This window comes from Caballeronia pedi, assembly GCF_001544915.2.
GTDB classification, from domain to species: domain Bacteria; phylum Pseudomonadota; class Gammaproteobacteria; order Burkholderiales; family Burkholderiaceae; genus Caballeronia; species Caballeronia pedi.
The window spans coordinates 1-57,178 of the sequence record NZ_FCOE02000045.1; the positions used below are offsets into that span (position 1 = coordinate 1).

51 protein-coding genes, 1 other RNA gene and 1 pseudogene (1 of these 53 cut by a window edge) are annotated in these 57,178 nt (G+C 63.8%); 32 read left to right on the top strand and 21 right to left on the bottom strand.

The features are described from left to right. Positions 1–239 precede the first annotated feature (239 nt). Positions 240–485, top strand: coding sequence for a hypothetical protein (locus AWB80_RS36385; RefSeq protein ID WP_087131867.1), 246 nt, complete (start codon positions 240–242; stop codon positions 483–485). Here the strand turns inward: AWB80_RS36385 and AWB80_RS36390 are convergent. The 3 genes and pseudogenes from AWB80_RS36390 to AWB80_RS36400 all read right to left on the bottom strand — a co-directional run bounded on the left by AWB80_RS36390 (position 482) and on the right by AWB80_RS36400 (position 4,208). After that, positions 482–1,798, bottom strand: a complete 1,317-nt coding sequence (locus AWB80_RS36390; RefSeq protein WP_061179484.1) for an MFS transporter — start codon at positions 1,796–1,798, stop codon at positions 482–484. The genes AWB80_RS36385 and AWB80_RS36390 overlap by 4 nt on opposite strands. A gap of 178 nt (positions 1,799–1,976) precedes the next feature. Next, positions 1,977–2,753, bottom strand: a pseudogene (locus tag AWB80_RS36395) (SDR family oxidoreductase). A gap of 15 nt (positions 2,754–2,768) precedes the next feature. Beyond that, a complete protein-coding gene (locus AWB80_RS36400) occupies positions 2,769–4,208 on the bottom strand; it encodes an aldehyde dehydrogenase family protein (protein WP_061179485.1) in 1,440 nt (479 codons plus the stop codon). A gap of 218 nt (positions 4,209–4,426) precedes the next feature. Between AWB80_RS36400 and ppa the strand changes: the two genes are divergently transcribed. Then, positions 4,427–4,954 carry an inorganic diphosphatase gene (ppa, locus tag AWB80_RS36405; protein WP_061179486.1) on the top strand — a complete coding sequence of 176 codons (528 nt, stop codon included), beginning with the start codon at positions 4,427–4,429 and terminating at the stop codon, positions 4,952–4,954. On the opposite strand, the gene AWB80_RS36410 is transcribed toward ppa, so the two are convergent. Continuing rightward, positions 4,923–5,297 (bottom strand): GIY-YIG nuclease family protein, encoded by a 375-nt coding sequence (locus AWB80_RS36410; protein WP_061179487.1) that lies wholly within the window; start codon positions 5,295–5,297, stop codon positions 4,923–4,925. The genes ppa and AWB80_RS36410 overlap by 32 nt on opposite strands. A gap of 165 nt (positions 5,298–5,462) precedes the next feature. Here AWB80_RS36410 and AWB80_RS36415 point away from each other — a divergent pair, with 165 nt between their 5' ends. From AWB80_RS36415 to AWB80_RS36435, 5 genes are all read left to right on the top strand, one after another. Then, entirely contained in the window at positions 5,463–6,605 is a 1,143-nt protein-coding gene (locus AWB80_RS36415) for a GNAT family N-acetyltransferase (RefSeq protein ID WP_061179488.1), read from the top strand. Between the two features lie 68 nt (positions 6,606–6,673). Then, positions 6,674–8,728: an NAD(+) synthase gene (locus tag AWB80_RS36420; RefSeq protein ID WP_061179529.1), complete on the top strand. Its 2,055-nt coding sequence runs from the start codon at positions 6,674–6,676 to the stop codon at positions 8,726–8,728. 140 nt (positions 8,729–8,868) lie between these two features. Then, entirely contained in the window at positions 8,869–9,207 is a 339-nt protein-coding gene (glnK, locus tag AWB80_RS36425; protein ID WP_061179489.1) for a P-II family nitrogen regulator, read from the top strand. 198 nt (positions 9,208–9,405) lie between these two features. Beyond that, positions 9,406–11,163, top strand: coding sequence for a cation:proton antiporter (locus AWB80_RS36430; RefSeq protein WP_061179490.1), 1,758 nt, complete (start codon positions 9,406–9,408; stop codon positions 11,161–11,163). A gap of 127 nt (positions 11,164–11,290) precedes the next feature. Then, positions 11,291–12,718 carry a gamma-glutamyl-gamma-aminobutyrate hydrolase family protein gene (locus AWB80_RS36435; protein ID WP_061179491.1) on the top strand — a complete coding sequence of 476 codons (1,428 nt, stop codon included), beginning with the start codon at positions 11,291–11,293 and terminating at the stop codon, positions 12,716–12,718. A 79-nt stretch (positions 12,719–12,797) separates the two neighbouring features. On the opposite strand, the gene AWB80_RS36440 is transcribed toward AWB80_RS36435, so the two are convergent. From AWB80_RS36440 to AWB80_RS36450, 3 genes are all read right to left on the bottom strand, one after another. Continuing rightward, positions 12,798–13,526: a DUF2968 domain-containing protein gene (locus AWB80_RS36440; RefSeq protein WP_061179492.1), complete on the bottom strand. Its 729-nt coding sequence runs from the start codon at positions 13,524–13,526 to the stop codon at positions 12,798–12,800. Positions 13,527–13,578: 52 nt separating this feature from the next. Then, positions 13,579–14,598, bottom strand: coding sequence for a hypothetical protein (locus tag AWB80_RS36445; RefSeq protein ID WP_061179493.1), 1,020 nt, complete (start codon positions 14,596–14,598; stop codon positions 13,579–13,581). 183 nt (positions 14,599–14,781) lie between these two features. After that, entirely contained in the window at positions 14,782–15,360 is a 579-nt protein-coding gene (locus tag AWB80_RS36450; protein ID WP_061179494.1) for a GNAT family N-acetyltransferase, read from the bottom strand. A gap of 118 nt (positions 15,361–15,478) precedes the next feature. Between AWB80_RS36450 and tcuC the strand changes: the two genes are divergently transcribed. Beyond that, entirely contained in the window at positions 15,479–16,774 is a 1,296-nt protein-coding gene (gene tcuC / locus AWB80_RS36455; protein ID WP_061179495.1) for an MFS transporter, read from the top strand. A 97-nt stretch (positions 16,775–16,871) separates the two neighbouring features. On the opposite strand, the gene AWB80_RS36460 is transcribed toward tcuC, so the two are convergent. From AWB80_RS36460 to AWB80_RS36470, 3 genes are all read right to left on the bottom strand, one after another. Further along, the gene (locus AWB80_RS36460; RefSeq protein WP_087131869.1) at positions 16,872–17,468 is read right to left on the bottom strand and encodes a mobile mystery protein B; all 597 of its coding nucleotides are present in this window, start codon (positions 17,466–17,468) and stop codon (positions 16,872–16,874) included. After that, positions 17,453–17,920, bottom strand: coding sequence for a mobile mystery protein A (locus AWB80_RS36465; RefSeq protein ID WP_061179496.1), 468 nt, complete (start codon positions 17,918–17,920; stop codon positions 17,453–17,455). Before AWB80_RS36465 ends, AWB80_RS36460 begins: the two co-directional genes overlap by 16 nt. 262 nt (positions 17,921–18,182) lie before the next feature. Beyond that, complete coding sequence (locus AWB80_RS36470) at positions 18,183–20,042, bottom strand: tetratricopeptide repeat protein (protein WP_061179497.1); 1,860 nt, start codon at positions 20,040–20,042, stop codon at positions 18,183–18,185. Between the two features lie 138 nt (positions 20,043–20,180). On the opposite strand from AWB80_RS36470, the gene AWB80_RS36475 reads away from it, so the two are divergent. From AWB80_RS36475 to AWB80_RS36485, 3 genes are all read left to right on the top strand, one after another. Next, a complete protein-coding gene (locus AWB80_RS36475; RefSeq protein WP_061179498.1) occupies positions 20,181–20,525 on the top strand; it encodes an ArsR/SmtB family transcription factor in 345 nt (114 codons plus the stop codon). A gap of 24 nt (positions 20,526–20,549) precedes the next feature. Next, positions 20,550–21,524, top strand: a complete 975-nt coding sequence (locus AWB80_RS36480; protein ID WP_061179499.1) for a cation diffusion facilitator family transporter — start codon at positions 20,550–20,552, stop codon at positions 21,522–21,524. Between the two features lie 69 nt (positions 21,525–21,593). Next, positions 21,594–23,339 (top strand): FAD-dependent monooxygenase, encoded by a 1,746-nt coding sequence (locus AWB80_RS36485; protein WP_061179500.1) that lies wholly within the window; start codon positions 21,594–21,596, stop codon positions 23,337–23,339. A 33-nt stretch (positions 23,340–23,372) separates the two neighbouring features. Here AWB80_RS36485 and AWB80_RS36490 read toward each other — a convergent pair whose 3' ends face one another. From AWB80_RS36490 to AWB80_RS36505, 4 genes are read right to left on the bottom strand one after another with little or no spacing between them, the layout of a single operon-like run. After that, positions 23,373–23,618 carry a formate dehydrogenase subunit delta gene (locus tag AWB80_RS36490; RefSeq protein WP_061179501.1) on the bottom strand — a complete coding sequence of 82 codons (246 nt, stop codon included), beginning with the start codon at positions 23,616–23,618 and terminating at the stop codon, positions 23,373–23,375. 3 nt (positions 23,619–23,621) lie between these two features. Further along, entirely contained in the window at positions 23,622–26,537 is a 2,916-nt protein-coding gene (fdhF, locus tag AWB80_RS36495; protein WP_061179502.1) for a formate dehydrogenase subunit alpha, read from the bottom strand. A 10-nt stretch (positions 26,538–26,547) separates the two neighbouring features. Continuing rightward, positions 26,548–28,104 (bottom strand): formate dehydrogenase beta subunit, encoded by a 1,557-nt coding sequence (locus AWB80_RS36500; RefSeq protein ID WP_061179503.1) that lies wholly within the window; start codon positions 28,102–28,104, stop codon positions 26,548–26,550. Continuing rightward, entirely contained in the window at positions 28,101–28,589 is a 489-nt protein-coding gene (locus AWB80_RS36505) for an NAD(P)H-dependent oxidoreductase subunit E (protein ID WP_061179504.1), read from the bottom strand. Before AWB80_RS36505 ends, AWB80_RS36500 begins: the two co-directional genes overlap by 4 nt. Positions 28,590–28,717: 128 nt before the next feature. Here AWB80_RS36505 and AWB80_RS36510 point away from each other — a divergent pair, with 128 nt between their 5' ends. Next, complete coding sequence (locus AWB80_RS36510) at positions 28,718–29,788, top strand: substrate-binding domain-containing protein (protein ID WP_061179505.1); 1,071 nt, start codon at positions 28,718–28,720, stop codon at positions 29,786–29,788. Positions 29,789–29,932: 144 nt separating this feature from the next. Continuing rightward, a complete protein-coding gene (locus AWB80_RS36515; RefSeq protein WP_061179506.1) occupies positions 29,933–30,202 on the top strand; it encodes a hypothetical protein in 270 nt (89 codons plus the stop codon). A 408-nt stretch (positions 30,203–30,610) separates the two neighbouring features. Here the strand turns inward: AWB80_RS36515 and ssrA are convergent. From ssrA to ompA, 4 genes are all read right to left on the bottom strand, one after another. After that, positions 30,611–30,968: a transfer-messenger RNA gene (gene ssrA / locus AWB80_RS36520) on the bottom strand. Positions 30,969–31,054: 86 nt separating this feature from the next. Further along, positions 31,055–31,819, bottom strand: coding sequence for a phosphoglycolate phosphatase (gph, locus tag AWB80_RS36525; protein WP_061179507.1), 765 nt, complete (start codon positions 31,817–31,819; stop codon positions 31,055–31,057). 4 nt (positions 31,820–31,823) lie between these two features. Continuing rightward, positions 31,824–32,522 carry a bifunctional 2-polyprenyl-6-hydroxyphenol methylase/3-demethylubiquinol 3-O-methyltransferase UbiG gene (gene ubiG, locus AWB80_RS36530; RefSeq protein WP_061179508.1) on the bottom strand — a complete coding sequence of 233 codons (699 nt, stop codon included), beginning with the start codon at positions 32,520–32,522 and terminating at the stop codon, positions 31,824–31,826. A 192-nt stretch (positions 32,523–32,714) separates the two neighbouring features. Continuing rightward, positions 32,715–33,377: an outer membrane protein OmpA gene (ompA, locus tag AWB80_RS36535; RefSeq protein ID WP_044041477.1), complete on the bottom strand. Its 663-nt coding sequence runs from the start codon at positions 33,375–33,377 to the stop codon at positions 32,715–32,717. Between the two features lie 692 nt (positions 33,378–34,069). Here ompA and gyrA point away from each other — a divergent pair. The 16 genes from gyrA (at position 34,070) to cysM (ending at position 51,983) form a co-directional block, all read left to right on the top strand. After that, entirely contained in the window at positions 34,070–36,715 is a 2,646-nt protein-coding gene (gene gyrA / locus AWB80_RS36540; protein WP_087131871.1) for a DNA gyrase subunit A, read from the top strand. A 145-nt stretch (positions 36,716–36,860) separates the two neighbouring features. After that, positions 36,861–37,472, top strand: coding sequence for a DUF2059 domain-containing protein (locus AWB80_RS36545; RefSeq protein ID WP_061179531.1), 612 nt, complete (start codon positions 36,861–36,863; stop codon positions 37,470–37,472). A 194-nt stretch (positions 37,473–37,666) separates the two neighbouring features. After that, positions 37,667–38,749, top strand: a complete 1,083-nt coding sequence (gene serC / locus AWB80_RS36550; RefSeq protein ID WP_061179510.1) for a 3-phosphoserine/phosphohydroxythreonine transaminase — start codon at positions 37,667–37,669, stop codon at positions 38,747–38,749. A gap of 39 nt (positions 38,750–38,788) precedes the next feature. Next, a complete protein-coding gene (gene pheA / locus AWB80_RS36555) occupies positions 38,789–39,871 on the top strand; it encodes a prephenate dehydratase (protein WP_061179511.1) in 1,083 nt (360 codons plus the stop codon). Between the two features lie 76 nt (positions 39,872–39,947). Then, positions 39,948–40,874, top strand: coding sequence for a prephenate dehydrogenase (locus tag AWB80_RS36560; RefSeq protein ID WP_061179512.1), 927 nt, complete (start codon positions 39,948–39,950; stop codon positions 40,872–40,874). Positions 40,875–40,919: 45 nt separating this feature from the next. Then, positions 40,920–42,224: a 3-phosphoshikimate 1-carboxyvinyltransferase gene (aroA, locus tag AWB80_RS36565; protein WP_061179513.1), complete on the top strand. Its 1,305-nt coding sequence runs from the start codon at positions 40,920–40,922 to the stop codon at positions 42,222–42,224. 76 nt (positions 42,225–42,300) lie between these two features. Continuing rightward, a complete protein-coding gene (cmk, locus tag AWB80_RS36570; protein WP_061179514.1) occupies positions 42,301–42,981 on the top strand; it encodes a (d)CMP kinase in 681 nt (226 codons plus the stop codon). A gap of 103 nt (positions 42,982–43,084) precedes the next feature. Further along, positions 43,085–44,818, top strand: coding sequence for a 30S ribosomal protein S1 (rpsA, locus tag AWB80_RS36575; RefSeq protein WP_208635735.1), 1,734 nt, complete (start codon positions 43,085–43,087; stop codon positions 44,816–44,818). 22 nt (positions 44,819–44,840) lie between these two features. Beyond that, on the top strand, positions 44,841–45,170 hold the full coding sequence (locus AWB80_RS36580; protein WP_061179516.1) for an integration host factor subunit beta: 330 nt from the start codon (positions 44,841–44,843) through the stop codon (positions 45,168–45,170). 257 nt (positions 45,171–45,427) lie between these two features. Next, a complete protein-coding gene (locus AWB80_RS36585) occupies positions 45,428–45,721 on the top strand; it encodes a LapA family protein (protein ID WP_061179517.1) in 294 nt (97 codons plus the stop codon). A 42-nt stretch (positions 45,722–45,763) separates the two neighbouring features. Beyond that, the gene (lapB, locus tag AWB80_RS36590; protein WP_061179518.1) at positions 45,764–46,939 is read left to right on the top strand and encodes a lipopolysaccharide assembly protein LapB; all 1,176 of its coding nucleotides are present in this window, start codon (positions 45,764–45,766) and stop codon (positions 46,937–46,939) included. 84 nt (positions 46,940–47,023) lie between these two features. Then, positions 47,024–48,427 carry a UDP-glucose dehydrogenase family protein gene (locus AWB80_RS36595; RefSeq protein ID WP_061179519.1) on the top strand — a complete coding sequence of 468 codons (1,404 nt, stop codon included), beginning with the start codon at positions 47,024–47,026 and terminating at the stop codon, positions 48,425–48,427. Further along, complete coding sequence (gene rfaE1, locus AWB80_RS36600) at positions 48,393–49,367, top strand: D-glycero-beta-D-manno-heptose-7-phosphate kinase (protein ID WP_061179520.1); 975 nt, start codon at positions 48,393–48,395, stop codon at positions 49,365–49,367. Before AWB80_RS36595 ends, rfaE1 begins: the two co-directional genes overlap by 35 nt. Before the next feature lie 19 nt (positions 49,368–49,386). After that, positions 49,387–50,379 carry an ADP-glyceromanno-heptose 6-epimerase gene (gene rfaD, locus AWB80_RS36605; protein ID WP_061179521.1) on the top strand — a complete coding sequence of 331 codons (993 nt, stop codon included), beginning with the start codon at positions 49,387–49,389 and terminating at the stop codon, positions 50,377–50,379. A 74-nt stretch (positions 50,380–50,453) separates the two neighbouring features. After that, entirely contained in the window at positions 50,454–50,825 is a 372-nt protein-coding gene (locus AWB80_RS36610) for a ComEA family DNA-binding protein (RefSeq protein WP_061179522.1), read from the top strand. A 255-nt stretch (positions 50,826–51,080) separates the two neighbouring features. Continuing rightward, positions 51,081–51,983 carry a cysteine synthase CysM gene (cysM, locus tag AWB80_RS36615; RefSeq protein ID WP_061179523.1) on the top strand — a complete coding sequence of 301 codons (903 nt, stop codon included), beginning with the start codon at positions 51,081–51,083 and terminating at the stop codon, positions 51,981–51,983. 106 nt (positions 51,984–52,089) lie between these two features. Here cysM and AWB80_RS36620 read toward each other — a convergent pair whose 3' ends face one another. From AWB80_RS36620 to mltB, 3 genes are all read right to left on the bottom strand, one after another. Next, positions 52,090–52,521 (bottom strand): HEPN domain-containing protein, encoded by a 432-nt coding sequence (locus AWB80_RS36620; protein WP_244206924.1) that lies wholly within the window; start codon positions 52,519–52,521, stop codon positions 52,090–52,092. After that, positions 52,515–52,871 carry a nucleotidyltransferase domain-containing protein gene (locus AWB80_RS36625; RefSeq protein WP_061179524.1) on the bottom strand — a complete coding sequence of 119 codons (357 nt, stop codon included), beginning with the start codon at positions 52,869–52,871 and terminating at the stop codon, positions 52,515–52,517. The genes AWB80_RS36620 and AWB80_RS36625 overlap by 7 nt, the downstream gene beginning before the upstream one ends. Positions 52,872–52,995: 124 nt before the next feature. Then, the gene (mltB, locus tag AWB80_RS36630; protein ID WP_208635736.1) at positions 52,996–54,156 is read right to left on the bottom strand and encodes a lytic murein transglycosylase B; all 1,161 of its coding nucleotides are present in this window, start codon (positions 54,154–54,156) and stop codon (positions 52,996–52,998) included. Between the two features lie 299 nt (positions 54,157–54,455). Here mltB and AWB80_RS36635 point away from each other — a divergent pair, with 299 nt between their 5' ends. From AWB80_RS36635 to AWB80_RS36645, 3 genes are all read left to right on the top strand, one after another. Beyond that, entirely contained in the window at positions 54,456–55,379 is a 924-nt protein-coding gene (locus AWB80_RS36635) for a histone deacetylase family protein (RefSeq protein ID WP_061179525.1), read from the top strand. A gap of 166 nt (positions 55,380–55,545) precedes the next feature. Beyond that, positions 55,546–56,580: a methionine ABC transporter ATP-binding protein gene (locus tag AWB80_RS36640; RefSeq protein WP_061179526.1), complete on the top strand. Its 1,035-nt coding sequence runs from the start codon at positions 55,546–55,548 to the stop codon at positions 56,578–56,580. Continuing rightward, on the top strand, positions 56,570–57,178 hold the 5' portion of the coding sequence (locus AWB80_RS36645; RefSeq protein ID WP_061179527.1) for a methionine ABC transporter permease. Its footprint extends 45 nt past the window's final position; the window shows 609 of its 654 coding nt (coding positions 1–609); its start codon is at positions 56,570–56,572; its stop codon lies beyond the right edge, outside the window. Before AWB80_RS36640 ends, AWB80_RS36645 begins: the two co-directional genes overlap by 11 nt.

A 57,178-nucleotide genomic window follows, 5' to 3' on the forward strand; every position in this document is an offset into this window, starting at 1 on the left:
CACGGTCTGACAAGCTAGTACCCCAAGGGCGCAGGTTCAGCACGAAACAGTTCCGGCACAGCGCTACGCGCTGCCGTTAGGTATGCAAGGGAAACCGACGAGTAAAGAGAAACGCAGAAGCACACGCAACCCCGATGTACCCATCGGCCGCGAAGCGGGCCGGAGCTGTTTGGTGCTGAACCAGTCGCTTATGCGGTGCGATGTGGCGGACCGTGCGCGGTCCAAGCCGGAGGTGGCCTATGAGGGCACTTGCTACTGCTGTGCCCTATCGGCTCGCCTGTGCCGCGGCCGGTGTGAAGCGTTCCGGATGGGGAAAGCTGCTTTCTTTGGTTACTTTCTTTGCAGCAGCAAAGAAAGTGACTGCCGCCCCGCACAGGGGCAACGCTAATAAACCAACGCGAATACGAGATCCGGCGAAAGCCCAAAAGCACAAAGAAAGCCTCAAAATCAAAAACAAGGCCTCAAAATCAAAAACAAGGCCTTAACGATTCACCATCCGCGCCGGCACGCTAAGCGCAAGCAATGCACCGAGCACCAGGAAGCCCGCAAGCATATACATGCCACTGGCGTTAGACCCGGTCGCCTGCTTGAGCCACCCCACGAGATAGGGACTCAAGAACCCCGCGAGATTCCCCAGCGAATTGATCATCGCGATACCGGCAGCCGCGCCGGTGCCAGCGAGAAACGCCGTCGGCAGACTCCAGAACAGCGGCAGCGTGGTGAGAATCCCCGTCGTGGCCAGCGTGAGCCCGACCATCGCGAGCGTCGTATTCGACGACCACACCACCGACAACACCAGCCCGATCGACCCGATGAACGCCGGAATCGCGATATGCCAGCGCCGCTCGCCGGTCCGGTCCGCGCTGCGCGCCGCGTACAGCATGCCGACCACCGCCGCGCCATACGGAATCGCCGACAGCAACCCGACCTGCAAGGCATCGGACACGCCCATCGACTTGATGATCGTCGGCAGCCAGAAGCTCACGCCGTACAGCCCCATCACGAACGAGAAGTAGATGAGGCTCATCAGCCACACCTTCGGGCTCGACAGGATCTTGCCGAGCGGCATGTCTTCCTTCGCGACGTTATCCGTCGCGATGTTGCGTTCGAGCAGTTCGCGCTCTTCCTGCGTGAGCCACTTCGCCTTCGAGATGCGGTCGTCGAGCATCGCCAGCACGACCAGACCGACGATCACCGAAGGAATGCCTTCCAGCAACAGCAGCCATTGCCAGCCGTGCCAGCCATGCACGCCGTCGAAGCTCTTCATGATCCAGCCCGACACCGGCCCGCCGATAAGACCCGACAACGCGATCGCGGTCATGAAGAGCGTCGTCATGCGCCCGCGCCGGCGCGCCGGAAACCAGTACGTCAGATACAGAATGATGCCGGGGAAAAAGCCCGCTTCCGCCGCGCCGAGCAGAAAGCGCATCACGTAGAACATCGTCGGCGTGGTGATGAACATCGTGAGCGCCGAGATGATGCCCCACGAAATCATGATGCGCGCGATCCACACGCGCGCACCCACGCGATGCAGGATGATGTTGCTCGGTATCTCGAAGATGAAGTAGCCAAAAAAGAAGATGCCCGCGCCGAAGCCGTACACGGCGTCCGACAGTTGCAGGTCCGCGGCCATCTGCAGCTTGGCGAAGCCGACATTCACCCGGTCCAGATACGCAACGATGTAGCAGATCAAAAGCAGCGGCGAGAGCCGCCACGCGACCTTGCGATAGGTAGCCTCCTCGAAGGCCGATGGTGCGCCCGCGCCGGGGCGGGGCATGGGATTGGCGGTGCTGGCCATGTTGCTCGTCTCCTCTGGTTTTTTTGCACACGGCGTCCGGCGGATGGGCCCGCTCGCGATTACAGACGCGTAAGGATTCTAGCCCTTCGGCATCCGCGCCAAACGCTTGTTATTGCTAGGGAAAGCACCGATGTTTAAGCGCACGCCGCATTCGTCGCGCGGCGTGCGCCGGCATCGCTCAGACGCAGCGCCCGCCGTCCACTTCGAGCGCGACGCCGGTGATGAACTCGGCATCGTCGGAGGCGAGCTAGAGCGCGGCGTTGGCGACATCCTGCGGCGTCGAAAGGCGGCCGAGCGGAATCGTCGCGAGGAATTTGCGGCGGTTTTCGGGCGTGTCGTCCATGCCCATGAATTCGGTGAGCAGGGCGGTTTCGCCCATTACCGGATTGATGCAGTTTACGCGGATACGATCCCCGCCCAGCTCGACCGCGAGCGCCTTGCTCGCGATGATCACCGCCGCCTTGCTGCCGTTGTACCAGACGAGCCCCGGACGCGGCCGCACGCCCGCCGTCGATGCAATGTTGATGAACGCGCCGCCGCCTTGCTCGCGAAAATACGGCACGAACTGCTCGACGCTCCAGTAGATGCTCTTCACGTTCACCGCGTAGACGCGGTCGAATTCGGCCTCGGTCACGTCGAGCACCGGCTTGTTACGGTGCGTCGTGCCCGCATTGTTGACGACGACCTGGACGCTGCCGAAGTCCTGGATGGCCGCATCGAAGAGCGTTTGCCAGTCGTCGCGCTTGGTGACGTCGCCCGTTACGGCGATCGCGCGGCCGTGCTTCACTTCCGGCGACGACGCGAGCGCGATTTCGCTCGCCACGCGCTCGGCCGCCGGGCCGTTGAGATCGTTGACGACGACGTTCGCGCCTTCGCGCGCAAACGTCTTCGCGATGCCTTCGCCGAAGCCCGAGCCGCCGCCCGTCACGATCACGGTTTTGCCTTGCAGTCGCATGCCTGTCTCCGTTATTCAGCCGTGTTTGATGGCGATGGTCTTCAGCGTCGTGAAGCCGTAGAGCGCCTCGAAGCCTTTCTCGCGTCCGTGCCCCGAATGCTTCACGCCGCCGAACGGCAACTCGACGCCACCGCCCGCGCCGTAATTGTTGATGAACACCTGCCCAGAGCGCACGCGCCGCGCGAGACGCATCTGCCGCGCGCCGTCGCGGGTCCAGATGCCCGCGACCAGCCCGTAGTCGGTGCCGTTCGCGAGCCGGAGCGCGTCGGCTTCGCTGTCGAAGGGCATCGCGGCGAGCACCGGGCCGAACACTTCCTCGCGCGCGAGGCGGTGCGTCGGCGGGACGTCGCGCAGCAACGTGGGCGCCTGATAGAAGCCGGCCTCCGGCGCTTCGCCGACGACTTCGCCGTGCGCGGCCATCGGGATGCCGTCGTGTTGCGCATCGGACAGGAAGTCCCACACGCGCTGCTGCTGCTTCGCGCTGATGAGCGGGCCGCAGTCGAGATCGAGCTTGCTCGGGCCGACCCTGAGCGCCGCGAACGCCTGCGCAAGCCGGTCCAGCAAAGGCTCGTACGCCGCGCGCTCGATCAGCACGCGGCTGCCCGCCGAACACGTCTGCCCGGCGTTCTGCACGATCGCCGCGACGAGCACGGGCAGCGCGGCGTCGAAATCGGCATCGGCGAACACGATTTGCGGCGACTTGCCGCCGAGTTCGAGCGTGACGGGCACGTGGTTGTCGGCGGCCATCTTGGTGACAGCGGCGCCGGTCGCGGGCGAGCCGGTAAACGAGATGTGATCGATGCCCGCATGCCGCGCCAGCGCCGCGCCCGCTTCGTGCCCGTAACCGGTGACGATGTTGAGCGCGCCATCGGGCAGGCCGGCTTCCGCCGCCAGTTCGGCGACGCGTAACAGCGACAGGCACGCGTCCTCCGCCGGCTTCACGACGCACGCGTTGCCGGTCGCGAGCGCCGCGCCGACGCTGCGCCCGAAAATCTGCAGCGGATAGTTCCACGGCACGATGTGGCCCGTGACGCCGTGCGGCTCGCGGATCGTGAGCACCGTGAAGCCGGTTTGATAGGGCAGGGTTTCGCCGTGGAGTTTGTCGGCGGCGCCCGCGTAGAACTCGAAATAGCGCGCGATGCCGGTTACGTCCGCGCGCGCCTGCTTGAGCGGCTTGCCGGTATCGCGCGCCTCGACCTGCGCGATGTCCTCGTGGCACGCGGCGATCAGCATCGACAGGCGCGCGAGGATGCGTCCGCGCTCGGCCGCGCTCATCGCGCCCCAGTCGCCTTCGAAGGCGGCGCGCGCGGCGGCGACCGCGCGGTCGACATCGCCCGCCGTGCCGCGCGCGATCTGCGCGAAGATCTGGCCGTCGGAGGGATCGACCACCGGAATCGTCTCGCCGCCCGATGGCGCGACCCAGCGGTTGTTGATGAAATGCTTCGCGTCTTCCATGCACGTCTCCTGAAATCGGGTGCTCTGCTGCCGGAAACCGATGCCGCTTTCGATTATCGCGCCAACGCCCCGCGCGCGCCGGCCTTGGCGGGGGCGCGAACTCGTTTGGCTATAATGACGCAGTCACGCGCCTTCACGCGCGAGCGCCGCGGCGGTTCTCCGGCGTATCGTCCGCCCGTGCGATTCCATCTCCGACTCAACTTCTCCAGAGAGCGCTCATGAGCTTCAACAACGTACCTCCCGGCAAGGATCTCCCGCAGGATTTCAACGTCATCATCGAGATTCCCGCGCAGAGCGATCCGGTCAAATACGAAGCGGACAAGGACATGGGCCTGCTCGTGGTCGACCGCTTCATCGGCACCGGCATGCGTTATCCGGCCAACTACGGCTTCATTCCGCAGACGCTGTCGGGCGACGGCGACCCGGTCGACGTGCTCGTCATCACGCCGTTCCCGCTGCTGGCCGGCTCGGTCGTGCGTGCGCGCGCGCTCGGCATGCTGCAGATGACGGATGAATCGGGCGTCGACGCGAAGCTCGTCGCCGTGGCGCACGACAAGATCTGCCCGATGACGGCGAACCTCAAGTCGATCGACGACGTGCCCGAATACCTGAAGGACCAGATCAAGCACTTCTTCGAGAACTACAAGTCGCTCGAAAAGGGCAAGTGGGTGAAGGTCGAGGGCTGGACGGGCATCGAGGCCGCGCACAAGGAAATCACGGAAGGCGCCGCGAACTACAAGAAGTAATTCGCGCCACTACCAGGCGCCGCCGCGTTGCTCGCAGCGCGGCGGCGTTTTCCTGCGCTTCGCTTGCCTCGGTCCGGGGCAACACTGATTCGATCGATCGCTCTCCCGCGATCAGCGCGCGTTTCTGCGGCGCGCTCAGCCGCTTCACGCGATACTCGGCGCGCAACGCCTCCGATTTTCCCTCCAGCTCGAACGATGCCAGCACGCGCAACGGCTTTTTCGCGCGCGTATAGCGCGCGCCCTTGCCGCTCGCGTGCGCGGAGAAGCGGGCTTCGACGTCGGTCGCGATGCCGGTGTAGAGGCTGCCGTCGGCGCATTCGATGAGGTAGAGGAACCAGGGCATCGGCGAGTAAGAGGGGATGTGCCGCGCATTATCGCTGAAAGCACCGCGTTGGGGCGCTCTCGTGCGCTTCGGCGTGCCATTGCGAGTTGCGCGAGAATAGCCGCTTTCGGGCGCGTTTGGCGCGGTACGGGCGCGCTCGTCGGTCAATCACAGCGAGGTAGCCTGTTGAATCGCGAAGTCGAAATTCATGTGGTCGATGCGCTCAGCGAGATTCCGGCCGAAGACTGGAACCGGCTCGCCGGCGATAACCCGTTCGTGCGTCATGCGTTTCTGTCGGCATTGCAGGAGACGGAGTGCGCGGTGAAGCGCACCGGCTGGCGCGCGCATCATCTGATATTGAAGCGCGGCGGCGAGTTCGCAGGCGCGATGCCGTTGTACCTGAAGTCGCATTCGCGCGGCGAGTACGTGTTCGACCACGCATGGGCCGACGCCTTCGAGCGCCACGGCGTGCGCTATTACCCGAAGGCGCTGTCCGCCGTGCCGTTCTCGCCAGTGACGGGCCCGCGCCTCATCGCCGCGCATCATGAAGATCGCGTGCTGCTCGCGCGCGGCGCGATCGAGTTGACGCGAAGGCTCGAACTGTCGTCGCTGCATGTGCTCTTTCCGCACGCGCAGGACGTCGAGGCGCTGACGGACGCGGGCTACATGCTGCGCGAAGGCGTGCAGTTTCATTGGGAGAATCTGCCCGGCGACGGCTACGAAAGTTTCGACGCCTTTCTCGCGACCATGAGTCACGACAAGCGCAAGAAGGTGAAGCAGGACCGGCGGCGCGTGAAGGACGCGGGCGTCACGTATACATGGCTGCGCGGCGCGCAGATCGATCAAAGCGCGCTCGATTTCTTCTACGACTGCTACGACAACACCTATCGCGAGCACTGGAATGCGCCGTATCTGTCGCACGAATTCTTCGGCCGGATTCACGCCGATGCGCCCGGCAGCATGCTGCTCGTGATCGCCGAAGCCGACGGCGAGCGGCTCGCGTGCGCGCTCAACATGATCGGCGGCGACACGATGTATGGGCGTTACTGGGGCACGCGCGAGTTCATCTCGGGGCTGCACTTCGAGACGTGCTACATGCAGGGCATCGCGTATTGCATCGAGCATGGACTCGCGCGCTTCGAGGGCGGCGCGCAGGGCGTGCACAAGATGTCGCGCGGACTTCTGCCGACGCCCACATGGTCCGCGCACTGGATCGCGGATCAGCGTTTCGCGCACGCGATCGCCGAATTTCTCGATGCCGAAACCGAAGCGATGGATCAGCATATCGTGGAGCTCGAAGCGCACACGCCGTTCAGGAAGAAGGTCTGATGCGATAATCATCCCAGTCTTTCATCGCATATCGCCCCGGCCGCAACGCGCGCACATCCATGTCGACCATGAGCAGAAACTTCTTCAATCTTTACAGCCACGACTTCGCGCGCGTCGCGGTCGGCGTGCCGTCGTGCAAGGTGGCCGATCCCGCATTCAACGCGGCGCAGACGATCGAACTCGCTAACGAGGCCGCGGCGCACGGCGCGGTGCTCGTCGCGTTTCCCGAACTTGGCGTGTCCGCCTATACGTGCGACGACCTGTTTCATCAGCGCGCCTTGCTCGACGCCTGCGAAGCGGCGCTGCAAGGCATTCTGGACGCGTCGAAGGAACTGAATATCGCGATGATCGTCGGCGCGCCGGTCCGGGCCGAGCACAAGCTCTTCAACTGCGCCATCGTCATCGCCGGAGGATTCATTCGTGGCGTCGTGCCGAAGAGCTATCTGCCGAACTATGGCGAGTTCTACGAAGCGCGCCAGTTCAGCCCCGCCGATGCCGCCGTCACGAACACCGTCAGGCTCTGCGGTCAGGACGTGCCGTTCGGCGCGTCGCTGCTGTTCCAGATCGAGGATCTGCCGCTCTTCCGGTTCCACGTCGAAATCTGCGAGGACGTGTGGGTGCCGATTCCGCCGTCGTCGTTCGCGGCGCTCGCGGGCGCGACGGTGCTCGTGAATCTGTCGGCGTCGAATATCGTCGTCGGCAAGTCGGCGTATCGGCATCAGCTCGTCGGGCAGCAGTCCGCGCGTTGTGTCGCGGCATATCTGTACACGTCGGCGGGCAATGGCGAGTCGTCCACGGACCTCGCCTGGGACGGGCAGGGCCTCATCTACGAAAACGGCGAACTGCTCGCGGAGTCCGCGCGTTTCTCGGATCGTTCGCACCTTATTTACGCCGATATCGATCTCGAACGGCTCTCGCGCGAGCGCATGCGCCAAACCACCTTCGGCCGCTCGACGCATCGGCACGCCGAAGAAGTCGCGCAGTTCGACGTGATCGCCTTCCCGCTGCCGATTCCGGCCGAGGGGAAGCTGCCGCTCGAACGTCGCGTCGCGCGCTTCCCTTACGTGCCTGCCGACGCCGCGCGCCGCGACGAACGCTGCAACGAGGTCTACAACATTCAGGTGCAGGCGCTCTTGCAACGGCTGCAATCGTCGGGCATGTCGAAGGTCGTCATCGGTGTATCGGGCGGCCTCGACTCGACGCATGCACTGCTCGTGTGCGCGAAAGCGATGGACCGTCTCGGCCTGCCGCGCTCGAACATCCTCGCGTACACGATGCCGGGTTTCGCCACCAGCGACCGCACGCTCAGGCAGGCGCGCGAGCTGATGGAGGTCGTCGGCTGCACGGCGAGCGAGATCGACATCCGGCCGAGCTGCGTCCAGATGCTGTCCGACATCGGCCATCCGCACAGCACCGGCGCCGAGCAGTACGACATCACCTACGAGAACGTTCAGGCCGGCGAGCGCACGAGCCATCTCTTCCGGCTGGCGAATTTCAATAACGCGATCGTCATCGGCACGGGAGATCTGAGCGAGCTGGCACTTGGTTGGTGCACCTACGGAGTGGGCGATCACATGTCGCACTACAACGTGAACGCGAGCGTGCCGAAGACCTTGATCACGCATCTGGTGCGCTGGGTTGCGGAGTCGGGGCAGATCGGCGGCAACGGCACCGATGTGCTCGAAAACATCCTGAGCACCGACATCAGCCCGGAACTCATTCCCGGCAAGACGAGCGGCGTGGTGGAGCAGAAGACGGAGAGCGTCATCGGCCCGTACGAACTGCAGGACTTCAACCTGTACTACACGCTGCGTTTCGGCTTTGCACCAAGCAAGGTTGCGTTTCTCGCGCTGCATGCGTGGCGCGATCGCGATGCGGGCGCGTGGCCGGAAGGCCCGACGGTTACGCGGAATCAATACGACCTCGGCGAGATCCGCAAGAATCTGCGGATCTTTCTGGATCGATTCTTTCGCACGAGCCAGTTCAAGCGCTCATGCATACCGAATGCACCGAAGGTCGGCTCGGGCGGCTCGCTTTCTCCGCGCGGCGACTGGCGCGCGCCGAGCGACGGACAGGCGACGGTATGGCTCGCGGACCTCGAACGCGTCCCCGCGAACGAGTGATATCGCGCGTTTATCCCGTCATCTCGCGCACATACCGGACGCTTGCTCGATGAAACGCGGCTAGAATCGAAAACATCTGTCCCGCGCGGGACACGACCTTTTCTCGAATCCCTTGAATCGAACCTTACGCGAGGCACGCCATGAAACGTATCACCGCCGTCATCAAACCGTTCAAGCTCGACGAAGTTCGCGAAGCGCTCGCCGAAGTAGGCCTCACCGGTCTCACGGTCACCGAAGTGAAGGGCTTTGGCCGCCAGAAGGGGCACACTGAGCTTTATCGTGGTGCAGAGTATGTGGTCGACTTCCTGCCGAAGGTGAAGATCGAAGTCGTCGTCGCGAACGATCAAACCGATCAGGTTATCGACGCGATCATCGGCGCCGCGCGCACCGGCAAGATCGGCGACGGCAAGATCTTCGTCGCCGATGTCGAGCGCGTGATCCGCATCCGCACCGGCGAGGAAAACGAAGCGGCGGTCTGAGCGCTGCGTCACTTCGCCTGACTCCGGCCCGCCATTCGCGCGGGCCTTTCTTTCTCCGTATTTCCCGCGCGCGCATGCACCAGCGCGAGGCGCGTCATCGTCCCCGATTTTTTTCGTCTATTTGTTGCCTGAGCGCAGGAATGCGCCATCCGTGCGGTAACATCGAATTCTGGTTATACCTTTGTAAGGAACTGTTTGATGCATCACGCGATCGGCTTCATCCAGGATCTCGCGGTGATCATGGCCATCGCGGGTCTCGTGACGGTGCTGTTTCATCGTCTGCGGCAGCCGGTCGTGCTCGGCTATATCGCGGCGGGAGTGATCATCGGGCCGTACACGCCGCCCTTCAATCTGATCCACGACGAAGCGACGATCCAGACGCTCGGCGAGCTGGGCGTCGTGTTCCTCATGTTCTCGCTCGGGCTCGAATTCAGCCTGCGCAAGCTCTTCAAGGTCGGCGCGACGGCGTTCGTCGCGGCGCTCTCGGAAATCGTGCTGATGATCTGGGTCGGCTACGAGATCGGGCGCTGGTTCGGCTGGAACGCGATGGATTCGCTCTTTCTCGGCGCGATGCTCGCGATTTCGTCGACGACGATCATCGTGAAGGCGCTCTCCGAGCTCGGCATGAAGGGCGAGCATTTCGCGCAGATCGTGTTCGGCATTCTGATCGTCGAGGACATTCTCGCGATCGCGATGCTCGTGCTGCTGTCCGGCATCGCGCAGACGGGCTCGGTGAGCGCGGGCGTCGCGGTCGTCACGCTCGGCAAGCTGCTGCTTTTCATGACGGTGTCGCTGGTGATCGGCATTCTCACCGTGCCGCGCGCGCTCAACTACGTCGCGCGCGCCAAGAGCGACGAGATGCTGCTCGTCACGGTGCTCGGCTTTTGCTTCGGCTTCTGTCTGCTCGTCGTGAAGCTCGATTATTCGATCGCGCTCGGCGCGTTCCTGATCGGCGCGATCATGGCGGAGTCGAAGCATCTCGCGCGCATCGAGCATCTCATCGCGCCGGTGCGCGACATGTTTTCGGCGATCTTCTTCGTCACTATCGGTCTGTTGCTGAATCCGACGGTGCTCGTCGACTATGCGTGGCCGATCGCCGTCATCACGATCGCGGTCGTGCTCGGCAAGATCGTGTCGTGCGGGCTCGGCACCTTTCTCGCGGGCAAGGACGGACGCACGTCGATGCGCGTCGGCATGAGCGTCTCGCAGATCGGCGAGTTCTCGTTCATCATCGCTTCGCTGGGTTTGTCGCTGAAGGTCACGAGCAGCTTTCTGTATCCGATCGCGGTGGCCGTGTCCGCGCTCACGACGCTATTCACGCCGTATCTGATCCGCGCCGCCGATCCGCTCACGGCGCGTCTCGCGCGCGCGATGCCCGCGCCGCTCGTGCATACCTTCGGGCTGTATTCGCAATGGCTCGCGAGCCTGACGCCCGCATCCGGCGGCCCGACGCTGTTCTCGATGACGCGTCGCATCGTCGTGCAGATCGCGGTGAATCTCGCGCTCGTGGCGGCGATTTTCCTCGGCGCATCGTATGCCGCGCCGTTCGCGTCGGGCTATCTCGCGCGCTGGCTCGACACCGACAACGCGCGACGCGTCGTGTTGTGGGGCGCGGCGCTCGTCGTCGCGTTGCCGTTTCTGGTCGCGGTCTATCGCAAGCTCGATTCGCTCGCGCTGCTGCTCGCCGAAGTGAGCGTGCAGCCCGCGAAAGCGGGGCGCTTCACGAGCGCGATCCGCTCGGCGATTTCCGGGCTGATTCCGATCGTCGCGATGTTCGGCGTCTTTCTGCTGGTCGCGGCGCTGTCGGGCGCGATCCTGCCGCCGTTCGGCCTGATGATCGGCGTGCTGCTCTGCGCGGCGCTGCTGCTGACGGTGCTATGGCGCTGGTGCGTGAAAATCCACGCGACGATGCAGATCGCGCTGCGCGAAACCTTCGAGGAGCCGCGCGACCACTGAACGGAATCGTGCGACGGGTTCCCGCGATAATGTGACCAAATGTGTGGTGGTTTGCCCCCGCGCGGGTCGGAGGCGGATAATCGGGGCTGGTCCATTCTCCTATGGCGCTCGCGCGCCTGAATCCGGAATGAGCGATAACAAAACGTCCAACGACTCAAGCAACACCGACGCACGCCGAAGCGGCGCCGATTCCCAGGCAGCAGGCGGACCATCGAGCGTGAATCCCACCGCCCCGCCCGAAGCAGCGGCAGCGGCCTCTGCGCCCGGCCCCAAGGCGAGCGCGACCGAACGGGCATCGACGGACGCGCCTTCGAGCGCATCGAACGTGGAGCCCGTCGACACGGCGCAGGCGCGTCGCGACGACGCCCAGCAGGCGGCCCGCGAAGCGCGGGCATCGGCGGCGAGCGCGACCGCTGCGCAGGAAGCCTCGGTGCGCGACAAGCAGCGCGCATCGACCAACACCAAGGCGAGCCTCGCCGAAAATCTCGAAGCCGCGACCGAGGCGGAAGCCGCCAGCACGGCCAATTCGCAATCCGCCGCGACCGATTCCCCGACTGGCCGCACCGTTCCGCCACCCGCCGTCGGCATGCCGCCGGCTTTTTCCGACGCGCCGGATTTCAGCAAGCTCAATGCGCCGGTCGCGCCGCCGCCCGAACAGGCGGCTGCGCCGGCCCAGCCCGCGTATCTCAAGCAGTCCGACTCGGCGTGGTCGGTGTTCGGGCGCATCGTCGCGGCGCGCGCGCGTCAGATCTTCGATCGCGCGGGGCAGCGCATCACGCAGCGCACGTTGCGCATCGGCGTGTCGGCGCGCATCTTTCACCCCGAGCCGGGCGCGAAAGGGCTGCGCGGCAAGACGCTGCAATATCTGGAGGAATCGATCGCGCACTGGGTCATGTCGCGCGACGTGCTCGTTTTCATGATTCCGACCGTCGGCCATCAGGGCATGCTGCATCCGAGCAATATCCGTCTGCGCGATTACGCGAAGCATCTCGACGGCCTTCTGCTGCAAGGCGGCGCCGATGTTTCTCCGCAGTCCTACGAGGAAAGGACGACGCGTCCAGAATGGCCCGGCGACCGCGTGCGCGACATGTACGAGCTGGAGCTGCTGCACGAGTTCGTCGAGTCGGGCAAGCCCGTGCTCGGCGTGTGCCGCGGCTGTCAGCTGATCAACGTGGCGTTCGGCGGCACGCTCTACGGCGACATCGCCACCGATGTGCCGACCGCCGGCATCCACGTCAACGAGAAATACGACCAGCATCGCCACTCGATCCGCTTCCCCGACGGCTCCACGCTCGTCAACATGTTCCCGAACCAGCGCGAGGCGATCGTCAACTCGATCCACCATCAGGCGGTGAAGACGCTCGGGCGCGATCTGAACATCGAGGCGGTGTCGGCGTCGGACGGGATCATCGAGGCGGTGCGGTACCGGAAGTCGCCGTTCGTGGTCGGCGTGCAGTGGCACCCGGAGTTTCATCGCGCGGGCGGCGCGGAACTGCTCGACTGCACGCCGCTGCTCGATACGTTCCTGCGCGTCGCGCGCGAGACGCGGTTCTAGTTTTTTTGCAGGCCGCAAACGCAGAAGGCCCGCTCGATTCGAGCGGGCCTTCTGCGTTTGTCAGGCGTGTGCGGATGACTTAGCGCGTGGTCACCGGCGCGAGTCCGGCTTCCGTCTGCTTCTGAAGCTGTTCGACCTGCAATTGCAGCGCGCGCAGCTTGCGTTCGGCTTCGAGCTTGTCCGTCTGCAACACGGCCGACTCCGCCTGAAGCTGCTGCTGACGCTGCGTCACCTGCGAATCCTGCTGCTGCGCGAGTGCGAGGTCGGCGGTGAGGCGGTTCGCCCGGTCCGCCGATTTCGCGATCACGCGTTCGAGCAGCGCTTTCTGCGCCTGCAATTGCGTGCGGCTGATTTCGCCATCGGCGAGATCGAAGCTCTTGCGCGCGAACTGGGCGTAGATCGATTCCGCGCGGGCCACGTCCTGCGTCTTCACGACGCGCCACCAGCGCGCGTCCTGCGAAAGCGCGACGTAGTACAGCATTTCCTGCGGGAGGAAGAAGAGCTTCGCGCCGTAGCTGCCGTTGCGCGTCGCGCGCAATTCCGTGAGGCTTCCCGCCTGCACGAGATTCTGCAGTTCGGCGATGTTGCCTTCGACGCGCGGCGCGCTGGAATCGGCGTTCAGGTCGGACAGATCCTCGGGCGCGGCCTGCGCGGGCATTGCCGCTGGCGCGGGTGCGGGCTGAGGCGCCTTCGCGGCCACCCTGGCCGCCGGAGGCGCCGCGAACGTGCTCGCGAACGGCGCGAGGATGCCGCACAGGGACAAGGCGAGCGTGAGCGTCGCGTGATGGAGATAACGGAGTTGCTTCATGTTGGCGTCGTGGCCCGAAGGGTTGATCGGCTGGCGGTGCGTCGTGCGCTGCTCAACGCGCGCCGTTCTCGGCAGCGCGGCCGGACGGGGCCGCGTTGCTGTCGAGCGTCGGTGAGTGCTGGAGCATCGAATAGAGGGTCATCGGATCCAATGGCGCACCCGTCTTCGATGTCCGGTGCGCCTGCGTTTTGACCGATGTCACGCGTGCATGCCGTGTGGCATCTTGCTTCGCGACGCGCTCGTCCGGTGCGTGCGCGCGGATCGGCGCAGGAGGTTTCGCTCGCGGCGCCAGCACAGTCGTGACGCGGCCGGTGTGCGTCCGTGCCGCGGTCGCGGTTGCGGCGACCAGGCGCGGGCTCGATTGCTTCGGCATCGTCGCGATGGGCGCGGGTTCGGGGGGCGGCGTCGCTGTATCGGTGACTGTGCGGGTTTCAGGCTCCGCGCTCGCAAGTGGAGTTGTCGGTGGCGTCGGCACGTCAGATATCGGTTCGACGTTCGCGGGCTGATCCGGGATGGAGGCCGTGGCGGCCGCGAGCACTGCTGGAGCCGATGCGGGCGCGACGGCATCCGGCTGTGCGCGCATCGCGACATGCTCGGCGGACGCGGGTCGCGCGTTGCGCGTCGAGCCGGGTTCGAGCCCGAACAGCATCCATACGATGAGCACGCCGCCAGCGGCCGCGATAGCGGCGGCGACCGGCTTGCTGAAGCCGTGCTTGCGGGCGATAGCAGGAGCGCCGACCGCCAGATGAATCGGGTCTGCGCGTTCGTCGTCGTCGGCGCTGCGAGCCTGCGGATCCTGTATCAGACGCAGCATCGCACGCGGAATCTCTTCCTTCGCGAAGACGGCCCAAAGGTTCGCGGCGCGATAGGGTGAACGCGCGTCGGACAGGCTGAGAGCGGGTACATAGGCGGTTTCGAAGCGCGCCGCGAAGAGCGAATATTCGGTCTGCGTTTGAACGGGACGCGTGCGCGTGGCTGACCACTCGAAACCGAAGTTCAAGGACGGGTCCGTCAGCGCGCGCAGCGTCGGCAGACGCAGATTGCCTTCAACTACGATCAAGGGTTCGGTCATGAAGATTCCACATGCATGCGCCCGGGCGCGGACAACGAAACAGCCCGCCCGGACCTGAGTGGCCGCAGAAGACAGCACCGCGGGTCGGCGCGAGGATGGTCGGAAATTCGACCCGCGATCATACGAAACGGTTACGCGCCCGACGACCAGAAGATTCCTATTGTCTATTTTTGACAGGAATGCTTATTGACCGATCTGGCGTTCTTGTGCTTGTTGATGGTCGAGCGGAAACACGTAGCGTAGTGAAAAGAGATCGATGCCCGCCATATGGTCCGCTTCGCGCGCGGCCCGTTTCCAGCCGCGCGATTCGTAGAAGCCGATCGCCGCCGCATTCTGTTCGAGCACGTAGAGATGCAACTGCCGCGCACCGCGCGCGCGGGCCCAGCGCGCCGCTTCGTCGAGCATCACGGTGCCCGTGCCGAGGCCGCGATGCCCCGGCAACGCATGAAGATTGTCGACGAGCACGCTCCCGGTCTCGTCCGGCTCCACGACACACATGAAGCCAACCGCCTCGCCCGCGTGCTCCGCGATGAACACGCTGGACGCGCCGGCCGCGACTTCCATCATGCGCGCGTCCCAGTTAGCCGCGCGTTCGGCTTGCATATCGCGGTCGAGGTAGCTGTCCGGCAGGATGCCCCGATACGCCGATGCCCAACTGCGCGCGTGCATCGACGCAATGAGCGCCGTATCGGCCGATGTCGCCGTGCGCAGCGAAACTTTCGCGTCCAGTTTTTGTTCGGATGTCAGCTTAAAGTTAGGCATATGTAACCGTATTTTAATGTTTGTTTAGGCGAAATTAAACGAAGTTACGTGCAGGCCCAGGCGGGGAGGCGTTAAAATCGAGGGCATCGCGCGTGCGTTCACCGATCCCGGGAAAGTCATGTCCACTACCCACGTAACACCCGCCAACGAGTCCAAGTTCAAGTCGGTCTTTCGCGTCGTCAGCGGAAACTTCCTTGAAATGTACGACTTCATGGTCTACGGCTACTACGCTTCGGCGATCGCCAAGACCTATTTTCCGAGCGGCAACGACTTCGCGTCGCTGATGCTCGCGCTGTCCGTCTTCGGCGCGGGCTTTCTCATGCGGCCGGTCGGCGCCATCGTGCTTGGCGCGTACATCGACCATCATGGCCGGCGCAAGGGCCTGATCCTCACGCTCGCGCTGATGGCGGTCGGCACCGCGTGCGTCGCGCTCGTGCCGGGCTATGCGACCATCGGTGCGCTGGCGCCGATCATCGTGCTGGGCGGGCGGCTGCTGCAAGGCTTCTCGGCGGGCGTCGAGCTGGGTGGGGTGTCGGTGTATCTGTCCGAGATCGCGACGAAGGGCAACAAGGGCTTCTATTGTTCGTGGCAATCCGGCAGCCAGCAAGTGGCCGTGGTATTCGCGGCGCTGATCGGCGTGATCATGAACCGCCTGCTCCCGCCCGAGCAGATGACGGCCTGGGGCTGGCGCGTGCCGTTCCTGATCGGCTGCCTGATCGTGCCGTTTCTGTTCATCATCCGCCGGTCGCTGCGTGAAACCGAAGAGTTTCTCGCGAAGAAGCATCGTCCGAGCATGGGCGAGATCGCGCGCTCCATCGCGCAGAACTGGGCCATCGTGCTCGCCGGCATGGGCATGGTCATCATGACGACGGTGTCGTTCTACATGATCACCGCGTACACGCCGACCTTCGGCAAGGAAGTGCTCAAGCTCGATGCGGTCGACGCGCTCGTCGTCACGGTATGCGTGGGCATCTCGAATCTGGTGTGGCTGCCGCTGATGGGCGCGCTGTCGGATCGCGTCGGGCGGCGTCCGGTGCTGCTCGTGTTCACGATTCTCACCATTCTCACGTCGTATCCGGTGGTGCAATGGCTGGTCGCGGACCCGTCGTTCCTGCGTTTGCTGATGTGCGAACTGTGGCTGTCGTTCCTGTACGGCAGCTATAACGGCGCGATGGTGGTCGCGCTGACCGAGGTCATGCCCGCCGAAACGCGCACGACCGGTTTCTCGATGGCCTACAGCCTCGCGACGACCATCGGCGGCTTCACGCCGGCGATCTCCACGTATCTGATCCACGCGACCGGCAACAAGGCCGCGCCGGGTCTGTGGATGGGCCTCGCCGCGATCTGCGGCCTGATCGCGACGCTCGTGCTGTACCGCTCGCCCGAAGCGCGCAATCAGTACAAGACGGCCTGACGGAAGCGGACCGGTCAAGTAAGTAATGCGAGCCTCTTCGGAGGCTCGCTTTTTTGGGGCATTGAAGCCGTTGGCGCCGTTCCTGTTCGTGCGACGGCTAAGCAGTACTGCGCGCGAAGATCAGAAGCAAACCGTAGTCACCTTTATCCGCCGCGCGCAAGGCGGTCAGGTAATCCGATCGGGCGTTATCCGCTTTAACCAATGTTCCGCCGCCGCCCCACGAAAACGGCTCCTGTTTCATGCTGCGCAAGAGCGCGTCAGCCATCATTCGTGAGTGTCGACCATTGCCGTTTGCGAAGGGATGAATCCATACCAGGTCGCGGTGGAATCGCGCGGCAATCTCGTCGGGCGGGAATGTGCCGTTGTCGACCCACCACAGCGTGTTATCGAAAAGGTTTTTCAGTTTTACGCTGACCTGTGTCCAGTCACATCCGATGTTCTTGTCGGACTTGCGGAACGCACCGGCCCACGACCAGGTCTGGTCGAACATCTTCTTGTGAAGGCTGCGACAGAACCCTTCACTGAGGACATCGACCTTGCGTTGACGGCGAGCCCATTGCACGGCTTGCAGGATGTTCTCCTGCTCCCAGTCATTCAGGTCGCCCTTGGTGACCAGGTGCGTCGGTATCAGCCCTGCAAGCTCGTCAGGGTCGAGCGGTGTCTGGCCGTCCTGTTCGTCTAGATCGATCGCCATAGGTCGGACCAGCGGCCTCGAAGTAGTTCGGCCGTTCTCTGCTCAACCTGTTTGCGAAGCCGGTCAGTTGCCGGACGTTGGTCTTCCAGACTCATGGTGTGCGCCACGCTGCTCACTTCTTGCAGCGCGATGGAGCGTGCCCGGTCTTCGACCACTTGAGTCAGTGGCTTTCTGGGCACGAGAGCGTAGACCAGCTCACAGTCCAGCCCTTCCGCCAACTTGCGCAGTTGTCCGAGCGTGATTCGCTCCTCGGCTTCCGCCGACTCCGATTTGTGCAGGGTTGAACCGGTAATGCCTAATCTCTCGGCTTGCTGTCGCTCGGTAAGCCCCAATGACTCTCGGATGGCCTTCAGCCATCCCCGTGGCGGAGGGCGACGGTTGGTCAAATCCGAATAGACTTCAACCGAAGCCTGAACCTGCTCAAGCCGGAGCTGCCTCAATCTGGAATCCATTTTGCTGCCCTATAGGCAATCATAAAAAGTTATAATGCTAGCTTATAGTGAAGTGGCTATCAAGATTATGCTTCATCAATGAGAAGCGGATCCGTTCATTTTGCGTCATCATAGTGACTCAAATAAGAGACGTTCGCTTTATCATAAGAGATCAGGCGGACGGGGCCAGCAAATATCTCCGGCAAGAAAAAACCCGCAGTCCCTTTCGGGACGCGGGTCTCAACACCTTTTGCGGTATGGACTAGCGGAAACGAGGGATTTTCTACGCCGGAACCGCCGCCAGCGCCGCCGCCGTTTCCTCGATCACTTCCCGCCATTGCCCCGGTGCGCGCTGCCGCACGAGATGTGCGTTCGGATACCACGCGCTTTCGCCCGACTCGACGCCCCAGCGCCAGTCGGCGGCGTAGGGCAGCATCACCCAGACCGGCTTGCCGAGCGCGCCCGCGAGGTGCGCGACGGACGTATCCACCGACACCACGGCGTCGAGGCGATCGACGATCGCGCCGGTATCCGCGAAGTTTTCGAGGCGTCCTTCGAGCAGATGGATCGATTTCGTGTTCGGATGCGCGCGCAGGATGTCGCGCTCGCGTCCGGTGAGAAACGGCTGGAGCACGATCCAGTCGATGCCGCCGAGCGCGAAGAGCGGGGCGAGCTCGGAGACCGGCACCGAACGCGTCTCGCCCGGCTGCATCCGTCCCGACCACGTGATGCCGATCTTGCGCCGCTCCTGGCCGCCGATCGAGCCGCGCCACTTGCGCCGGTAATCGGCGGGCACGACGAGATAGGGCGCGCGCGCCGGGATCGACTCGGGCGAAGTCATGCCGAGCGCGAGCGGCAGGCTGAGCAGCGGGCAGAACGCGCCGGCGGCCACCGCCATGCCATCCGATTTGCTCTTGAGTTCGACGCGTGCGGCATGCGCGGCGGGCGCGAGCAGCGGCACGAGCGCGGGCTGCACCTCCAGCACCAGCTTGCCGACGAGCTTCGCCGCGAACGGCACGAAGCGCGCGAACTGCAAGGTATCGCCGAAACCCTGCTCGGCGCGTACGAGCAGCGTGCGGCCCGGCATCGGCTCGCCTTGCCAGCGTGGCAAGGACGGCGCGGGTTCGCTGCCGGGCGTCTGCAGACGCCATTCGTAGCCGGCGAGACCGCGTGCGTAATCGCCGGTCGCGAGCAGCGCGAGGGCGCGGTTCAGATGCGCGGCGGGCATCGAAGGATCGATGCGCAACGCCATCTCGAACGCGCGCAGCGCCGCGCGATGCGCCCCGAGCGCCAGATGCGTGTTGCCGAGACACAGCCACGCGACGCCGTATTTCGGATCGAGTCCGACCGCGCGCTCGAAGTGGAGCACGGCCTGATCGTGACGGCCGAGCTTCGCGAGCGCGTGACCGAGCCCGAAATAGCCCGGCGCGAAGTGCGGCTGCAACGCGACCGCCTTTTGCAGCACGGGCAGCGCGTCATCGGGATGGCCGTTCGCGTCGAGCAGATTGCCGAGATTGAAATGCGCGGCGACATAGTTCGGCTCGACGTCCAGCGCCGCGCGAAAGTGCGCGATGGCGCCGAGCGTGTCGCCGAGCGCGTTGAGCGCCATGCCGAGGTTGTTGTGCGCGCCGGCATGGCGCGGGCGCAGCGCGAGCGCGCGCTTGAACGCGTGCGCGGCGTCCTTGAAGCGGCGCAGCCCGGAGAGCGCATTGCCGAAGTTGTTCCACGCGGCCGGATCGTTGGGCTGCAGGCGCAGCGCCTTTTCGAATGCATCGGCGGCGTCTTCGTGGCGGCCGGCCGCCGTGTAGGCGTTGCCGAGGTTGTACTGCGCGAGCGGAAAACCCGGCGCGAGCGTGAGCGCGTTGCGAAACCGTTCGATCGCGTCGTCGAGGCGGCCGAGCGCTTTCAGCGCGTTGCCGAGATTGAGTTGCAGACCGGCATCGCCCGGACGCAGGTCGACGGCGCGACGCACGAGCTCAGCTGCCTCCGCGTGCTGGCCTTGTTGATGGCGCAGCACGCCGAGGTAGTGAAGGGCGTCGACGTGTTCGGGTTCGGCGGCGAGCGCGGCCTGATAGTCGCGCTCCGCGTCGGTCAGGCGGCCGTCACGATGGGCCGCGAAACCGCGGGCGAATACGGTGTCCATGACGGGGAAACTTCTGGCCGGGAAAAAGCAAACCCCGCATTTTCCCACACCCGCGCCGCCGGTCCTGGAAAGCGCGATTGACATGTTGCGGCGATGGCACTTAACATCTGAACACCTATTCATACGTTATCGATATCCGTGTCTGCCGATTCGCCTCCCGCCGCCAGCCCGATCACCTCCGATGACCGCGTCGTGCCGCTCGCCGATCTGTTCCGCCTGCTCGGCGACCCGACGCGCTTGCGCATCGTCCTCGCGTGCGTCGAACAGAGGCGCGCGGTCGGCGCCATCGCGGAGTTGCTCGGGCTGTCGGCGTCGCTCGTGAGCCATCACCTGCGTCTGTTGCGCGCGGCGCGCATCGTGCGGGCCGAACGCCAGGGCAAGCAAGTCTTCTATGTGGCCGCCGACCGCCACATCAGCGCGATGCTGGGGGAGTTGCTGGAGCACATCGCGGAGCCGCAGGCCGACGCCAGCGATATCGAATGAAACGCACCGAACGACGAGCACGCCATGAGCACGCATCAACACGAAGAACACGAACATCACGACGGGCACGCACACGGCCATGAGCACGGCCATGGTCATCATCACCATCACGCGCCGCAGGCGGGGCAGGGCCGCACGTTCGCGCTCGCGGTCGCCCTGAACGTGGTGATCGTGGTCGTGCAGGCGATCTACGGCTTCCTCGCGCATTCGACCGCGCTGCTCGCCGATGCCGGCCACAATCTCTCCGACGTGCTCGGCCTGCTGCTCGCGTGGGCCGCCGTGTGGCTCGGCAAGCGTCAGCCGAGCGCGCGCTATACGTTCGGTCTCGGCAGTTCGTCGATTCTCGCGTCGCTCGCCAATGCCGCGCTGCTGCTGTTCGCGTGCGGCGCGATCGTGCTCGAAGCGATCCAGCGGCTCATCAATCCGGCGCCCGTCGCGGGGCTGGACGTGTTCATCGTCGCGACGCTCGGCATGGTCGTGAACGGCTTCTCCGCGTGGCTCTTCATGCGCGGCAGCAAGGACGACCTCAACGTGCGCGGCGCGTTCCTGCACATGGCCGCCGATGCCGCGATCTCCGCGGCCGTCGCGGTCAGCGGTCTCATCATCATGTTCACGGGCGCGAGCTGGCTCGATCCGCTGATGAGCCTGATCGTCGTCTCGGTGATCGTCTACGGCACCTGGGGACTCGGGCGCGACGCGATGCGCCTCGCGATGGCCGCGGTGCCGCCTTCCGTCGACCTGTCGCGTATCGAGCGGTATCTGCAGCAGCTTCCCGGCGTGCGCGACGTACACGATCTGCACGTCTGGGCGCTTTCGACGACCGAAAACGCGCTCACCGTGCATCTCGTGATGCCGCAAGGCCATCCCGGCGATGCGTTCGTGCAGGACGTCGTCAAGACGCTGCGCGGCGAGTATTCGATGCATCACGCAACCGTGCAGGTGGAGTTCGGCGAATCGTGCCATGCGTGCGTGCTGAACGAGCGCGGGCACGCGCACTGAGGTTCCGGCGTGCCGAAAGCGGGAGGCGCGGGCGTACACTAGGCATCGTGACGTTTCAGGGAGGACCGCATGTTTGCGCCAAAGCTGAATCCGAACGACAAGCTGGACGTGGCGCCCGTTCTGATCGTCGGCGCCGGTCCGACGGGCCTCGCCGCCGCGATGAGCCTCGCGCGTGCGCACATTCCGGTCAGGCTCGTCGACCGTGCGCGCGAGCCGTCGCCGCATTCACGCGCGATCGGCATTCAGGCGCGCACGCTGGAGCTTTTCGAGCAGCATCGCGTCGTCAAGCCGTTTCTCGAACTCGGCCATCGCGCGCGCGTCGCGAATCTCTATTCCAATGGCCAGCGCCTCGCGCGCCTCGACTTCGATCCCCTGCAGACGCGTTATCCGTATCTGCTCTTTCTCGAACAATCGCAGACCGAACGCCTGCTCGCCGAGCATCTCGCGGGTTATCGCGTCGTGGTGGAGCGTGGTGTCGAAGTGGTCGATTTCTCGCAAGGTTCAGCGGGCTTGCAGGCGACGCTGCGTCATCCGAACGGACGCGATGAACTGTTGCGGCCTTCGTATCTGATCGCCGCCGACGGCGCGCACAGCTTCGTGCGGCATAGGCTCGGCATCGGTTTCGATGGCAAGACTTTCGATCAAACGTATCTGCTCGCGGATCTGCAGGCGGACTCCGACTGGCCCGACGACGAGTTCCATATCTTCGCGTCGGGCGAAGGACTCGCCGCGCTCTTTCCGATGGGCGGCGACCGCGCGCGCCTGATCGCCGATCTGCCCGCGCCGCTTGCGAGCGCGGTGAACGCAGTGAACGCGGCGGACGCGAAGACCGGCCCGACGCTCGACGAATGCCGTGCGCTCGTCGAGCGGCGCGTGCATCACAAGGTCGCGCTGTCGAATCTGACGTGGTCGTCGTACTTTCACCTGAACAGCCGCATGGTCGACAGACTGCGCGTGGAGCGCGTGTTCCTCGCGGGCGATTCGGCGCACGTGCATAGTCCCGCCGGCGCGCAGGGCATGAACACCGGCATTCAGGAAGCGTTCAATCTCGGCTGGAAGATCGCGCGCATGCTCGCGGGCGGCGCGCCCGAGCGGCTGCTCGACAGCTATCACACGGAGCGGCTTCCGATCGAGCGCGACGTGCTGCGTCAGTCCAGCTTGCTCACGCAGATGGCCGGCGCCGAGCATGGCCCGATGAAACTGATGCGCGATCACGTGATGCCCGCGCTCGCCGCGATCGGCCCGTTGCGCGACGCGATGCGGCGCACGGTGAGCGAGCTGTCGATCAACTATCGCAAGAGCCCGCTCACGCTGGAGCGGCTGCTCGATGGCGGCCCGCGCGCGGGCGAGCGCGCACCCGATGCGCGCGTGCATGTCGTGGACGGACCGCTCGGACGCGTGCCGGGCGTCGGCTGCCTCTACGATCTGCACGACCCCGGCTGCTTCTCGCTGTTTCTGCTCGTGAATCCGTCCGGCGAGGACGACATCGCGCTCGCGCCCGCGACCATCACCGTGGCGCACGCGATGCGCGACCCCGACCTCGATGGCCTCGCGAAGTCCATCGATGCGATCATGCCGAATGCCGTGCGCATATGGCGCATCACCGATACGCACGGCGAGGGCGCGAATTCACTGACCGACAACTACGGCCGCACGCGCCCCGCGTTCTATCTCGTGCGTCCGGATGGATACATCGCCGCGCGCGGGCGCGCGCCATCGGACGTGCATGGCCTGCTGCGCCATTGCGAGACGTGGTTCGGCGCGCAGGACACGAGCGCGGAACGCAAGGCGGAACGCGAGTACCGCGAAGATTGAAAAAAGCCCTGCGGTGCAGGGCTTTGAGCGGGTTCAGGCCGTAGCGGTCTTTGGCGTCAGATCCGCTCTATGCAGGTTGAGTGCCTCCAGCACGATCGGCTCCATCGTGGCGCTTGCTTGCGGATCGTCGAGCGCGCCGAGAATCGCGAGCCGCATGCGCGGCTCCCAGAAGCGGCGGATATGCTCCGCGATGCTGTCGACGGCTTCGGCGCGGTCCGGCATCGAATCGAAGAATTCGCCGATGCGGTTCGCCATCTCGATCAGGTTATCGACATCCATTGGTTATTTCCCTGAAGTGGCCATGTTCATCAGCTCGAGCTGCTGCGTGTTGAAGCGCGAGTAGTCCTTCTGCCATTGCGACGGCTGTTCCACCGGCATCACCTGCACCGCCGTCACCTTGTACTCCGGACAATTCGTTGCCCAGTCGGACGAGTCCGTCGTGATGACGTTCGCGCCCGATTCCGGGAAGTGGAATGTCGTATAGACGACGCCAGGCTGCATGCGCTCCGAGATCTTCGCGCGCAACACCGTCTGCCCGGCCCGCGACTCGATGCCGACCCAGTCGTCATGCCTGATGCCGCGATCCTCCGCGTCGACCGGATGAATTTCCAGACGGTCCTCGTCGTGCCATTGCGAGTTCTCGGTACGCCGCGTCTGCGCGCCGACGTTGTATTGCGACAGGATGCGCCCGGTCGTGAGCAGCAGCGGATACTTGCGCGTGACCTTCTCCGGCGTCGCAATGAACTTCGTGATGACGAAGCGTCCCTTGCCGCGCACGAATTCGTCGATATGCATCGTCGGCGTGCCGTCCGGCGCCTTCTCGTTGCAGGGCCACTGGATGCTGCCGAGTTCATCGAGGCGCTCATACGAGACGCCGTGGAAAGTCGGCGTGAGACGCGCGATCTCGTCCATGATCTCGGACGGGTTCGCGTAGTTCATCTCGTAACCGAGCGCGCGCGACAGTTTGATCGTCACTTCCCAGTCGGAGAAGCCCGCGAGCGGCGGCATCACCTTGCGCACGCGCGAGATGCGGCGCTCGGCGTTGGTGAAGGTGCCGTCCTTTTCGAGGAAGGTCGAGCCGGGCAGCAGAACGTGCGCGTACTTTGCCGTTTCGTTCAGGAAGATGTCCTGCACGACGATGCATTCCATCGAAGACAACGCGTCCGCCACGTGCTGCGTGTTCGGGTCCGACTGAACGATGTCCTCGCCCTGGCAATAGAGGCCCATGAAGGTGCCGTGCATCGCGGCGTCGAACATGTTCGGGATGCGCAGGCCCGGCTCCGGCTGAAGCTGCACGTTCCACGCTTCCTCGAAGAGCGCGCGCGTGGCGGCATCGCCGATATGCCGATAACCCGGCAGCTCGTGCGGGAACGAGCCCATGTCGCACGAGCCCTGAACGTTGTTCTGCCCGCGCAGCGGATTCACGCCGACGCCTTCGCGACCGATGTTGCCCGTCGCCATCGCCAGATTGGCGATGCCCATGACGGTGGTCGAGCCTTGCGCGTGCTCGGTCACGCCGAGGCCGTAGTAGATCGCGCCATTGCCGCCCAGCGCGTAGATGCGCGCGGCTTCGCGGACCTGTTGCGCGGGCACGCCGGTGATCGCTTCCATCGCTTCGGGCGAGTTCTCTTCCTTGGCGACGAAATCGCGCCACTGGCCGAAGGCACGCTCTTCGCAGCGTTCAGCGATGAAGTCTTCCTTCAGCAAGCCTTCCGTGACGATCACATGCGCGAGCGAGTTGACCATCGCGACGTTGGTGCCGGGCCGCAGTTGCAGGTGATATTGCGCCTTCACGTGCGGCGTATCGACGATATCGATGCGGCGCGGATCGATCACGATCAGCTTCGCGCCTTCGCGAATGCGGCGCTTCAGACGCGAGCCGAACACGGGATGGCCGTCGGTCGGATTCGCGCCCATCACGACGATCACATCCGATTGCTCGACCGATGCGAACGTCTGCGTGCCCGCCGATTCGCCGAGCGTCGTCTTCAGGCCGTAGCCCGTCGGCGAGTGGCACACGCGCGCGCAGGTATCGACGTTGTTGTTGCCGAACGCGGCGCGCACGAGCTTCTGCACGAGATACGTCTCTTCGTTCGTGCAGCGCGACGACGTGATGCCGCCGATCGAATCACGCCCGTACTTGTCCTGGATGCGGCGGAATTCGCTCGCCGCGTAGTTGAGCGCTTCCTCCCACGACACTTCGCGCCACGGATCGGTGATCTTCGCGCGGATCATCGGCTTCTTGATACGGTCCTTGTGCGTCGCGTAGCCCCATGCGAAGCGGCCCTTCACGCACGCGTGACCTTCGTTCGCCTGGCCGTTCTTGTTCGGCGTCATGCGCACGACGGTGTTGCCCTTCATCTCCGCCTTGAGCGAGCAGCCGACGCCGCAATACGCGCACGTCGTGATCGCCGAATGCTCGGCCTGACCGAGCATGATGACGGTCTTTTCCTGCAAGGTCGCGGTCGGGCATGCTGCGACGCACGCGCCGCACGACACGCACTCCGATTCCATGAACGGCACGTTCTCGCTTGCCGCGACGCGCGATTCGAAGCCGCGTCCGGCGATGGTCAGAGCGAACGTGCCTTGCGTCTCTTCGCACGCGCGCACGCATCGATTGCAGACGATGCACTTCGACGGATCGTAGGTGAAGTACGGATTCGACTCGTCCTTCTTGTCCTTCAGATGGTTCGCGCCTTCATAGCCATAGCGCACTTCGCGCAAGCCGACGACGCCCGCCATGTCCTGCAATTCGCAATCGCCATTGGCGGGGCAGGTGAGACAGTCGAGCGGGTGATCGGAGATATAAAGCTCCATCACGTTCTTGCGAAGCGATTGCAGCTTGTCGCTTTGCGTGCGCACCTTCATGCCCGCTTCGACGGGCGTCGTGCACGACGCGGGATAGCCGCGCTTGCCTTCGATCTCGACGAGGCACAGACGGCACGAGCCCCACGGTTCGAGCGAATCGGTGGCGCAGAGCTTCGGCACGTTGACGCCCGCTTCGATCGACGCGCGCATCACCGACGTACCCGCGGGCACGGTGACGGACTGACCGTCGATTTCGAGCGTCACGTCGATATCGGCATGACGCAGCGGCGTGCCGTAATCGGTATCGTCGAACGGATCGCGGCGCTGCACCGATGCCGCGCTCTTGCACGCGCAGTTGCCGGAGCCGCAGCCGTTGTTGGTGTTGGACATTGTTGTCTCCTTATGCCGCTTTCTGTGCGGGCGTGCGGGGCAGCCCGAAATCCTCGGGGAAGTGATCGAGCGCGGACATCACCGGGAACGGCGTCATGCCGCCCATCGCGCAGAGCGAGCCGGACACCATCGTGTCGCACAGCTCGCGCAACAGCGTGATCTGCTTCACCGACGTATCGCCTTCACGGATCTTCGCGATGACTTCCTCGCCGCGCGTCGAACCGATGCGGCACGGCGTGCACTTGCCGCACGATTCGAGCGCGCAGAAGTGCATCGCGTATTGTGCGAGTTCGGCGAGATTCGAGGTGTCGTCATGAACCACCAGCCCGCCGTGACCGACCACCGCGCCGACCTTCGCGTATTCCTCGTAGTCGAGCGGAATGTCCCACTGGCCTTCCGGCAGATACGTGCCGAGCGGGCCGCCCACCTGCACCGCGCGCGCGGGGCGTCCGGTCGCGGTGCCGTCGCCGTAGGTGTAGATCAGTTCGCGCAGCGTCACGCCGAACGCGAGTTCGACGAGTCCGCCTTGCTTCACGTTGCCCGCGATCTGGAAGGGCAGCGTGCCGCGCGAACGGCCCATGCCGAAGTCGCGATAGAACGCCGCGCCCTTCGCGAAGATGATCGGCACGGTCGCGAGCGTGATGACGTTGTTGATGACGGTCGGCTTGCCGTAGAGACCGGTGAGCGCCGGCACCGGCGGCTTCGCGCGCACGATGCCGCGTTTGCCTTCGAGCGATTCGAGCAGCGCCGTTTCCTCGCCGCACACATACGCGCCCGCGCCCTTCGCCACATACAGCTCGAACGCGTGCGACGTGCCGAGCACGCTCGCGCCGAGCCAGCCGGCGTCGCGCGCCTTTTCGATCGCGCGGTTCAGCGTATCGATCGAATGCGGATACTCGCTGCGCACGTAGATGTAGCCTTCGGTCGCGCCCACCGCCACGCCCGCGATGATCATGCCTTCGATCAGCATGTACGGATCGCTTTCCATCACGAGGCGGTCGGAGAACGTGCCGGAGTCGCCTTCGTCCGCGTTGCAGACGATGTACTTCTGGTCCGCGTACGCGCCGCGCACTGTCTTCCATTTGATGCCGGCAGGGAACGCCGCGCCGCCGCGTCCGCGCAGACCGGAATCGAGCAGCGACTGGCAGACGGCGTCGCCGTTCATGTCGAGCACGTTGCGCAATCCTTGCAGGCCGCCGAGCGCGACGTAATCGTCGATCGAAAGCGGGTCCGTGATGCCGATGCGCGCGAACGTCAGACGCTGCTGGTTCTTGAGATACGGAATGTCGTCGACCACGCCGACGTTCTTTTCATGCGCTGCGCCTTCGTGGAAGCCGGCATCGAAGAGCGCGGCGACGTCGTCCGCTTCGACGTTCGCATAGCCGATGCGTCCGTCAGGGGTTTCGACTTCGACGAGCGGTTCGAGATAGAAGAGGCCGCGCGAGCCGTTGCGCACGAGTTGCACGTCGAGTCCGCGCTTTTGCGCTTCGCTCGCGATGGCCTGTGCGACGGATTGCGCGCCGAGCGCGAGCGCGGCGGAATCGATGGGAACGTAGATGCGCGTCATGCCGTCACCTCCGCGACTTTCGTTTGCGCCGCGGCGTAAAGGCGGTCGAACTTCGCCGGCGTGACTTTCGCGTGCAATTCGCCGTTGATCATCATCGACGGCGACAGCGCGCACTGGCCGAGGCAATACACGGATTCGAGCTCGGTGTCCTCGGCGTGACCGCTGTCGAAGCGGCAGCCGGTGTGCCCTTCGATGTGATCCTTCAGCGCTTCCACGCCCATGCTGCGGCACGCTTCCGCGCGGCAAAGCTGCACGGTCACGCGCGCGGGCGGCGCGGAACGGAAGTGGTGATAGTACGTGATGACGCCGTGCACTTCGGCGCGCGACAGCGACAGCGTCTGTCCCAGCGGCGCGATGGCCGTCTCGGGCACGTAGCCGACTTCGTCCTGGATGGCGTGAAGAATGGTCATCAACGTCGCACCCTGTACCGCGTGGCGACGCACGAGTTCAGCGGATGCAGCGGCGGATAGCTGCGGATGTGTCATGGGGCTCCTCCAACACTCGGCATATGTTTTGTCGGTACATATTTGAGTCGATATAATTACGGGTGCCGAGCCTGTAAAAGAACAATAGGCGTCGTGATATATCTTGGCAATAGGAAGGGGGAGTGCATATGGTAGACGTCGAATGCCGTGCCGAACTGGTTCTGCGGGACGCTGACGGCCGGGAAACCAGTCTCAGCGCGGTTGTGCCGCTTTTGCAACTGGTCGCACAGACGGGCAGCATCGCGAATGCCGCGAGCGCTAAGGGTTTGTCCTACCGGCACGCGTGGGGTCTGTTGCGGGAAATCGAGGCGCGTCTGGGCGGCGCGCTCATCACCAAATCGCGCGGGCGCGGCTCGGTGCTGTCGGAGCTGGGCGAGTCGGTGCTGCGCGCGCAGCGCGTCTGCGGCGACCGGCTTGAAGCGCCGTTGCAGGCGGTGGCGAACGATGTCGCGATGGAGTTGAACCGGCGCCTCGCGGGCGGCGTGACGCAAGTGCGGATACACGCGTCGCACGGCTATGCGGTTGCCACGCTCGTGCGCGCGCTCGGCGATCAGCGCGTGCCGGTCGACATCAAGTATCGCGAGAGTGCGGAAGCCGTGAGTGCGCTCGCGCGCGGCGAGTGCGAACTGGCGGGCTTCCATTTGCCGATCGGCGAATTCCGTTCGACGTGCGCGGATATCTATCGGCCGTATCTGGACCAGAACAAACATCAGCTGATCCGGCTCACGCGCCGTACACAAGGGCTGTTTCTGCCGAAAGGCAATCCGAAGCAGATCTCCGGTCTGCGCGATCTCGCGCGCAGCGACGTGCGTTTCGTCAACCGCCAGCCGGGCTCGGGTACGCGCATGCTGCTCGATCTGTCGTTGCGGCGCGTAGGTGTCGATCCGGACCAGATCAACGGCTATGCGACCACCGAACTCACGCATTCGGCGATCGCCGCGTTCGTCGCGAGCGGCATGGCCGATCTCGGCTTCGGCGTACAGCCGGCCGCGCAGCATTTCGCGCTCGATTTCATTCCGATCATCGACGAGGACTATTTCTTTGCGTGCGAGCGCGCGCGGCTCGAAGAAGCGCGGCTCGCCTCCGTGTTGCGCATTCTGCGCAGCGAGGGCTTCACGGACAGCGTCGCTCATCTCGAAGGCTATGATCCGGCGCGTTGCGGGACGCTCGTCGATATCGACGAAGGATTGCGTGGCTGAAGTGAGCGCGTGGTGAAAACCGGAAACGCGCGGTAAGAGGACGGCGCGGCGATAGGACTGTCATCGGCGGCGAATTGGGTTAACCTAACGGTTTGCTGTCGACCTCACTGCTCTGAGCGCGTTCCCTTCGCGCGATATACCGCCATGAAACTCTCGTTGCTTGCCTGTTCTTCCGCCGCGCTCGTCGCTGGCGCGATGTACCTGATTCCCGTCGCCTTCGCCCAGAATTCGCCGGGCATGCCGGGTGGGGTGCTGCAGGACGAATTCCGCTTCAACCAGCATCCGCAGATGCAGTTCGCGGCCTCGGCGCCTTCGGACAAGTATCAGGACGGAAAGTCCGCGATGCGCCGTCGCGGCGACAACGGCGATCCCAACGGCTGCAATCTGAAGTGCCCGAAAGACGGCACGAACTGAGTGCGACGCTGGTAAAAAAAGACCTCGCCCGAGGCGAGGTCAAAGTACTTGGAATGGCACGTTGATCCGCTGCTAACAGCCAACGGGTCAAGGTGCAAGACCAGAATAGAACCGCACCGGTCCTTCGAAAATAGGACTTTTCTGAGTAATATTGTCGAAGCGTGGGCTGCGGTTGCCCGCACGCAGAACGGTTGATAAATGACAACTGGCAACGGCATTAGGACCGGTCCGATACGAACCATGCCTTCGGAAGCCTATTCTCTCGGGCGTAGTGGAGGTCGTCTCTGTCCTCGCTACGTCTCTCAAGGATGTTTGCCCCGCCTCGTGCGGGGTTTTTTTCGTCTGCCGCGTCCCGAAGAAAAAACCCGCGATGCTTGCGCAATCGCGGGTTTTGACCGGGGGTAATTTTGGTGGAGGCGGCGGGAATCGAACCCGCGTCCAGAAGCGCTCTACGAACAGTTCTACATACTTAGTTCTGTCATTTGATTTAACCCCAACGACGCGGACGAACACGCTGCGTTAAGGCGATTCACTAAATTTTCGACTTTGGCGTCGTGACGCCGCAAAAGCTTATCTGACGTATATGACCTCTCGTGGCATTGCTACCCTAACCCGTCAGCGAATTAGTGAGAGGACGGCGGCCCTTAGGCTGCCAGTGCGAACGTATCGTCGTTTGCAGTTACGTTTTTCCCATTGATTAACGAGGTGACGGGTCCTCGGTATGCCCTGACCGCTTCACAACCCCTGTCGAAACCAGGTCGCCCCCAAGCAGAACGGAAATTATCCCACGAAAAACCATCTGAGGCGAACGGCGCGGTTTTCGGGGCGCCGCACTCGCCGCGTTCGCGCCATTTACGCGATGTCGCGCAGCAGGTTCTGCAACTCTTCCGGCGAATCGACTACGTGATTCGCGTGCCAGCGGCGCGGCGGAATGTCGTCGCCGCAGTAGCCGTAGGCGGCCGCCACGGTGATCATGCCCGCCGCGAAGCCGGCTTGCACGTCGCGCAGATCGTCGCCGACGTAGACGATGCGTTCGGGCGCGACATCCAGCAGCTCGGCCGCATGCAGCAGCGGCGCAGGATGAGGTTTCGAATGCGGCGTGGTGTCGCCGCAGACGAGGCACCCGGCGCGCGTATCGAGCCCCAGCAAGCCGACGAGCGGCGCAGCGAAACGCGTCACCTTGTTCGTCACGATGCCCCAGCGCACGCCGCGCGCATCGAGCTGATCGAGAATCTCGGTGATGCCCGGAAAGAGCGTGGTTTCGATACAGAGATCGGCCTCGTAGTTGGCGAGGAATTCATCGCGCATCGATGCGAAGTCGTGATGCTCAGGCCCGATCTCGAACGCCCCGCCGAGCAGCCCGCGCGCGCCCGCCGACGCATACGGCCGCAACGTTTCGAGCGGACGCATTTCGAGACCACGGTCGTGCCGCATCTTGTTCACCGCGGCGACGAGATCGGGCGCGGTATCCGCGATGGTGCCGTCGAGGTCGAACAGCACGGCCTGACACAACCCGAGGCCGTCGCCTTCGGTAAGGCGCTGGGGCAGGGGAGTCGTCTCTTCCGGAAGAGGTTTGGTGTCGATGGTGCCCGTGGACAGGGGATCTTCGTTGATCATGGCGTCAGGCTTCGCGGCGGCAAGCCATCATGTAGTTGATGCTGGAGTCGTTTGACAGGCCGAAGTGCCTGGAGATCGGCCGATAGGTAATGCCCTTGATGTCGACGGGCAGCAGCGAGGCCGCACGCGCGAACGTGGCGAGTTCCGAAGGCTTGATGAAACGCGAATAGTCGTGCGTGCCGCGCGGCAGCATGCGCGCAATGTATTCCGCGCCGATGACAGCGAACAGATAAGCCTTCGCGTTGCGGTTCAACGTCGAAAAGAACACCCAGCCGCCCGGCTTCACGAGCGTGGCGCATGCCGCGACGGTGCCCGCGGGATTCGGCACGTGCTCCAGCATCTCCATGCAGGTGACGACATCGTAGGAACCGGGCTCGCGCGCGGCGAGCGCTTCCGCCGAAATCTCTTCATACGCGACCTCGACACCGCTCTCCAGACTATGCAGATCGGCCACGCCGAGCGCGCTCGACGACAGATCGATGCCCTTCACGTTGGCGCCGCGCGTGGCCATCGACTCGGACAGAATGCCACCACCGCAGCCGATGTCGACGACGCGCTTGGCGCTTAAATGCGCATGCGCGTCGATCCAGTCGAGCCGTACCGGGTTCAGTTCATGCAGCGGCTTGAACTCGGCGTTCGGGTCCCACCAGCGATGCGCGAGCTCGCTGAATTTCTGTAGTTCGTGGGGATCGACGTTGGTCATGTTCGGAAGTGCCTTGTTTGAGTCGTGAATCGATTAGGACCGAGTATATAGGCGCGGCAATGGGCGGGCAAAAGGCGCAATAGCCGAAGCCTACCCGAAATGATGTTTGATTAAACGAATGTCCCAAAAGCTTCAGGCATAAAAAAACCCCCGCCGAAGCGGGGGTTTGATCTGCGGCAATCCAACTCGCGATTACTGCTGCGGCTGACGGGTCGTGCCCACAACTTCGACTTCCACGCGACGATCCGGTGCGAGGCAGGCGATGAGTTGCTTGCGGTTCTTCTGTTGGCAGGTACCCTTCGTGACCGGGTCGCGCTTGCCCTTGCCTTCCGTGTAGATACGGTTGGCTTCGATGCCCTTGCTGACCAGGTAAGCCTTCACAGCTTGCGCACGGCGCAGCGACAGACGGTCGTTGTACTTGTCCGAACCGATGCGGTCGGTGTAACCCGTCGCAACGACGACTTCGAGGTTCAGCGCGCCGATCTTCGATGCGAGATCGTCAAGCTTTTCCTTACCAGCCGGCTTCAGGACAGCCTTGTCGAAGTCGAACAGCGCGTCAGCCTGATAGGTGACCTTCTGGCTCTGGATGACCGGGGGCGGCGGAGCGACCGGTGCCGGCGGCGTCGGTGCTTGCGCGACCAGCGCGCCATCGCACTTCGCGTTTGCCGTAGCCGGGGTCCAGAATGCGTCGCGCCAGCACAGTTCGTTCGTGCCGTTCATCCACACATACTCGCCCGTACCGTTCACCCAGTTATCGTTCACGGCTTGTCGCGAGGCCGGCACGGACTGTGCCGAGGCCGATGCAGCCATAACTGCGGTAGCTGCAATGAACGCGAGCTTTGAAAGTTTATTCATATTTCTCCTCTCGAAATTGAGATTACCGCAGGTTTACTGCGAGCCTGTAGACGAAGACAAGTCATACATTGCTCGAAGTATAACATTCCCCACGGAACAAAACGCGCTGTATAGACTTCGAGCAGTGTCTAAGTTTGTGCGTTGGCATTTTGCCATATCGTTCCCTTGCGACGATAAAAATATCCCCGACCCCGGTACGCCCGCAACCTTATGTGGTGCATGCGCAACAAGAAGGGGACAGGAGATAGTCGGGGCTGCGGAAGGCGCGAAACGTGCGCACATTGCGTGCCCGAGAGCGATTTCCTGCGTGTTTTTATCGCGGGTACTCTTGCGTCTGGCAAAACGACGAGGCGGCATGATAGCCCGCCCAAGTGACGAATTGACGGAATTCGTTCCCCGGTTTTTGTAAGTAATTGGTACGACGTTGCGCATTGCGAATTCCGCGCGCGCATGCTGGTGTCCTGCCGACATGCAACTGTATGTATACAGTGCGCGTTCGGGCGCGAATATCGCGCATGGTAGAATCTCCTGATGTGCTGCGTTCGCAGCGCATAAAAGGCATGCGCTGCATACGCGGCGCGCAGCGTACGTCGGCTACGCGCCGCGCCCGCTTTCGTCGCGCGGCGGGCGAGCCGCGTGAAAATCGCCGCGCGCGCTGCCGTGTCGCCGCTGCAAAGTACAAGACACGGATAATGGATCAATTCGCCAAAGAGACTCTGCCAATCTCCCTCGAGGAGGAAATGCGCCGTTCGTATCTCGATTACGCGATGAGCGTGATCGTCGGGCGCGCGCTTCCCGATGTCCGCGATGGCCTGAAGCCGGTGCATCGTCGGGCGCTCTACTCGATGCACGAGCTGAACAACGACTGGAACCGCGCGTACAAGAAGTCCGCGCGTATCGTCGGCGACGTCATCGGTAAATACCATCCTCACGGCGACGCGTCCGTCTACGAGACGATCGTTCGCATGGCGCAGCCGTTTTCACTGCGCTACATGCTGGTCGACGGCCAGGGCAACTTCGGTTCGGTCGACGGCGACAACGCCGCGGCCATGCGCTACACCGAAATCCGCATGGCGAAGATCGGCCACGAACTGCTGGCTGACATCGACAAGGAAACCGTCGACTTCGGTCCGAACTACGACGGCAGTGAGAACGAGCCGCTCGTTCTGCCGGCCCGCATTCCCAATCTGCTGATCAACGGCTCGGCCGGCATCGCGGTCGGCATGGCGACCAACATCCCGCCGCACAATCTGCGCGAGATCGTCGACGCCTGCCTGCATCTGCTGAATACGCCTGAAGCCACCGTCGACGAACTCATCGAGATCGTGCCCGCGCCGGATTTCCCGACCGCCGGCATCATCTACGGCGTCGCGGGCGTGCGCGACGGCTATCGCACGGGGCGCGGGCGCGTCGTGATGCGCGCGGCCACGCACTTCGAAGAGATCGACCGCGGTCAGCGCATGGCGATCATCGTCGACGAGATTCCGTATCAGGTGAACAAGCGCACGCTGCTCGAGCGCATCGCCGAACTCGTCAACGAGAAGAAGATCGAGGGCATCTCCGACATCCGCGACGAATCCGACAAGAGCGGCATGCGCGTCGTGATCGAGCTGAAGCGCGGCGAAGTGCCGGAAGTCATCCTGAACAATCTGTACAAACAGACGCAGCTTCAGGACACCTTCGGCATGAACATGGTCGCGCTCGTCGACGGCCAGCCGAAGCTGCTGAACCTGAAGGAAATGATCGAGTGCTTCCTGTCGCATCGACGGGAAGTGCTGACGCGGCGCACGGTCTACGAATTGCGCAAGGCGCGCGATCGCGGGCACGTGCTCGAAGGCCTCGCCGTCGCGCTCGCGAACATCGACGAATTCATCGCGATCATCAAGGCCGCGCCGACGCCGCCCATCGCCAAGCAGGAGCTGATGGCGCGTCCGTGGGATTCGTCGCTCGTGCGCGAAATGCTGACGCGCACCGAATCCGAGGCATCGGGCGGGCGCGCAGCCTATCGCCCGGAAGGGCTCAATCCCGCTTACGGTCTCCAGGAAGACGGGCTGTACAAGCTGTCGGACGTCCAGTCGCAGGAAATCCTGCAGATGCGCCTGCAACGCCTGACCGGCCTCGAGCAGGACAAGATCACGAGCGAGTATCGCGAGGTGATGGCGCAGATCGCCGACCTGCTCGACATCCTCGCGCGGCCGGAGCGTATCCGCCAGATCATCGTCGAGGAGCTGGGCCAGATTCGCGCCGAGTTCGGCGACGAGCGCCGCTCGCGCATCGAGATGAACGCGACGGAACTCAACACCGAAGACCTGATCACGCCGCAGGAAATGGTCGTGACCATGTCGCACTCGGGCTACGTGAAGTCGCAGCCGCTTTCCGAGTACCGCGCGCAGAAGCGCGGCGGGCGCGGCAAGCAAGCCACGCAGATGAAGGAAGACGACTGGATCGACACGCTCTTCATCGCGAACACGCACGATCACATGCTGTGCTTCTCGAACCGCGGCCGCGTCTACTGGGTCAAGGTGTACGAAGTGCCGCAGGGCTCGCGCAATTCGCGCGGCCGTCCGATCGTCAACATGTTCCCGTTGCAGGATGGCGAGAAGATCAACGTCGTTCTGCCGATCAAGGAATTCTCGGCCGATAAATACGTGTTCATGACGACCGCGCTCGGCACGGTCAAGAAGACGCCGCTCGAAGCGTTCAGCCGTCCGATGAAGAAGGGCATCATCGCGGTCGGTCTGGATGAGGGCGATTACCTCATCGGCGCCGCGATCACCGACGGCGAGCACGACGTCATGCTGTTCTCGGACGCGGGCAAGGCCGTGCGTTTCGACGAAAACGATGTGCGCGCGATGGGCCGCGAGGCACGCGGCGTGCGTGGCATGCAACTGGAAGACGGGCAGCAGGTCATCGCGATGCTGGTCGCGGGCGGCGAGAACCAGTCGGTGCTCACGGCGACCGAGAACGGTTACGGCAAGCGCACGCCGATCAACGAATACACGCGTCATGGCCGTGGCACGAAGGGCATGATCGCGATCCAGACCTCGGAGCGTAACGGCCGCGTCGTCGCCGCGACGCTCGTCGAGCCCGAGAGCGAGATCATGCTGATCACGACCGCGGGCGTGCTCATCCGCACGCGTGTTTCGGAAATCCGCGAAATGGGCCGTGCAACCCAAGGTGTTACACTCATCAGCCTTGACGAGGGAACGAAGTTGTCGGGACTGCAACATATCGCCGAGGCGGAAGCCGAGGCCGAACTCGAAGGCGACTCGGGTTCGGATGATGCTGCAGACAAGACCGGCGACGCGGAAAATGGTGAAGGCGGAGAGAGCGCCTGATATTTTTTGTGTCGTAAGGCTCTCGTTATCGCTTTTGAAAGCTCGGATTAGTTAAGCTGCGCGACGTGAGTTCGTTGCCGGTGTCGGACAACGGGCAAAAGCTCGTCGCCAGTGCTGAACTGGATATTTTTTACAGGGAGTAATGATGCAAGGACGTTTCAAGCAGTGGATGTTGCTGGCCGCTTTCGTACCGACTTTCGCGATGGCCCAGTCGCTTCAGAACCAGGCGCCCGCACAGTCGGCGCCGGCGCCGGCCGCAGCAGCCCCCGTTGATCCGGCCAAGCAAGCCGCGATCAAGGACCTGCTCGACGCGATCGACGCGCAGAAGCTGGTCGGTGCGATCGGTAACAGCGCGCAGATGCAGTCGAAGCAACTCGTGCCGGCGATCCTCTCGGACGCGCTGTCCGAGAACAAGACGCTGAACGACAAGCAGAAGCAGGCCGCCGTTCCGGCGCTGCAGAAGAACGCCGTGCCGAAGCTGGTGGACTCGGCTGGCCAGGTCTTCGCGACCGACGCATTCCGCAAGGACGCGATGCAGGCTCAGTACGACGCGTACGCAAAGTACTACTCGACCGACGAAATCAAGGATCTGACCAACTTCTACAAGAGCCCGACCGGCCGCAAGTTCATCCAGGTTCAGGACCAGGTTGGCCGCGACGTCGTGAACGGCCTGATGCAGAAGTACATGCCGCAAGCCATCAAGGCGACGCGCACGCAAGCCGACTCGGAAGTGGCGAGCGTCAAGCCGGGCAAGTAAGCACGGCGAGGTCCTGACGAAATTCCGCTGATGGGGCTCAGCGCCCCGTGCATTGGCGGGTTTTCAGGACAGTGCGATAATGGCTGTTTGCGCGCGAGCGCAAGCAGCCATTTCTTTTTCGGGCGCGAAAACGCGGTCTTCGTTTCATCCGCCGTTCGTTCGCGCCTGGCCATTCGGAACTCCGGGATCCCCAGATGCGCGTGTTCAATTTCTCCGCCGGCCCAGCCGCCATGCCAGAAGAAGTCCTGAAGCAGGCAGCCGACGAAATGCTCGACTGGCAAGGCAGCGGTATGAGCGTGATGGAAATGAGCCACCGCGGCGCCGAGTTCATGTCGATTCACGAGGCGGCGCTGACCGACTTGCGTGAGTTGCTGAAGGTGCCCGCATCGCATCGGATTCTTTTTTTGCAGGGCGGCGGCATCGGCGAAAACGCGATCGTGCCGATGAACCTGCTCGGCAAGAAACAAACCGCCGACTTCGTCGTGACCGGTTCCTGGTCGACGAAATCGTTCAAGGAAGCGCAGAAGTACGGCACGCCGCATCTCGCGGCCAACGGCAAGACCGAAGCGGGCTTCACGCGCGTGCCGGCTTTCAGCGAATGGAAGCTGTCGGACGATCCGGCCTACGTGCATCTGTGCAGCAACGAAACCATCGATGGCGTCGAAGCCTTCGAGATTCCCGATCTCGGCGACATTCCGCTCGTCGCCGATGCGTCCTCGCACATCCTTTCTCGCCCGATGGACATCGCCAAGTACGGCGTGCTGTTCGGCGGCGCGCAGAAGAACATCGGCATGGCGGGCGTGACTGTCGTGATCGTGCGCGAGGACCTGCTCGATCGCGCGCTGCCCATTTGTCCGTCCGCGTTCGAATGGAAGACCGTCGCGGAGAACAACTCGATGTACAACACGCCGCCCACCTACGCGATCTACATCGCCGGGCTCGTCTTCAAGTGGCTGAAGCAGCAGGGCGGCCTGGAAGCGATGGAGGCGCGCAATGTCGAAAAGGCCACGCTGCTCTACGACACCATCGATTCCAGCGATTTCTACGTCAACAAGGTCGAGCGCCAGAACCGTTCGCGCATGAACGTGCCGTTCTTCCTCGCCGACGAATCGCGCAACACCGATTTCCTGGCCGGCGCGAAGGCGCGCGGCCTGTTGCAACTGAAGGGCCACAAGTCCGTCGGCGGCATGCGGGCATCGATCTACAACGCGGTGCCGATCGAGGGCGTCAAGGCGCTCGTCGACTACATGAAGGAATTCGAGCGGACGAGCGCTTGAATGCGTTCGCTCCTTTAACCGCAATCGCTCAAGCACCGCATGGACGACGATCTCAATTCAAGACTCAAACCGCTGCGTGAACGCATCGACGTGCTCGACGCACAACTCATCGCGCTGTTGAATCAGCGCGCTTCGGTCGCGCTCGAAGTCGGCGAAGTGAAGAAGCATTTCAACGCGCCGGTGTTTCGCCCCGAGCGCGAGATGCAGGTCATCGCGCGTCTGCAGGAAATGAGTGACGGGCCGCTCGCCGACGAGCACATCGCCTCGATCTGGCGCGAGATCATGGCCGCGAGCCGCGCGCTCGAACAGACCATCAGCGCCGCGTTTCTCGGTCCCGTCGGCACCTACAGCGAACAGGCGATGTTCGAATACTTCGGGCATTCGATTCAGGGCGTGCCGTGCCCGTCGATCGACGAAGTGTTTCGCGCAGTCGAAGCGGGCGCGGCGCAGTACGGCGTCGTGCCGGTCGAAAATTCGGCGGAAGGCGCGGTGTCGCGCACGCTGGATCTGTTGCTGCAAACCTCGCTTCTGATCGGCGGCGAACTCGCGTTGCCGATACATCACAATCTGCTGACCGCATCCGGCACGCTCGATGGCGTGACGCGCGTGTGCGCGCATCCGCAGGCGCTCGCGCAGTGCCAGCGCTGGCTCACCGCGAACGCGCCGCATCTGGAGCGTCAGGCGGTATCGAGCAACGCCGAAGCCGCGCGCATGGCGGTGAGCGATCCGACCGTCGCGGCCATCGCCGGCGACCGCGCGGCCACGCACTACGGCCTCGGCGTGGTGTTCTCGATGATCCAGGACGATCCGCACAATCGCACGCGCTTCGTGATCGTCGGCAAGCAGCCGACCGATTCGAGCGGCCACGATCAGACCTCGCTCATCGTGTCGGTGTCGAACGAGGCGGGCGCCGTGTTCAAGCTGCTGGAACCGCTCGCGAAGCACGGCGTCTCGATGACGCGCTTCGAATCGCGCCCCGCGCGCTCGGGCACGTGGGAGTACTACTTCTATATCGACATCGAAGGCCATCGCGACAACCCGGCCGTCGCCGCCGCGCTGGATGAACTCGGGCGCAAGGCCGCGTTCCTGAAGATTCTCGGTTCGTACCCGCGAGCCCGCTGAGCTTCTCTCGTCGCCGCCGCGTGTTAGCGGCGGTCCGGTTTCCCTGCGTCGGACGACGCGTTTTTATCGATGTCCCGTGGCTGCGTTCTCTTTCAACAAACTGGTTATTTTCGGCGTCGGCCTGATCGGCGGATCGCTCGCGCGCGCGTTGCGTGAACGCGCCGGGCTCGCGGGCCGCGTCGTGGGCGTCGGCCGTTCCGTGAAGTCGGTCGAGCGGGCGCTGGAACTCGGCGTGATCGACGAAGCCGCCGCGCTCGACGACGACCTCGCGCTGTCGAACGCGCTGCGCGACGCCGATATCGTGCTGCTCGCCGCGCCCGTCGCGCAGACCGAGCCGCTGCTTGCGCGCATCGCGCCGTTGCTCGGCGCGCGGACCGTCGTCACGGACGCCGGCAGCACGAAAACCGATGTCGTCGCGGCGGCGAAGCGAACCTTGGGCGCGCGGGTCGCGCAGTTCGTGCCGGGGCATCCGATCGCCGGGCGCGAGTCGAGCGGCGTCGATGCGGCGCTGCCCGATCTCTACGTCGATCGCAACGTCGTACTGTGTCCGCTGCCGGAAAACGCGGCCGACGACGTCGAGCGCGTCGCGTCGATGTGGCGCGCGACCGGCGCATGCGTGCGTCAGATGAGCGAGGCGCAGCACGATCGCGTGTTCGCGTCGGTGAGCCATCTGCCGCATGTGCTCTCGTTCGCGCTCGTCGACCAGATTCTCGCGACGCCCGACGCCGAGCTGAAATTCTCGTTCGCGGCGGGCGGTTTCCGCGATTTCACGCGCATCGCGGCGTCGAGCCCGGAAATGTGGCGCGATATCTGTCTCGCGAACCGCGCCGCGCTGCTCGCCGAACTCGACGATTACACTGCCGTGCTCGCACGCTTTCGCGCGGCGATCGACGCATCGGACGGCGCGGCGCTCGAAGCCGCGTTCGCGCGCTCGCGCGTCGCGCGCAAAGAGTGGCAGGAACGCGGCGGCATCAAGCCGTCCAACGACGTCGCCGCGAAATAAGCTGCAACCCAAGCTGCAACCCAAGCTGTGACCCAAGGAAACACTATGGAACATCTGGATCTCGGACCTTTCTCCCGCGCGTCCGGCACGGTGCGCTTGCCCGGCTCGAAGAGCATTTCGAACCGCGTGCTGCTGCTTGCGGCGCTCGCGAGCGGCGAGACGGCCATCACCAATCTGCTCGATTCCGACGACACGCGCGTGATGATCGCCGCGCTCAAGACGCTCGGCGTCGCGGTGCGCGAGGATGGCGAGCGTCTGATCGTCGGTGGGACGGGCGGCGCGTTTCCGTCGAAAGCGGCGGAGCTCTTTCTCGGCAATGCGGGCACGGCGGTGCGACCGCTGACCGCGGCGCTCGCGGTGAACGGCGGCGAGTATCGCGTGCATGGCGTGCCGCGCATGCACGAGCGGCCGATCGGCGATCTCGTCGACGGCTTGCGGCAGATCGGCGCTGCGATCGACTACGAACTCAACGACGGCTTTCCGCCGCTGAAGATCCACGCTGCGAAGATCGCGATCGACAAGCCGATTCGCGTGCGCGGCGATGTGTCGAGCCAGTTCCTCACCGCGCTCCTGATGAGCCTGCCGGTCGTCGAGGGCCGCAGCGGTCCCGTTACGATCGAGATCGAAGGCGAACTCATCTCGAAGCCGTACATCGACATCACGATCCGCCTGATGGCGCGCTTCGGCGTGACCGTCGAGCGCGACGGCTGGGCGCGCTTCACGATTCCTGCCGGCGCGGGCTACCGTTCGCCGGGCGCGATCATGGTCGAAGGCGACGCGTCGTCGGCGTCGTATTTTCTGGCGGCGGGCGCGATCGGTCACGGGCCGGTGCGCGTGGAAGGCGTCGGACGCGCGAGCATCCAGGGCGATGTCGGTTTCGCCGACGCGCTCAATCGCATGGGCGCGAACGTCATGATGGGCGAGGACTGGATCGAAGTGCGCGGCGTGGAGTCGGACGACGGCAGGCTCGCGCCCATCGACATGGACTTCAACCTGATCCCCGACGCCGCGATGACCATCGCCGTGGCCGCGCTCTTCGCGAGCGGCACGACCACGCTGCGCAATATCGCGAGCTGGCGCGTGAAGGAAACCGACCGCATCGCCGCGATGGCGACCGAGCTGCGCAAGGTCGGTGCGACGGTGGAAGAGGGCGCGGACTATCTCGTCGTGACGCCGCCTGCGAAACTCACGCCGGACGCCGCGATCGACACCTACGACGACCATCGCATGGCGATGTGCTTCTCGCTCGTCAGTCTGGGCGGCGTGCCGGTTCGCATCAACGATCCGAAGTGCGTGAACAAGACTTTCCCCGATTATTTCGATCGGTTCGCGACGCTCGTCAAGGCGTAACTACAGCGGTGTTAGCGTGAAGCGCGATTTCATAGACTTCAATGACAGAAACAACGGGCCGGAACGGCCAGACTCGATGAAACCGACCCGTCCATTCGACCCCACTCCCGTGATCACGATCGATGGGCCGACGGCTTCGGGCAAGGGCACGGTCGCGGCCATCGTCGCGGCGACGCTCGGCTTTCATCTGCTCGACAGCGGCGCGCTCTACCGGCTCGCCGCGCTCGCCAGCATCCGCTACGAGGTGGAGAAAGACGACGCCCCCGGCCTTGCAAAACTGATCGAAGCGCTCCACATCACCTTCCGCGAAGGCTGCGCGCAGCTCGACGGTGTGGACGTCTCGGCCGACATCCGCCAGGAAGCGGTCGGCAACCGCGCCTCCGCGATCGCCGTGCATCCGGCGGTGCGCCAGGCGCTCGTGGCGCGCCAGCGGGCCTTCCGCAAGCGCCCCGGCCTCGTCGCCGACGGCCGCGACATGGGCACAGTCATCTTTCCCGACGCCACGCTGAAGGTATTTCTGACGGCGAGCGCCGAGGCGCGCGCGGCGAGACGGTATAAGCAATTGATGCAAAAAGGTTTTTCTGCTAATATGGATGACTTGCTGCGAGATTTGCGTGCGCGCGACGACCGGGACATGAACCGGAGCACCGCGCCGCTCAAGCCCGCAGCGGGTGCGAAGACGCTGGACACCTCCGGTTTGTCGATCGATCAAGCGGTCGAACAGATCATCGGCTGGTACAGCGCGATTCGCGTGTAAGCGAGCAAGGTGCTTCATCTGCAGATGAAGCGTGTGTTAAACCCTTTAACCCCGTACGGCATTGCGCCTCACCGGTCCATTGTGGACCACCGCGCAAACGGCTGTGCAAATATCGATTTTTATGTCCGACCTGCAAACCTCCACCCCGAATACCGAATCCTTTGCGGCTCTGTTCGAAGAGTCGCTGACCAAGCAGGACATGCGCGCCGGCGAAGTGATCTCCGCCGAAGTCGTGCGTGTCGACCACAACTTCGTGGTCGTCAACGCTGGTCTCAAGTCCGAAGCCTATATTCCGCTCGAAGAATTCCTGAACGACGCGGGTGAAGTGGAAGTGCAGGCGGGCGACTTCGTTTCCGTCGCGATCGACGCGCTGGAAAACGGCTATGGCGACACCATCCTGTCGCGCGACAAGGCGAAGCGCCTCGCTTCGTGGCTGTCGCTGGAAAAGGCGCTCGACAACAACGAGCTCGTGACCGGCACGATCACCGGCAAGGTCAAGGGCGGCATGACCGTGATGGTCAACGGCATCCGCGCGTTCCTGCCGGGTTCGCTCGTCGACACGCGTCCGGTCAAGGACACGACGCCGTACGAAGGCAAGACGCTCGAATTCCGCGTCATCAAGCTCGACCGCAAGCGTAACAACGTGGTGCTGTCGCGCCGCGCCGTGATCGAAGCCACGCAAGGCGAAGAGCGCGCGAAGCTGCTGGAAACGCTGAAGGAAGGCGCGATCGTCGAAGGCGTGGTCAAGAACATCACCGACTACGGCGCGTTCGTGGACCTCGGCGGCATCGACGGCCTGCTGCACATCACCGACATCGCATGGCGTCGTGTGCGTCACCCGTCGGAAGTGCTGTCGGTTGGCCAGGAAGTCACCGCCAAGATCCTCAAGTTCGACCAAGAGAAGAACCGCGTTTCGCTCGGCATCAAGCAACTGGGCGACGATCCGTGGGAAGGCATCTCGCGCCGTTACCCGTCGGGCACGCGCCTGTTCGGCAAGGTCACGAACATCACCGACTACGGCGCATTCGTCGAAGTGGAATCGGGCATCGAAGGCCTGGTCCACGTGTCGGAAATGGACTGGACCAACAAGAACGTTGCGCCGTCGAAGGTCGTTCAGCTCGGTGACGAAGTCGAAGTCATGGTTCTCGAAATCGACGAAGACCGCCGCCGTATCTCCCTCGGCATGAAGCAATGCAAGCCGAATCCGTGGGATGACTTCAGCCGCAACTTCAAGAAGGGCGACAAGATCAGCGGCGCCATCAAGTCGATCACCGACTTCGGCGTGTTCATCGGTCTGCCTGGCGGCATCGACGGTCTGGTTCACCTGTCGGACCTGTCGTGGTCGGAAACCGGCGAAGAAGCTGTCCGCAAGTACAAGAAGGGCGACGAAGTCGAAGCCGTGGTTCTGGGCATCGACGTCGACAAGGAACGCATCTCGCTCGGCATCAAGCAGCTCGAAGGCGATCCGTTCAACAACTTCGTCGCGATCAACGACAAGGGCGCCATCGTCGACGGCGTCGTGAAGTCGGTCGACCCGAAGGGTGCGGTCATCACGCTGTCCGGCGAAGTCGAAGGCTACCTCCGTGCTTCGGAAATCGCGCAAGACCGCGTGGAAGATGCGCGCAATGTGCTGAAGGAAGGCGACAAGGTCAACGCGATGATCATCAACATCGATCGCAAGTCGCGTGGCATCAACCTGTCGATCAAGGCGAAGGATTCGGCCGAACAGCAAGAGGCCATCCGTGGTCTGCAAGCTTCGGATTCGAACGCCGCCGCGACCGGCACGACCAACCTCGGCGCGCTGCTCAAGGCCAAGCTCGACGGCCAGAACAGCTAAGCCCTCAACGGCAAGCTGAAGTATGACCAAATCGGAATTGGTCGCCCAGTTGGCGTCGCGATTTCCGCAACTTGTCCTCAAGGATGCGGATTTCGCGGTGAAGACGATGCTCGATGCGATGTCGGAGGCTTTGGCCAACGGTCACCGCATCGAGATTCGCGGCTTCGGCAGCTTCGGGCTCAACCGTCGTCCGTCGCGCGTCGGGCGCAATCCCAAGTCGGGTGAGAAGGTGCTGGTACCGGAGAAATTCGTGCCGCACTTCAAGCCGGGCAAGGAGTTGCGCGAACGCGTCGACGGCCGTGCGGGCGAGCCGCTGAAGATGTCGAATGACGACGATGCGGACGATCTCTGATCGGCGCGCATCGTCGGCTGGAGGCAATCGACCAGGAAAGCACCCTTCGGGGTGCTTTTTTCATATGCGGCATTTCATGTTCGCGGAGCTGGCGCGACAGGTGCGTTGTTTGCTGAAAATCCACGCGGAGCGCCGGCGGCTGCCTGTGCCCGGAAGCATCAATTACAATACCGGTCACTTTGACCTGGGTGTTCAACCGCGCAGGCCCGGCCGGAATGGAAGGGCCGTCTGATGCAACCGCTCTTGCGAGACCCTACATGAGATTCCTCGTCTGGCTGATCCGCGTTCTGATTTTCGTGCTGCTGCTGGTGCTGGCGCTCGCCAACACGCAGACCGCGACGCTGAACTTTCTCGCAGGCTACGCCTGGACCGCGCCGCTGATTCTGATCGGCCTCGCGTTTTTCGTCGTGGGACTGCTGGCGGGGCTCTTGTCCGGCGTGCCGGCGATGATACGTCTGCGGATGGAAAACGGACGGCTGAAGCGCGAACTGCGCGTCGCGCGCGAGACGCCGGTGGTGAAGGAAGAACCGCCGATGCCGCCGCTCATCTGATATCGAGCGAAAGCAGACACCCAACATTCAACGACAAATCGCATGGATCTAGACTTCTGGTGGCTGCTCGTCATCCCCATCGCCTTCGCGCTGGGATGGATCGCGTCCCGCTATGACCTGAAAACGCTGCTGTCCGAGAATGCGAACCTGCCGCGCTCGTACTTCCGCGGCCTGAATTTTCTGCTGAACGAACAACATGACAAGGCGATCGATGCGTTCATCGAAGTCGCCAAGCTCGATCCCGAAACCATCGAACTGCACTTCGCGCTCGGCAATCTGTTTCGCCGGCGTGGCGAAACCGACCGCGCGATCCGCGTGCATCAGAATCTCCTGAGCCGCGCGGATTTGCCGGTCGCCGAGCGCGATCACGCGCTCTATGAGCTCGGACAGGACTTCCTGAAGGCGGGCCTGCTCGATCGCGCGGAGGAGACGTTCCGTTCGCTCGAAGCGGGCGAGTATTCGCTCGGCGCGCAGCGCGCCTTGCTCACCATCTACGAAATCGAGAAAGACTGGCCGAAGTCGATCGCGACGGCCGAGCAAATCGAAAAGATGGGTGCGCCGTCCCTGCATATGGAGATCGCGCATTTTCATTGCGAGCTCGCGCAGGAAGCGTTGCAGCGCAAGAATCCCGAAGGCGCGCGCGCCGAACTGAAGCTCGCGCTGGCGTCGAACCCGGACAACGTGCGCGCGACGATTCTCGCCGGCGACGTCGAGGCGGCCGCGGGCAACGTCGACGCCGCGATCGCGCACTGGAAGCGCGTCGAGGCGCAGAACGAAGCGTATCTGCCGCTCGTCGCCGAAAAGCTGATGAAGGCGTACGCCGCGCTCGGACGCAAGGACGAAGGCGTCGATCTGCTGATCGATTACGCGACCCGCTATCCGTCGAACGATCTGCTCGATGTCGCGTACAAGCACGTGCAGGAGTTGCGCGGCCTGGACGCGGCGCATGCGCTCGCGCGCAAGCAGATGGAAAGCGCGCCGAATCTCGCGGGCATGACGCGTCTGCTCGAAGCCCAGGAAGCGACCGCCGACGAGCCGCGCCGCGGCGAGCTCGAACTGATGCGTAATCTCGTGAAACAGCGCACCAAGAACCTGCCGCGTTATACGTGTCAAACTTGCGGCTTCCGCGCGCGACTATTCTATTGGCAATGTCCCGGCTGCAGCGGCTGGGAAACATACGCGCCGCGGCGCGTCGAGCCGATCACCAGCTCGGTCTGAACCCGCGCGCGGCAAGCATGAAATCAGGCGGCGCTCGAACGCGCCGCTTCCGCCACCGGCATTTCAGAAACCACCGGAAAGCGTATGAAAGTGACCATCGTCGGCACGGGTTACGTCGGTCTTGTGACCGGCGCGTGCCTTGCCGAAATCGGCAATGACGTGTTTTGCGTGGATGTCGATCCGCGCAAGATCGAAATTCTCAACAACGGCGGCGTGCCGATCCACGAGCCGGGCCTTCAGGAAATGCTCAAGCGCACGCGCGCGGCGGGCCGCATCCAGTTTTCCACCGACGTGAAAGCGAGCGTCGAACATGGCGACATCCAGTTCATCGCGGTCGGCACGCCGCCCGACGAAGACGGTTCCGCCGACTTGCAGTACGTGCTCGCCGCCGCGCGCAACATCGGCAAGTATTCGAACGGCTTCAAGGTGATCGTCGACAAGTCGACAGTGCCGGTCGGCACGGCGTTGCAGGTGAAGAAGGTCATCGACGAAGAGTTGAAGGCGCGCGGGCTCGAAGGTTCGGCGAAGCATGGCTTCTCGGTCGTGTCGAATCCGGAATTCCTGAAGGAAGGCGCGGCGGTCGACGACTTCATGCGACCTGATCGCATCGTGATCGGCATCGACGACGACGATGCAGGCAATCTCGCGCGCGAGAAGATGAAGCGGCTCTACGTGCCCTTCAACCGCAATCACGAGCGCACGCTCTACATGGACGTGCGCTCCGCCGAATTCACGAAGTACGCCGCCAACGCGATGCTCGCGACGCGCATCTCGTTCATGAACGATCTGTCGAATCTGGCGGATACCGTTGGCGCGGACATCGAATCGGTGCGGCGCGGCATCGGCTCGGACCCGCGGATCGGCTATCACTTCCTGTACGCGGGCTGCGGTTACGGCGGCTCGTGCTTCCCGAAGGACGTGCAGGCGCTCGCGCAGACCGCGCGCGAGAACGGTCACACGCTGCGCGTGCTCGAAGCGGTCGAAGCGGTCAATCACGACCAGAAGGACGTACTCGTCAACAAGATCGTCAGGCGCATGGGCGAAGACCTGCGCGGGCGCACGTTCGCCGTGTGGGGCCTCGCGTTCAAGCCCAATACCGACGACATGCGCGAGGCGTCGAGCCGGCGCATCATCGAGGCGCTCTTGCAGCGCGGCGCCACGGTGCGCGGTTACGATCCCGTTGCACGCGACGAAGCCGAGCGCGTGTTCGCCCTCGACCTCGCGGATCGCCCCGAGGACATCAAGCGTCTGCACTTCGTGAAGACGCAACAGGACGCGCTGACGGGCGCGGACGCACTCGTCATCGTGACCGAATGGAAGGAATTCAAGAGCCCGGATTTCTGGCACTTGAAGAGCGCGCTGAAGACGCCGGTGATCTTCGATGGCCGCAATCTGTATGAACCGGAAGCGATGGCCGAAATGGGCATCGACTATTACGCAATAGGACGTCCTCATGTCGAACTCGACCGCAACGGCAGCAGCAGCTAACGCCGATATTCCCGTCGTGCCGCGCGCGCGCATCTCGGCCGCGCGCGTGCTGGTGGTCGGCGACGTGATGCTCGACCGCTACTGGTTCGGCGACGTCAACCGCATCTCGCCCGAAGCGCCCGTGCCGGTCGTGCACGTGCAGAGAAAGGAAGACCGGCTCGGCGGAGCTGCGAACGTCGCGCGCAACGCGGCGGCGCTCGGCGCGCAGGCGGGCTTGCTCTGTGTCGTCGGTCACGACGAGCCGGGCGAGCGCATCGTCGAGTTGCTCGGCGAGAGCAAGGTCGCGGGGCATCTCGAACGCGATCCCGAACTGCTCACGACCATCAAGCTGCGCGTGCTGTCGCGCCAGCAGCAACTGCTGCGCGTCGATTTCGAGAACACGCCGAATCACGAAGTGCTGCACGCGTGTCTCGCGCGCTTCGCGGAACTGCTGCCGCAGCACGATGTGATCCTCATGTCCGACTACGCGAAGGGCGGCCTCACGCACGTCACGCAGATGATCGCCGACGCGAAGCGCGCGGGAAAGCCCGTGCTCGTCGACCCGAAAGGCGATGACTGGGACCGTTATCGCGGCGCCACGCTCATCACGCCGAACCGCGCCGAACTGCGCGAAGTGGTCGGCCAGTGGAAGTCGGAGGAAGACTTGCACGAGCGCGTGACGAAGCTGCGCGCCGAGCTCGATTTCTCGGCGCTGCTGCTCACGCGCTCCGAAGAAGGCATGACGCTCTTCACCGAGAGCCAGGTGCTGCATACCTCGGCCGAAGCACGCGAAGTGTATGATGTCTCGGGCGCGGGCGACACCGTCATCGCAACGGTCGCGACCATGCTGGGCGCGGGTGTGCCGCTCGTCGACTCGATCGTCTATGCGAACCGCGCCGCGGGCATCGTCGTAGGCAAGCTCGGCACCGCGACCGTCGACTACAACGAACTCTTCGCCTGACCTTACCTGATACTTCGCCATGACCATCATCGTTACCGGTGCTGCCGGGTTCATCGGCAGCAATATCGTCAAGGCGCTCAACGAGCGCGGCGAGCAACGCGTGATCGCGGTGGACAACCTCACGCGCGCCGACAAGTTCAAGAATCTCGTCGATTGCGAGATCGACGATTACCTCGACAAGACCGAGTTCGTCGAACGTTTTGCGCGCGGCGATTTCGGCAAAGTGCGCGCGGTGTTTCATGAAGGCGCCTGTTCGGACACGATGGAAACCGACGGCCGCTACATGATGGACAACAACTTCCGCTACAGCCGCGACGTGATGGACGCGTGCCTCGCACAGGGCGCGCAGTTCCTCTACGCATCGTCGGCGGCGACGTACGGCGGGTCGAGCCGCTTCGTCGAAGAGCGCGAAGTCGAGAAGCCGCTCAACGTCTACGGCTATTCGAAATTCCTGTTCGATCAGATCGTGCGTCAGGTGTTGCCGAAGGCGCAGAGCCAGATCGCCGGCTTTCGCTACTTCAACGTGTACGGCCCGCGCGAGACGCACAAGGGCCGCATGGCGTCGGTCGCCTTCCATAACTTCAACCAGTTCCGCTCGGAGGGCAAGGTCAAGCTCTTCGGCGAATACAACGGCTATGCCGCGGGCGAGCAGACGCGCGATTTCATCTCGGTCGACGATGTGGTGAAGGTGAACCTGTTCTTCTTCGATCATCCGGAGAAGTCGGGCATCTTCAATCTCGGCACCGGGCGCGCCCAGCCGTTCAACGATATCGCGTCGACGGTGGTGAACTCGCTGCGCGCGCTCGATGGCGAAGCGGCGCTGTCGCTCGCCGAACTCGTGCAGCGCGGGCTCATCGAGTACATTCCGTTCCCCGACGCACTGCGCGGCAAGTATCAATGCTTCACGCAGGCGGACCAGTCGCGCCTGCGCGCGGCGGGTTACGACGCACCGTTTCTGACGGTTCAGGAAGGCGTCGATCGCTACGTGCGTTGGCTATTCGGCCAGCTATAAACGCGTTTCGAGTCTCTCTAAACTGGGTCTCACGGTTGGCGCCGTTGCCAGCCGTTCCTCACGGAGACTCAGTCATGTTCAAGCAAGCACTTTCGTCGATCGCCGCCTTCGCGCTCATCTTTTCCCTCGGTAGCGCGTTTGCGGCCGTCGACGTCAACACCGCCAATTCCGACGCGCTGCGCGGCGTCAAGGGCATCGGTCCGGCCAAGGCGAAAGCCATTCTCGACGAACGTCAGGCGCATGGCCCCTTCAAGGACGCCAGCGATCTCAGCACGCGCGTGAAAGGCATGGGCGGCAAGACCGTTCAGCGTCTCGAAGCGGAAGGGCTGACGATCGGCGCTTCCGCCAAAACCGCCGCCGCCGCACCGCCGGGCGCTGCGAACCCGGCGGTCGCGACGCAGGTTTCGGCGTCCGCGTCGTCCAAACCCGTCGTCGTGAAGAAATAAGGGACGACGCCACGGCGCGCCGGCGTGCCCGGCGCGTCAACGATCTCCTTCAGTCTTCGGAAGTGTTGGGCTCCCCCGTGGACGGTCTGCCTGCGGGGGTTTTTGCATGTGCGTGCGTGGCCGCGCGCGGCATTCCATCCGCGCATCAGGGGTGCGCCGGCGTCGACGGGACCGCTGGGCTACAATCGAAGCATTCTCATATCAAAAATCCGGCGGCGGGCGCGTCCTGCCGCGGGAATCGAATCCGCTCCGCATATGGCTTACATGACTATCGAAGACACGATCGGCAACACGCCGCTCGTGCAGCTCGTCCGCGTCGTGGACGACGAAATCCGCAGCCGCAACAACGTCGTGCTGGGCAAGCTGGAAGGCAACAATCCGGCGGGCTCGGTGAAGGACCGTCCGGCTTTGTCGATGATCAGGAAAGCTGAAGAGCGCGGCCGCATCAAGCCGGGCGACACGCTGATCGAAGCGACGAGCGGCAATACCGGCATCGCGCTCGCGATGGCCGCCGCGATGCGCGGCTACAAGATGGTGCTGCTGATGCCCGAAGATCTTTCCGTCGAGCGCCGCCAGAGCATGGCCGCGTATGGCGCGGAGATCGTGCTGACGCCGGTGACGGGCGGCATGGAGTACGCGCGCGATCTCGCCGATCAGATGCAGCGCGATGGCAAAGGCATCATCCTCGACCAGTTCGCGAATCCCGACAATCCGCTCGCGCATTACGAAGGCACCGGCCCCGAACTGTGGCGTCAGACCGAAGGCCGCCTCACGCACTTCGTCTCGTCGATGGGCACGACCGGCACGATCATGGGCGTGTCGAAATACCTGAAAGAGCAGGACCAGAAGATCGAGATCATCGGTGCGCAGCCGGAAGAGGGCTCGCGCATTCCGGGCATCCGCAAGTGGCCGGAAGCGTATCTGCCGAAGATCTTCGATCGCAGCCGGGTCGACCGCGTGGAGAACGTGAGTCAGGCGGCGTCCGAGGCGATGGCGCGGCGCCTCGCATCGGTCGAAGGCATTTTCGCGGGCATCTCGTCGGGCGGCGCGTGCGAAGTCGCACTGCGTATCGCGCGTCAGGTGGAGAACGCGACGATCGTGTTCATCGTCTGCGATCGCGGCGATCGTTATCTGTCGACGGGCGTGTTTCCGGCGTGATGTTGCGGCCTTTGCCCACGCAATGAAAAAGCCCCGGCGTGCCGGGGTTGCCGTTCAGCCAGGCAGAGCGTCTGCCTTCTCGCCAAAATTTCGACCTATTCAAGCTCTACGGACGGGGCGCGCTGCCGACTTTTTCTGCCGGTCCCGATGCGTCAATCTGGAAGTCGGCCTGTAACGCCTGAAGGAACAAGCGCGACTGTTCGACGACCCACGTTGCCAGTTCCAGGTCCACGCTGTCGCCGGTATAGTCAGCCGCCTGGCGGATTTCCTGTGCGCGGTTCAGTGTGCGGCCCCAATCAGGCAGTACCCGACCGGTCTTGACAAGATGCAAGCCGAATGCCGCAATCACGCCGTTGTGCGTTCGCACGACATTCGGATCGACCGGCGCGCCAGAGGCGAGCAACGCGGCGCGTGCAGCATCGAACATGGCGTAATAGGCGCGGTTGCACGCTCCGTTAATGTCACCGTCATCGAGCAGCAAGGCCGCCGAGGACGACGCGCGGATAGCCTTCGTCAACAGATCGCGGACGCTCAGCACAGGCGAACTCCGTCACTTTCGATATTACGTAGAAGCGCCGGGTTGGAATACGACTCCGGGCGCGCCCATTCGTCTTCCCAGACAGGAAGGGGCTGCACCAGGATTCCCGTCTCCAGCAATACGTCAAACGCCATGTCGGCCATCATTAGTTTGGCCACCATGAACTGGCCGCGTGGTCCGGGCAGGACGACCGCGATATCGGCGTCGCTGTCCGGGCGGAAGCTGCCTTTAGCGCGACTGCCAAAGAGAATGGCTCCCTTGACCGGAAAGGCTTTCGTGGCTCTGTCCAGAAAAGCAAATGCCGTCTTCCTTGTATCGGCATCGATGGGATGTTCAGTCAGGGTGTGCATGCGTGTCGCCTCACGTTCAATCACGCTCACTGAGCATCATATGTCACGACGATCATTGGCGCGCACCAGTGTCCAACGCTATGAACGGCATGACGGGTGGCGCCCTTTCAGTGCAAACACGGTGTTACTGCGTATCGCCCGCCATCATGCGCGCCTTCACCGCTTCGCCGAGCTGATACACCGCGAGCGCATAGAAGAAGCTGCGGTTGTAGCGCGTGAGCACGTAGAAGTTCTTCAGCCCGAGCGTGTACTCGGTCGCGCGGCCGGGCGTCGGCAGATCGACGACGGTGAGCGGCGTCGCCGCCTGAGCCTCGACGTTCAGTCCCGGCTCATTGAGCAGCATGCCGGCCTTCGTCAATTGCGCGAGCGACCATTTCGGTTCCGGCGCACCGTCGGCGGCGGCCTGTGCGATGCCCTGGCTGCCGACATCGCCGGCGATCCGCCACACGACCGGACGGCCCGGCTCCCACCCGTTCTGCTTCAGATAGTTCGCGACGCTGCCGATGGCGTCCGCCGGGCTCGTGCGCAGATCGATGCGGCTGTTGCCGTCGTAATCGACCGCGTATTGCACGATGCTGCTCGGCAAAAACTGTGGAATGCCGATCGCGCCGGTGTACGAACCGAGCACGGTCGTCGGATCGATCTGCGCATCGCGCGTCCACACGAGCAGGTCTTCCAGGTTCTTGCGAAAGGTCGCCATGCGCTCGACGCGGTTCGGCGTGTTCGGGTAATCGAAGGTGAGCGTGGTCAGCGCGTCGAGCGCGCGGAAGTTGCCCATGTACTTCCCGTAGATCGTCTCCACGCCGATGATCCCGACGATCACCTCGGGCGGCACGCCGAATTGCTCGGAAGCGCGCTGCAGCGTGGCCTGATTCGCGCGCCAGAACTTCACGCCCGCATTGATGCGCACCGGCTCGATGAAGCGCGACTGATACGCGCGCCAGTTCTTGGCCTGCGGCGTGGGCGATGGCAGAACCAGTTTCGCCGCCGTCGCCGAATAGCTCACGCGGGCGAACAGGTCGTGCAGCGCGGACGAATCGAAGTCGTAGCGCGCGACCATGTCGTTGATGAACGCTTCGACATTCGGGTTGTTCGCGTAACGCTGCGGCACGATCTCTTCTTCGAACATCTGCCCTTGCGGCGTCGCGGCCTGCGGCTGCTGCGACTGCGCAAAGACACTGTTGCCGGAGAGAAAGCCGAGCGCGCAGACGAGGGAGGCGATGAGTGCGCGCTTTGCCGGCTTGAATGAGGCCGTGAAGTCGAACGGAGCAAACTGGAAAGTCATAGTGTGCGTGGTTGGGGGCGGTTGGGGCGATGCCGGATGCGCGTGCGGTCAAAACGCCGGAAGTTGAATCGATCCGAAACGATCTGCAACGATTCTCAACAGAACGCAACGCGCAACCGCTCGGCCGGCAAGGCGTCGGGGCAGTATAACCGACGCCTTGCGCCCATACTGCCCGCGTGCCGGGGCGAGGGCGGCCGTGCCGAACGGTGTGGTAACTTAACGTCAAATGCGCGACGCGTGGTCGCGTATGACGAAAAAACACGAGACGAGAGCCGACGAAAGCGGCATTGCGAGACATCATGGCCACCGGCTTTTACTCCCACCCCGACTGCCTCCGGCACGACAACGGTCAATGGCATCCCGAATGCCCGGCGCGCCTGCAGGCGATCGAAGATCAGCTGATCGCGAGCCGGATCGATGCGCTCATCGAGCGCGAGGAAGCGCCGCTCGCCGAGGAAACCGACCTCGCGCGCGTGCATACGCAGGCGCATATCGACTACATCAAGAGCCGCACGCCTGAGTCGGGTCGAAGCGAGCTCGATCCCGATACGTCGATGTGCCCCGAGTCCTATCGCGCCGCATTGCGCGCGGCGGGCGCGGCGATCGCAGCGACCGATGCCGTCATCGAAGGCCGCCACGAGAACGCGTTCTGCAGCGTGCGCCCGCCGGGCCATCACGCGGAGCCCGCGCGCGCGATGGGCTTCTGCCTCTTCAACAACGTCGCGATCGCCGCGCGTCACGCGCTCGAGGTGCACGGCCTGCAACGCGTCGCGATCGTCGATTTCGACGTGCATCACGGCAATGGCACCGAGGCCGCGTTTTCCGGCGATTCGCGCGTGCTGATGTGCAGTTTCTTCCAACATCCGTTCTATCCGTTCAGCGGCGCTGGGAATCATGCGTCGAACATGGTCAACGTGCCGCTGCCCGCGCGCACCAAGGGCATGCAGGTGCGCGAGGTCGTCGACATGATGTGGCTGCCGCGGCTCGAGGAATTCAAGCCGCAGATGATCTTCGTTTCGGCCGGATTCGACGCGCATCGCGAAGACGACATGGCCAACATGGGTCTCGTCGAGGACGACTACGCGTGGATCACCGAGCAGGTATGCGCGGTGGCGAAGCGTCACGCGCAAGGGCGCATCGTGAGTTGTCTTGAAGGCGGGTACAACTTGTCGGCGCTCGGGCGCAGTGTGGTTGCGCATTTGCGCGTGCTGGCTGAAATCTGAAGCGGTAAATATCTCTACGTTATTAGCCGATCCGAATTCATTATTAAACGGAATGTAACGCGTCCTGTAAAATCCCGGACCACGGTACTACACAGCTACGAACCAGCGGCGGCCGGCTGCGCGGGGTGCGTTCCACTCGGCGAGCCTTCCGCCGTTTGCATTTTCCATGATCGAAATACGCAATCTCTCACAACGATTCGCCGGCCCGCGTGGCTGGGTCGAAGCGCTTCACAACGTCAATCTGACGATTCCCGCTGGCGAAGTGTTCGGCATCATCGGGCGCAGCGGCGCGGGCAAGAGCACGCTGGTACGCACGATCAATCTGCTCACGCGCCCAAGCGAAGGCAACGTGATCGTCGACGGCCGCGATCTCACGACACTCGGCAAGGACGATCTGCGCGCCGCTCGCCGCGACATCGGCATGATCTTTCAGCACTTCAATCTGCTGAGCTCGCGCACGGTGTTCGACAACGTCGCGCTGCCGCTCGAACTCGCCGGCAAGAAGCGCGCGGAGATCGAGGCGGCCGTTCTGCCGCTGCTCGATCTCGTCGGCCTGACGACGCACAAGGACAAATATCCCGCGCAGATCAGCGGCGGCCAGAAGCAGCGCGTGGGCATCGCGCGGGCGCTCGCGAGCAAGCCGACCGTGCTGCTTTCCGACGAAGCCACGTCCGCGCTCGATCCCGAAACAACCCGCGCGATTCTCGATCTGCTGCGCAAGATCAATCGCGAACTCGGTCTCACGATCGTGCTGATCACGCATCAGATGGAAGTCATCAAGCAGGTCTGCGATCGCGTCGCGGTGCTCGACGCGGGGCGCGTGGTGGAAGAAGGCAAGGTCGTCGATGTCTTCATGCAGCCGCATCACGAAGTCACGCGCGCGCTGATCGGCGATGTGATCGCGCACGAGTTGCCGCCCGCGTTGAAGGCGCGCGTCATCGAGCGTCTGAAGACCGGCAGCGGCCATCTGCTGCGGCTCGCGTTCACGGGCTCGGGCGTCGATCAGCCGATTCTCTCGGAGACGATTCGCCGCTACGAGCTCGATTTCAACATCCTGCACGGTCAGATCGACGAGATTCAGGGGCAGGCGTTCGGCTCGCTCGCGGTGCTCGCGGGTGGCCAGCCGGTGAAGATCGCCGAGGCGATCGAGTATCTGCGTTCGCAGGGTGTCGTGGTGGAGGAGTTGTCCCATGTTGAGTGAAATGTTCGACATGTTCGTGCAGTCGTTCTGGGAAACGCTGATCATGGTCGGCATCTCGGGTCTGGTCGGCGCGGCCGTCGGCCTGCCGCTCGGCGTGCTGCTCTATCTCACCGATCGCGATGGCGTGCTGCAGAACATCGGCGTGAACCGCGTGCTCGGCGGCGTCGTGAACGCGGTGCGCTCGACGCCGTTCATCATCCTGCTCGTCGCGGTGATTCCGTTCACGCGGCTCGTCGTCGGCTCGTCGATCGGCACCGCGGCCGCGGTCGTGCCGCTGACCATCGCCGCCGCGCCGTTCATCGCGCGGCTCGTGGAAACCGCGCTGCGCGAAGTGGATCGCGGTCTCATCGAAGCCGCGCAGGCGATGGGCGCGACCACCCGCCAGATCGTCTTCAAGGTGCTGCTGCCGGAATCGCTGCCGGGCGTCGTCGCGGGCCTGACGATCACCTTCGTGTCGCTCGTCGGCTATTCGGCGATGGCGGGCGCGATCGGCGGCGGCGGCCTCGGCGATCTCGGCATCCGCTACGGCTATCAGCGCTTTCTGCCCGAAGTGATGCTCACGGTCGTCGTGATCCTGATTGTGTTCGTGCAGGTCGTA

Excerpts from the sequence above, each read along its gene's own strand:
- AWB80_RS36545 (WP_061179531.1), top strand. The coding sequence starts at position 36,861 with ATGCAAGGACGTTTCAAGCAGTGGATGTTGCTGGCCGCTTTCGTACCG.
- rfaD (WP_061179521.1), top strand. The coding sequence starts at position 49,387 with ATGACCATCATCGTTACCGGTGCTGCCGGGTTCATCGGCAGCAATATC.
- cysM (WP_061179523.1), top strand. The coding sequence starts at position 51,081 with ATGGCTTACATGACTATCGAAGACACGATCGGCAACACGCCGCTCGTG.
- AWB80_RS36625 (WP_061179524.1), bottom strand. The coding sequence starts at position 52,871 with ATGCACACCCTGACTGAACATCCCATCGATGCCGATACAAGGAAGACG.
- AWB80_RS36465 (WP_061179496.1), bottom strand. The coding sequence starts at position 17,920 with ATGGATTCCAGATTGAGGCAGCTCCGGCTTGAGCAGGTTCAGGCTTCG.
- AWB80_RS36390 (WP_061179484.1), bottom strand. The coding sequence starts at position 1,798 with ATGGCCAGCACCGCCAATCCCATGCCCCGCCCCGGCGCGGGCGCACCA.
- gyrA (WP_087131871.1), top strand. The coding sequence starts at position 34,070 with ATGGATCAATTCGCCAAAGAGACTCTGCCAATCTCCCTCGAGGAGGAA.
- AWB80_RS36480 (WP_061179499.1), top strand. The coding sequence starts at position 20,550 with ATGAGCACGCATCAACACGAAGAACACGAACATCACGACGGGCACGCA.
- AWB80_RS36470 (WP_061179497.1), bottom strand. The coding sequence starts at position 20,042 with ATGGACACCGTATTCGCCCGCGGTTTCGCGGCCCATCGTGACGGCCGC.
- AWB80_RS36510 (WP_061179505.1), top strand. The coding sequence starts at position 28,718 with ATGGTAGACGTCGAATGCCGTGCCGAACTGGTTCTGCGGGACGCTGAC.
- pheA (WP_061179511.1), top strand. The coding sequence starts at position 38,789 with ATGGACGACGATCTCAATTCAAGACTCAAACCGCTGCGTGAACGCATC.
- AWB80_RS36515 (WP_061179506.1), top strand. The coding sequence starts at position 29,933 with ATGAAACTCTCGTTGCTTGCCTGTTCTTCCGCCGCGCTCGTCGCTGGC.
- AWB80_RS36500 (WP_061179503.1), bottom strand. The coding sequence starts at position 28,104 with ATGACGCGCATCTACGTTCCCATCGATTCCGCCGCGCTCGCGCTCGGC.
- fdhF (WP_061179502.1), bottom strand. The coding sequence starts at position 26,537 with ATGTCCAACACCAACAACGGCTGCGGCTCCGGCAACTGCGCGTGCAAG.
- AWB80_RS36460 (WP_087131869.1), bottom strand. The coding sequence starts at position 17,468 with ATGGCGATCGATCTAGACGAACAGGACGGCCAGACACCGCTCGACCCT.
- AWB80_RS36585 (WP_061179517.1), top strand. The coding sequence starts at position 45,428 with ATGAGATTCCTCGTCTGGCTGATCCGCGTTCTGATTTTCGTGCTGCTG.
- mltB (WP_208635736.1), bottom strand. The coding sequence starts at position 54,156 with ATGACTTTCCAGTTTGCTCCGTTCGACTTCACGGCCTCATTCAAGCCG.
- serC (WP_061179510.1), top strand. The coding sequence starts at position 37,667 with ATGCGCGTGTTCAATTTCTCCGCCGGCCCAGCCGCCATGCCAGAAGAA.
- AWB80_RS36580 (WP_061179516.1), top strand. The coding sequence starts at position 44,841 with ATGACCAAATCGGAATTGGTCGCCCAGTTGGCGTCGCGATTTCCGCAA.
- glnK (WP_061179489.1), top strand. The coding sequence starts at position 8,869 with ATGAAACGTATCACCGCCGTCATCAAACCGTTCAAGCTCGACGAAGTT.
- tcuC (WP_061179495.1), top strand. The coding sequence starts at position 15,479 with ATGTCCACTACCCACGTAACACCCGCCAACGAGTCCAAGTTCAAGTCG.
- AWB80_RS36640 (WP_061179526.1), top strand. The coding sequence starts at position 55,546 with ATGATCGAAATACGCAATCTCTCACAACGATTCGCCGGCCCGCGTGGC.
- AWB80_RS36610 (WP_061179522.1), top strand. The coding sequence starts at position 50,454 with ATGTTCAAGCAAGCACTTTCGTCGATCGCCGCCTTCGCGCTCATCTTT.
- AWB80_RS36595 (WP_061179519.1), top strand. The coding sequence starts at position 47,024 with ATGAAAGTGACCATCGTCGGCACGGGTTACGTCGGTCTTGTGACCGGC.
- cmk (WP_061179514.1), top strand. The coding sequence starts at position 42,301 with ATGAAACCGACCCGTCCATTCGACCCCACTCCCGTGATCACGATCGAT.
- AWB80_RS36635 (WP_061179525.1), top strand. The coding sequence starts at position 54,456 with ATGGCCACCGGCTTTTACTCCCACCCCGACTGCCTCCGGCACGACAAC.
- AWB80_RS36435 (WP_061179491.1), top strand. The coding sequence starts at position 11,291 with ATGAGCGATAACAAAACGTCCAACGACTCAAGCAACACCGACGCACGC.
- AWB80_RS36420 (WP_061179529.1), top strand. The coding sequence starts at position 6,674 with ATGAGCAGAAACTTCTTCAATCTTTACAGCCACGACTTCGCGCGCGTC.
- AWB80_RS36505 (WP_061179504.1), bottom strand. The coding sequence starts at position 28,589 with ATGACACATCCGCAGCTATCCGCCGCTGCATCCGCTGAACTCGTGCGT.
- AWB80_RS36485 (WP_061179500.1), top strand. The coding sequence starts at position 21,594 with ATGTTTGCGCCAAAGCTGAATCCGAACGACAAGCTGGACGTGGCGCCC.
- AWB80_RS36400 (WP_061179485.1), bottom strand. The coding sequence starts at position 4,208 with ATGGAAGACGCGAAGCATTTCATCAACAACCGCTGGGTCGCGCCATCG.
- AWB80_RS36450 (WP_061179494.1), bottom strand. The coding sequence starts at position 15,360 with ATGCCTAACTTTAAGCTGACATCCGAACAAAAACTGGACGCGAAAGTT.
- AWB80_RS36490 (WP_061179501.1), bottom strand. The coding sequence starts at position 23,618 with ATGGATGTCGATAACCTGATCGAGATGGCGAACCGCATCGGCGAATTC.
- AWB80_RS36410 (WP_061179487.1), bottom strand. The coding sequence starts at position 5,297 with ATGCCCTGGTTCCTCTACCTCATCGAATGCGCCGACGGCAGCCTCTAC.
- gph (WP_061179507.1), bottom strand. The coding sequence starts at position 31,819 with ATGATCAACGAAGATCCCCTGTCCACGGGCACCATCGACACCAAACCT.
- ppa (WP_061179486.1), top strand. The coding sequence starts at position 4,427 with ATGAGCTTCAACAACGTACCTCCCGGCAAGGATCTCCCGCAGGATTTC.
- AWB80_RS36385 (WP_087131867.1), top strand. The coding sequence starts at position 240 with ATGAGGGCACTTGCTACTGCTGTGCCCTATCGGCTCGCCTGTGCCGCG.
- AWB80_RS36440 (WP_061179492.1), bottom strand. The coding sequence starts at position 13,526 with ATGAAGCAACTCCGTTATCTCCATCACGCGACGCTCACGCTCGCCTTG.
- ompA (WP_044041477.1), bottom strand. The coding sequence starts at position 33,377 with ATGAATAAACTTTCAAAGCTCGCGTTCATTGCAGCTACCGCAGTTATG.
- lapB (WP_061179518.1), top strand. The coding sequence starts at position 45,764 with ATGGATCTAGACTTCTGGTGGCTGCTCGTCATCCCCATCGCCTTCGCG.
- AWB80_RS36445 (WP_061179493.1), bottom strand. The coding sequence starts at position 14,598 with ATGACCGAACCCTTGATCGTAGTTGAAGGCAATCTGCGTCTGCCGACG.
- ubiG (WP_061179508.1), bottom strand. The coding sequence starts at position 32,522 with ATGACCAACGTCGATCCCCACGAACTACAGAAATTCAGCGAGCTCGCG.
- AWB80_RS36430 (WP_061179490.1), top strand. The coding sequence starts at position 9,406 with ATGCATCACGCGATCGGCTTCATCCAGGATCTCGCGGTGATCATGGCC.
- aroA (WP_061179513.1), top strand. The coding sequence starts at position 40,920 with ATGGAACATCTGGATCTCGGACCTTTCTCCCGCGCGTCCGGCACGGTG.
- rfaE1 (WP_061179520.1), top strand. The coding sequence starts at position 48,393 with ATGTCGAACTCGACCGCAACGGCAGCAGCAGCTAACGCCGATATTCCC.